Consider the following 57,671-nt stretch of genomic DNA (forward strand, 5'->3'; position numbering starts at 1 on the left):
ACTTTATATGTTAATAAATAAAAACCTACGTTTTGATTTTCATTAAAATTGATTTTCTACTATTTTATTATTATATCAGTAGAAATTAATTTAACAAATGATTTTATTTTTCTTAACATATTTATAAATTTCAATCTTAAAAAAAGAGCCTTATTTCAACAAAAACTCTAATTTTCAATACTTTACATCCCTTACTAACAAAGAATACTTTAGTAATAGATCCCAATTTATCATTCAAAATACCAAAAGACATAAAAGTTAAATTTAACCTTATATTTAATGTTTTATTAACAAACATAAACAATTATGAATAGAAAAATAATTTATAATCACAATTTTTTACAGAAATATAACAATCAAAATGAAATTGCATTTTTTTGTAGAAATTTACTTTTTTTGAGCATGTAAATTAAAAATTCAATAACTTTAGGTTAACGAATTATATCTAGTAAAAAAATCAATACAACATAACCAACCCGATTTATCAACTAAAAACCAAATTATCTAACAATACATTTCTTGTCTACAAAACCCATTAATCAATATAATCTTCCTACAAATTACAGTTGTATTTTTGCTTTGAATTGGAAAAAATGACTTAATTTTATGTAATTTTTTTCCTAGGATATATAATTTTCTAACAATTTTAAAATTTTAATTATGGCATTTGAATATATAGAAATTGAAAGAGTAGAAAAACTGACCAAAAAAGAATTTATAGAAAACTATTATAAGCCTCAAAAACCTGTAGTTATTACTAATCAAATAGAAGATTGGCCTGCTTTTACAAAATGGAATTTTGATTTTTTAAGGGAGGTTGCAGGAGATAAAACCGTTCCTTTATACGACAATCGTAAAACTGACCATACCAAAAAAGTCAATGAGCCCGACTTTACAATGACCATGTCTGAGTATGTGGATATACTCGAAAAAGGACCTACTCATTTGCGTATATTTTTATATAATTTGATGAAAGATGTACCATCAATGAAAAATGACATCCGATGGCCAGAATTAGGGCTTAGGCTAATAAAAAGCTTGCCATTAGTATTTTTCGGAGGTCAAAATGCTAAAGTTTTTATGCATTATGATATTGATTTCCCTAATATATTCCATATCCATTTTGAGGGAAAGAAACAGTGTGTTCTTGTAGATCCAAAAGAAACAAAATATATGTATCGCCTTCCCTATTCTTGGATTTGCAATGAAGATATCGATTTTGATAATCCTGATTATGAAAAATTTCCAGCTCTTAAATTAGTAAAACCATACATTGCTAATTTACAACATGGTGAAATGCTTTATATGCCTGAGGGCTGGTGGCATTACATGAAATATACTACTCCTGGATTTTCTCTGAGCCTACGTTCTTTGTCTGGCAGACCAACTAATGTAATTAAAGCCATAATTAATGTAGCTGTTATTCGCCATTATGATAATTGGATGCGAAAACGTAAAGGACAAGCATGGCTAGATTATAAAGACGAAGAATCGATTCGAAGAACAAATGCATTGTATATGCAGACAAATGACATGTAAAGAAATTAAATGTATAGTGGCTCACCATTTTGATTAGAAAATTTATAATTCCCTATCAACAATTCTAAAAGTAAGATTAATTCTTGGCAAAATATCTTTTGTCGTTTTGGGAACTTGATGTTGCCAAAAACTTTGTGTTGTTCCGCCCATTAATAAATAAGATCCGTGATATAACGGTATCTCTAAATGGGGTATGTCTTTTTTAAACTTATGTCTTAATTTAAAAATTCGAGTTTCACCAAAACTTACTGAAGCAATAATAGCATCCTTGCCAAAATTTTGTTCACGATCACTATGCCAACTCACTCCATCATTTCCATTTCTATACAAGTTGAGTAAAACACTATTGAACTTTACTTCTGTCTCGGCCTCTACTCGCTCTTTTATCTGTAATAATTCGGGCGTCCAATCTGGACAATCAAGTTTAACACCGATATTACTTTGGTCTTCATACCAAGAAATCATCCTAGGGACTTTAAGTGTTTTATCATACATTTCCATTTCGTATTCCCGCCATGCTGTTGTATTGAGTAATACATTATAATAATGATCTGATTCTTCTTTAGTAAAAAGAGAATCGGACAATATCAATTCAGTATCAGGCAAATCAAAAACCTTTTTTCCTCTATTACCAGTTGTAAAAATTTCGGTATCATTAAAAAGTAACATACTAATTGAATTAAGTAAAAATGAGTTAATAACTGATCGCTATTTTAATTTAAAACAAAATTAGTATATATCGTCACAAATTTCATATATTTACTGTGATAAATTATCCCATTAACATATGTCTTTATTTTCTGAAAATATTAAGCACCTTAGAGCCCGAAAAGAGATTTCACAACGTGAAGTAGCTGAAGGCTTGCATATATCTCGTGATCGTTATGCCAAATATGAAGATGGAAAAAATTCTCCTCCACCTGAGATATTAGTAGCAATATCACGTTTTTTTCATATTAGCATTGATCTCTTGCTTACAATAGAAATGAAAAAAATTCCTATGGGTGAATTGCTAAAATTGGGAGATAACCGAATATTATTGCCTATCACTGTAGATCGAAATGGGGATAATTTAATCGAAATTGTTCCGCATAAAGCAAAAGCAGGCTATCTTTCTGGCTATGCCGATCCTGAGTTTATCGAAAACTTACAACATATCTCACTCCCGTTCTTGGGTCATGGAAAACACAGGGCATTTCCGGTAGAGGGTGATTCTATGCCTCCACATGAAAATGGTTCTTTTATAGTTGGTAGATACATAGAAAATCTAGGTGAAGTTCTAGACGGCAAAACTTACATTCTCATTACCAAAACTGACGGTATAGTATATAAGCGTCTTAACAAAAACGGAAAGAATGATTTAATGGCTCATTCCGATAATACATTCTATCCTCCTTATCTTGTAAAAGCTTCAAATATCCTTGAAATATGGGAGTATGTATGCAACATTGGTAGAAATGATAAAGAGCAAAAATTATCTGAAATAGACACTATCAAGACCATGTTTTTAGAATTAAAAAACGAAATAAAAACCTTAAAAAACAAATAAGATTTATTTTAAACCTATCCCTCTTTAGTGTTTAAGAATTATGCTTAAAGAGCAATTTTATAATGTTTTTTATTTACTAAAAGCTATTGCATTTTTTCCTTCAAAGTAGGATATAATACATCTCCAAATTCTTTAATCGCAATAGGTTTACTTAAAAAATCTGTCACATAGCGATTACTCTTAATCCGTTTTATTTCTTCTCTTACTAATGAAGATGATAAAACAAATATTTGGGTTTCATCCCTTAATTCATCTGGTAGCTTGCCATACTCGATGAGAAATTCAAATCCATTCATTATTGGCATTTGAATATCAAGAAGGATAACAAGAGATTGAGAAAAACTCTTTCGATTATCAATAATCCATTCAATTCCTTCTTTACCATTATTAACAGCATTTACATGTGTTACATCAAGTACCTTTCTAAGCAGTTGTTTTATAACTAGCTTATCGATATCGCTATCTTCTATCAGCAAAAAAACATATTTAGATTCCATGGTGTCGATACTATTATTGGGAAAATATGGTATTAACATTTATTTTTATCTCATACTATTTAAATCATATGCTTTATTATAATCTAGGTATTGTTACTATAAATTTGCTTCCAACAGTAAATTCAGATTCTAGTTCAATGCTTCCATTGAGGCTTTTCACAGCCTCTTTCAATATATAAAGACCTAATCCTGAGCCTTTATTGCTATCAATAACATAAAACATTTCGAATATATGCTCCTTAAATTCTGGTTTAATTCCAATTCCGTTATCAATTACTTCTATTTTATAAAAATTCCCTTCGATATAGGCCTTAATTTGAATGCGCATTTCTTCTTTACTTTCATCTGCATACTTTATAGCATTAGAAAGTAAATTATTTATGATAATCTTTAATCTAAGACTATCGCTTTTAATTATATCAACCAAAATTTCAATATCTACAATAATACGATCTGCATTTCTTAAATGTGTATGTTGTATTATTGCGCCTCCAAATAAATTCACCAAACTTATGGATTCAAAAACAACTCCTTTTCTTTTGTTTTTAGAATAATCTATAATATCACTTATAAATTGATCTTGCTTTATTAAACTCGACTTCATCAAATTTAGATATTCTCTTATTTGTTCCAAGTCGTCTTCCATTTGTGTGATCTCTATCAATCCTTTGAGAGAAGTAATTGGAGAACGTAAATCATGTGAAGCACTATAAACAAATCTATCCAACTCTTTATTGGCAAGAATTAAATTCTCATTCTTAGCTTCAACTTCCTTTTTTGATATTATTATTCTTTTTACCATTATCGAATAATAAATACAAACGCTACTAACAATTATTAAAATGAAAATAATATTGGTAAGAATCAATAAATCTTTAATTGCACGTGTTCCTTCTCCTAACGTATTCGAAAATTCACGTTCATTTATGGTTAATTTATCACTAATTACACTAATAACATTTAGTATATCTTTTTGATCTTCTGTTTTTAAAGTCGAACTTCTTATCTTTTCATCAATATCTTTTCCAATCTCAGCCAATCGATTAACTAAATGATCTGCCTTCTCCCACTCATTAATCGCTTTTGCTAAAAAGGAAACAGATTTAAAGTTTCTAAACAACCAGATCATATCATCTAAATCCTTTTCATGATTGCGCCCGTCTCTTAATCCATTTTTAATAACATTGATATCACCATTTTCCAAAAGTAAGATTCGTGCAATCCCATCACCTTGAGGAACTTTTAATTCTTCTTTATATAACTTCCACTGTTCTTTATCTGCTGTATATAAATAGGTTATAAGATGTCTTACTGCATCTTTCTGTCCTTTTGAATAATGTGACTCTCCATTAACATACGCTCTGTTTGCAGATAAAATCTTAATTGTGAAAAAATTAATAAAAATTAATAATGTACATGATAAAAATACTATTAGTAAAAGAATGTAAACATTTGGAAGTTTTAAATTTTCTATAATTTTGGTTTTCGGCATACTTTAAATAATGATTATGGGGCGTATTTATACCAAGTAATTTTTAAATTGTTTTAAATTTAAGCATTTATTAGATAATTCTAACAAAAAAATGAAAGCTTGTACAATATTTTAACAAGTTTAACTTTATTTATAATATTAATTAAATCGCATATTGAGAAAATTTAAGCACTGTAAATCAGTTAGTAAAGTAAATTTTATTCCTAAAATTAACATTTTATTATTATTCTACTTAACCTATAGATTTTAATATAACCAAATTCTGAGTTACATTTGCACCATAATTTAAAGGAGTAAAATAAAAAAGTGCGTTTAGTTCCCTTTAATTCTACAAGAATTAGACACTTCCTTTATTTTATTAATGCTTACAAATAGTTAAATATGATAGAATTAAAGAATATAACCAAGAAGTTTTACAAGACTGGAAGGGAAATTACAGCCCTCAAAAATGTCTCTCTTCATGTACCTCAAGGGAAAATTTTTGGTGTAATTGGTACTTCTGGAGCAGGAAAAAGTACACTTATACGCTGTATTAACTTATTAGAGACACCAACTTCGGGTGATGTAATCATTGAAGGGAAGTCTTTATTGGATCTTTCAAATTCTGAATTAGCACAAGAAAGAAGACAAATCGGAATGATTTTTCAGCATTTTAATCTACTATCATCTAGAACAGTTTTTGATAATGTTTCTTTTCCATTAGAGCTAGCTGGAGTTTCTAAAAATGAAATTAAAAGCAGAGTAAAAGAATTACTAGAACTTGTAGGACTCGAAGAAAAAGCAAATGATTATCCTGCAAATCTTTCTGGAGGTCAAAAGCAACGTGTTGCTATTGCAAGAACCTTGGCTAATAATCCTAAAGTATTACTGTGTGATGAAGCCACTAGTGCTTTGGATCCAGGAACTACAAGATCTATTCTAAATTTATTAAAAGACATTAACAAACGTCTAAATATTACCATATTACTTATTACGCATCAAATGGAAGTTGTAAAAGCCATTTGCGATGAAGTTGCAGTAATTAGTAATGGTGAATTAATAGAACAAGGGACTATTGGTGATATATTTGCCAATCCAAAACATGCTTTAACAAGCGAATTTATTGCATCTTCATTACACATTGAAATTCCAGAAATATACCAAGAACGCCTTTCAGCAATTTTCAAAAAAGGACTGAATCCTTTATTGCGATTAGAATTAAATGGTAAATCAGTAAATGAGCCAATCCTTACTCAAGCTGCAAGAAAATTTAATGTTAATGCCAATATTATAACTGCACAAACTGCATTTGCTGGCGATGTAAATTTTGGAATTCTTATAGTAGAACTTTCAGGTGACGAAATTGAGCAAAATCAAGCAATTAACTTTTTTAAAGAAAAACATATTAAAACTGAAATATTAGGCTATGTCTGAATCAATTATAACATTATTATTAAAAGGTACATTAGAAACCATTACAATGACCTTACTTTCTGGTTTCTTTGGTTTTTTATTAGGGCTTCCAGCAGGTATATTCCTATTCCTAACCCGCAAAGGGCAAATTATGGAAAATGCAGTATTTAACCGAATTTTATCGGTTGTAGTAAACATATTCAGATCTATTCCTTTCATCATTTTAATTGTTTGGATGATCCCTTTTACAAGAGCATTAGTAGGAACTTCTATTGGAGTTAGTGCAGCATTAGTCCCTCTTAGTATAGGAGCTGCACCTTTTATTGCAAGATTAATCGAGAACAGTCTTTTAGGATTACCTTCAGGATTAATAGAAGCTGCAAGAGCATTAGGAGCAACACCTTTTCAGATTGTCTATAAAGTATTATTGCCAGAAGCGCTTCCTTCAATTATCAATGCCGCATCAATTACACTAATCACCCTTGTAGGTTATTCAGCAATGGGTGGAGCTGTAGGTGCTGGTGGTTTAGGGCAAATTGGGTACCAATACGGATACATTGGCTATGATGCTACAATCATGAATATCGTATTGATTCTTCTTGTAGCCCTAGTATTTATAATACAATTTGTTGGAGATGCACTTTCAAAACGTTTTGACCACAGGTAAAAAAAATAATTATAATTTAAAAATAAGAACATGAATACAAAAAATAAATTTTCAATACTTACAGGAATACTACTCCTTACATTAGTATTTGCTAACTGTGGAAAAGACAAAAAAAATGATCCAAACCATATTAAAGTTGGTGTGGCTGCTGGACCAGAATTTATAGTAGCACAAGCTGCTCAAAAGGTTGCAAAAGAGAAATACGGACTTGATGTAGAACTAATAACATTTAACGATTATGTAGTTCCAAATGAAGCATTAAACCAAGGAGATATAGATGTAAATGCATTTCAGCACAAACCTTATCTTGATGAGCAATCTAAGCAAAGAGGATACAAACTAGCTATTATCGGAAAGACATTTGTTTATCCTATAGCAGGTTATTCTAAAAAAATAAAATCATTAACAGAATTACAACCAGAAAGCACTATCATTATTCCTAATGACCCAACAAACGGTGGTCGTTCGTTATTGCTATTGCAAAAAAATGGTCTTATAAAGCTTAAAGATGGTGTTGGTCTTTTGCCAAAAGTAACTGATATAGCAGAAAATCCAAAGAACCTAAAAATTCTAGAATTAGAAGCGCCACAAATAGCAAGAGCACTAGATGATGCCAACGTAACAATTGCTATTATCAACAATACATTCTCTTCGCAAGCAGGTCTTGTGCCATCTAAAGATGCTTTATTTGTAGAAGATAAAGACTCTCCTTACGTAAACTTAATTGTTTCTAGAGAAGACAACAAAAACGAAGAAAAGGTTAAAAACTTCCTTAAAGCATTCCAATCAGAAGAAGTAGCAAAAGCTGCAGAAAAAGAATTTAAAGGAGGAGCTGTAAAAGGCTGGTAGATTTTGAAGTATGAAGTATGAAGTATGAAGTATGAAGTATGAAGTATGAAGTATGAAGTATGAAGTATGAAGTATGAAGTATGAAGTATGAAGTATGAAGTATGAAGTATGAAGTATGAAGTATGAAGTATGAAGTATGAAGTATGAAGTATGAAGTATGAAGTATGAAGTATGAAGTATGAAGTATATAAAAAAAGAGTTTGCAATGCAAACTCTTTTTTTATACCTGTTAACTGAACACTGGGACTGAATACTAAGACTAAACAAAAGCATCTACAAGAATCGCTAATTGAATACAAGGCTTGTCTGATTTATTACTCCAAGCATGGTTTGTTCCTCTTTGTATTACAATATCCCCCGCTTGTAGGAGTGTTTCTTCTTCATCCATGATAAGATATATTTCACCCGAAAGTATTACAATATAATCTAATGTAGCTGTTTGATGCATTAAAGGATGTGGTTGACCAACAGTTGCAACAATTCCTAAATCTTTATCAGGTGGAATCTGAACATATCGAAAATAAGTTCCATTTTTAGGGGTATTAGGAAAAGCTGTATTCTCGATAATTTTCTCTTCAGAAAGCTGTGCTGGCATGCTATCAGTACTCCAAATATCAGATATAATAAGACCTGGAAAATGTTCCGAAACGTTAGTTACGATTTCATCTTTTTCAATAACAGATTTCCCATCCTTAGTTCCTGTTACGATTCTTCTTGGTATTGTTTTCATAGTGCTTATATTGCATTTATTTGCATGATTAATTTCTTTCCTTTAGTTTTATTCGAGCGAAGTATCTCATGTGCTTTGGTTACAGTTGCCGTGTTTAACGTTCCTATAATTTCAATATTTGGTGGAGTTACAGATTCCTTTTCTATTAATCGAACCAACTCTAACAAACCATTTTTATAATAAGCATAATTCTTATCTACGGCATAAACATAATTGGAGATATTCATGATTACAGCCCCTTTGTTAAATAAAATCTCTCTTGATTCTTCGGTAGAAAGTGCGGTCACATCCAGAAAAGTCCCATTAGATTTTAAAAGCCTAGATGCAATCTCCCCTATTTCATTCCCAACTAAATCTACTACAAAATCAAATTTTTGATTGTTGTTTTTTGCTAAAGCAGAAGTTTCAACATCCTCAATTTTATAATTAATGATTTGACTAGGCTTAACGCCTATCTCATTTAATGACAATATACTTTCATCATTACCAGCAGTAACAATAAAATTATAGTACTTGTTTGCTAGGAGAATTTTAATCAACATTGCTCCCACTCCTCCTGCTGCACCAGTTATTAAAACCGAATCTGTATTTTGCAGTTTCATTCGGTTAAAAGATTGTAGTGCTGTTAAACCAACCGAAGGAAATCCTGCTGCTTGCTCAAAGGATAAAAAAGCAGGCTTATGCACTACGACCGATTCTCGAACAGCAATATATTCAGCATATGTGCCATTCGAACCCATACTTCCTGAACCTGCGAATACAGCATCTCCAACTTTAAAATCTTTTACATTTTCCCCAATACCAACCACAATCCCTGAGAATTCTCGCCCTAAGATTGGAGAATGCATGAGCTTCCTTTCAAGCTCGCTCTCTAACATCTGATAATCGATTGGGTTAAATCCTGAAGCAACTATCTCTATCAATAATTCTTCATGTTTTATTGTTGGTGTATTTACATTTTCTAAATGTAATTTACCTTCTTTGTCTACTATAATTGCTTTCATATTAATCGGTTTAAAACACAAAAATATTCTGAATATAATTTACATTTACTATTCGTTAACCAAAGGTTACTAGTTACCTTAAAGAAACTATTATGGCAAAAATTAAAAGAGATGGTATTTTGCGCGAAGCAAACTGTACGGAAGAACTACTTGCAATGCGAGACAGTTTGGATGTTTTGGGAGGTAAATGGAAATTAATGATTTTGCGATTTCTTACTAACAGAACGCATCAAGTAATTCATTTTAAAAAAATGCAACGCGAAATCGAAGGGATTTCTGCAAAAATGCTGAGTAAAGAACTCAAAGACTTAGAGGTTAATTTGCTTATTACAAGAGTTGTTCAGGATACTAGACCTATAACTGTTGCCTATTCAGTTACAGAATATGGAAAATCGGTATTACCTGTTACTGAAACTTTAGTACAATGGGGGCTTAATCATCGCGAAAAGATAATTGAATCTATTTAACTAAAACAACCTTAATTGGTTAGATTTAAAGTCGTAATGACAACAATAATCAGGATTCCCAGTAGTGCCATGCCAAATAAATAATCGGCTATAATTTCTAATCTTTTCTCTAAAGATTCTTTCAATGTCTTAATGGACAAAAACGAAAAGAAACAGGAGAAAATAAGCAATATCGATATGATAGATGTAAATTCGTCTATATGGGTCGTTTCAGATTTATCTGTGATATGCAAAGAAGTTATAACTATAAGACAAAAACCCAAAAGATTAGCTGACGTATTTAATATATGTTGTGAAGTTTTATTAGCCATCTCAAAATTATTTTTAAGTATAAAAAGATAAAGTTACATTTTTCACATGAAGATTATATGAAGAAAATCAGCATTATGCCTAATTTCTCCCCTATATAGATTGTGGCTTTAGCCAAAATAATATTTTAACTAAAGCCACATTTATTATCAACCCTTTAGACCTCCAGTTAAAGCAGAAGACAATTCAGCTCATACTGTTCCTTTGCTCCTTTGTACCTATGTTCCTTTGCTCCTTTGTACCTTTGTACCTATGTTCCTTTGTACCTCTGTACCTTTGTACCTTTGCACCTCAAAAACACAAAACCACAAAACCTTCCTATTACAGCTCTCCAGCTATCAACTTACCATTATAAAACACCCCTTCACGCTTAGGCAAACGCGCTACAGCTTCGGCTGAACAACTTGCTTTTACTAAAATAAAATTAGCATCATTCCCTACTGCTGGCCATACTTGAGTTCCTGCATCATTAAGTGGTAATATTTCATTTGTTGTAGCAATATGCAAGGCACGGCTTAGACTATACTCATCAGTCCAACCGTAGAGTTGTGCACATAATTTTGCTTTTTCAAGCATATCACAAGTCCCAAAAGGCATCCAATGATCTACAATACTATCGGTACCTGTCATTAATTTTACACCGTATTTTTTTAAAGTCGGAATTGGCATTATTGTTTTACCAATAGGAACCGTTGAAACAACTCCTATACCAAGTGCTCCCATCTGTTCTGCTATTTTCTCTAAATCTTTAGGATCCATTCTTGCTAGAGCAAAACCATGACTTATGTATGTTTTTCCTTGTAACTGCTTGTTTTCTTCTGTTCTTTTAATGATATATTCTATTGCCGATTTACCCGATGGTGGTGATTCATGTAAGTGAATATCAATTCCTTTATTGGTATCAATTGCAATTTGAAACATTGTATCTAGCGATTTTTCCATATTTCCATCCACACTCGTTGGATCCAATCCCCCTATGAAATCTACTCCCATTTTGGCAGCTTCTCTCAATAAAGGCTCAGATTGTGAGTATAAAATTCCGTGTTGTGGAAAAGCTACAATTTCCCATCCAAAGCTATCTTTATTCTTCTCTAAAGCGGCAAGCAGGTGTTCCAAACTTTTGAGTCCGCTAACTGGGTCAATATTGCATTGGCAACGAGCAAAATAACTACCCTGACTTTGCATAAGCTTAATTGCCTCTTCTGCTTTACGCTGAGAATCTGTAAGCAATTGTGGAATTATTTTTTGCTCCAGCGTTATCATATCCTTTACAGTATATCCTTTTCTTGGCGCTGCATTCCAATCTCCTCCATAATAAGTCTTATCGATATGAATGTGCATATCGCGTAATCCCGGGAGCATTAATAGCCCTTTGGCATCAATCGTTTTTAATTTTGTAACTGGTTTCGCAGTACTAATGCTTTTTATTTTACCATCGGCAATATGCAAATTATATAAAGCCGTTTTTGTGGCTACAACCTCATTTTTTTCATTGTATACAAAGCCTTCTTCTAATCTTACATTACTTAAAATATATTCTTTTAAAGCAATCTTTTTTTCTTCCTCAGATTGTCCTTGTGTCATTGCTGAAGCACCAATTCCCGAAAACAATGCGGCTCCAGTTGCTGCTGCACCTAGCCCTAAAAATTTTTTTCGGCTTATTTTATTTTCTTCCATACCTTATTTTTTATTTAGCATTAGCTTGTTCTAATACTTTTATCATTTCTTTATATCCTAATTTTTTAGCATGTGCTAATGAGGTTACCCCATTTTTATCTGCAATATTTACATTACTGCCACCAGCAATCAATTCTTTTATAATATTTACATGCACTATGCCTCCATCGCTAAGTATAACTGCTTCTAATAATGCTGTCCATCCCAGATTATTAATATGGTCTTTAGGAAAATTTGGTGTGTTTACTAAAAGTTTTACTACTTCCAAATGTCCTTTCTCAGCGGCCGGAATAAGAGCTGAACCTCCATAACGATTATAAACACCAAAATTTGCTCCATGACTTAAAGCCAGTTTTACAATTTCAAGATTTCCTTCTGCTCCAGCGTATAGAAACGGGCTATTAAGCATTTTATCTTGTGCATTTACATCGGCACCAGCATTAATTAATACAGTTGCTATTTCATTATTCTGATTATAAACAGCGGCCATTAAAGCAGTTTCCCCATCTTTATTTTTTATTTCTAAAGAAGGTTTTTCTTTTAAAAGTGTAATTACACTATTAATATCTCCTGCTTCAACTGCTTCTAAAAGGGTTTTGTTTTTCATGTTGTCATTTTTAAAATCTGTTTGTTTAGAAGAACATCCTATCAATATCAGAACATTTAAAATCAGACAATACTGCAGATTGCCTCTGTTTAGAATTTTCCCCATAGTCATTTTTTTAAATTTTATAATTGCTCCTGAAAACAAGCATTATTTAATTTACAAAAATCGGTTAGAATTTTAAACAGCAATGGTATTATTGCTGAGAAGGATGGTAAAGATTATAACTTTCTTTAAAATCACCTGGCGTTTTTCCAGCATATTTTTTAAATACCTTACTAAAGTACCCATTATCATTAAAGCCTAATTGATAAGCAATTTCTTTTATAGATAAATCAGTGCTAGTCAGTAATCGTTTGGCTTCAAGAATTGTTCTTTCTTTTATAGCGTCGCTTGCGGGCATCATTAAATACTTCTGAGAAAGTATATTAAGATAATTGGGAGTAATACTGAGTTTATCAGCATAAAAACGTACCGAAGATTCCGTTTGAAAATTAGTATCGATTAAATCATTGAACTTTTTTATTACTTTTTCTGGTCTACCTGAAAAATTATATTCAGGAAATTGATCCAAATAGTCTTTTTGCAAAAGCTTAAAAAGTAAATGCAATCGAAGCAAAATTATTTCTTTTGAAAGCAAATCATTTTGAGGTAGTACTTTTTCTATTTCTTGTAAATGATTTTTAAACTCTTGAAATTCTTCTTTAGTTAAAGAAAGACACGATGGGACACTTTGTCCAAAAAATGGGAGTTGTGATAAATTAGAAAAAATAGTAATTATCTCAGCTGAAACCATGAGCTGAAACCCTATCGTATTTGCATTGAGCAACCAATTATGTACTTGTCCCGGTCGTATAAAATGAACCTGATTATCTCCTACGATATGTTGAGTAAAATCTATATTGTGAAATCCTGTACCTTTCTCTACAAAGAATAACATATAAAAATCATGCTTATGAGGTTCCTCAAATGCATCACGCCCTTTCACACTATGCTGAAATAGCGTAATACCTAGAGTTTCTTCACCAAGAATATTACCAACAGATAAGGTAGGAATAGAATAGTTGCTCAAGAGAATGGTACTATTAATTATACTCTTCCAAAAATAAATATTTAAAGTTACAAAGCTTCAATACAGATGCGTTTTTTCTAATTTAAGTCCGCAAGACGTAACATGATTATAACTCTTTGCGAACCTTACGTAAATCCTTGCGCACTTAGCGGCTAATTTTTCTCTGTTACCTCAAGAAATCCTCCTTTTTTATCAAACACTAAGTCAAGGAATTTCCTCTCTTTTATAATCCCCACTTCATAGGTTATAACATTGTTGCCATCAATAAGTTTGGCTGCTTCCCTAATAGTTTCATTTGGATAATTTTTCTCAATATAATTTAAAGCTGCTTTTGGAAGTTCAGTTTTAGCAATTGCGAGTTCATAGGCTTTTAAATTACCGTTGTTATCATAAACTGCTAACCCTACAGATGTACCCGTACTAAATCTTGCTAAATACCGAATATGATCTGAATCTTCACCTTCAAAATCCTTAGTCCAAGTGGAAATTTTTCCTAAAAATTCTTTTTGAAAAGCAATAGTAACTGCTACGGGAGGAACAATTTCTTTATCTGATTTGACTTCAGTTTGACCAATCATACTTGCACCATATAAGATGGTTAAAGCCAAGAATAGTTTTTTCATAATTTGAGATGTTTTAAAAATTAATACTTGGTTTAATTTGAATTTAAAATTACTGCACTAAAATGAAAAACAGATTAACTTCTAATAATTTAACGCGTATATTTATCATAATTAAATTATTTATTGTATTTCAAAATTTAACACAATATCTTTATACTAAGATACTTAATTAAAATAATATTGAAAACGCCATCAAAAATTAATAATTATATCCAAATTTTTAAAGAAAGAAGTATTCCATTATTATCGAGAAATGGAAAGCTAATAAGTCAATTTATAATTACACTTTTCTTTCTTGGAGTAGCTATTTGGTTTGTTAAACAAGAACAAACTGAATTATCTCAAATTAAAAATAGTTTTACTAATGCAAAGCTTAAATGGATAATTGCTGGATTTTTCACAACAATACTGTACATTTTAGCTCAAGGGTTAATGTATATAAATTCATTTTCGGCAATTGGAGTTCAAATTAAACTAAAGCAAGCACTCATTTTATTTTTAAAACGAAATTTTATAAGCGTTTTTATCCCTGCTGGTGGTGTAACTTCACTCTATTTTTTTACAGAATCTCTAACAAAAAAAGGAATTGAGAAAGTACAGGTTCATTTGGCATCTGCTATTTATGGATTCATTGGTATCTTATCTGTAGTAATTATTGGGATTCCTATATTTATTTACACTTTATTAAATGGAAAAATAGCATCTAATGAATGGATTGGGATAGCTATAATTATCTTATTAATCATTGGATTGTTTTTACTATTTAATTCAATATTAAACAAAGGATTAGCAAACAAATTACTTATAAAGTGGTTTCCAAAAACTGAAATTTTCATAACTGATTTACAGAATCACAATATCAATAGAAACAAATTTATTCATACTGTTTTACTCTCTATTTTTATCGATATAATCGGAATTGTTCATTTGTATATTGCCATGATAGCACTACAATTTGAACCTTCATGGATTGCTGCATCTATGGGTTATATAATAGCAGTTGTTTTTCTTATCATATCTCCTTTGCTTCGTGGTCTTGGTCCTGTAGAAGTTTCAATGGGATTTATATTAATACGCTATGGTTTTACCAATGCCGAAGCAATTTCTATTACATTACTATATCGAGTATTTGAATTCTGGCTTCCATTATTTGCAGGAGTACTTACTTTTCTGTCCAAAATAAATAAGCTCTTAATGCGAATCGTTCCTGCCTTATTATTATTCTTCCTCGGAATAATCAATATCATTTCGGTTCTGACTCCCGCAATTAGTGGCCGATTAATGGAATTAAAAGGCTTTTTGCCACTAGAAGCAATCCACCTATCAAATTACCTAGTATTTACTTCAGGCTTGTTCTTGTTGGTAACCTCATCGTTTATGCTAAAAGGCTTAAAAATGGCTTGGTGGTTTGGCTTAGGATTATCAATAATTTCCTTAATAGGGAATCTTACCAAAGCAATCGATTTTGAAGAATCTACTCTTGCCCTACTAGTATGCATCAGTTTAATTGCGACCCGAAAAGAATACTATGTCAAAACCAATCCTAGACTTCGTTTATTAGGCTTACAAACTGCAGTTTTAAGTGTTATCGCTGTATTAATTTACGGAATAGTTGGTTTTTATTTTTTAGACAAAAAGCATTTTAATATCGATTTTAGTATCGGTCAATCCATACGTTATACTTTGCAAAATTATTTCCTGTTAGGAAGTTATGATTTGGTTCCATTAGATAATTTCTCAAAACACTTTCTAGCATCAATTAAAATTAGTGGTTTTATTTCTTTCGTTTTTTTAATTTATACACTGATAAAACCATATATATCTAAAAATTCAGTAACAACTGCTGAAAAAGAAATAGCAAATGAACTTTTGGAGAAATATGGTAATTCATCCTTAGATTATTTCAAAACCTACTTTGACAAGCTTTTATTTATTTCACAAAATAATGATGCGTTCCTTGCGTACCGTATTTCTGGTAATTTTGCTGTAGTACTCGAAAATCCTGTTGCAAAAAATGAAGCCGAAATAAAACAATGCATAATTGAATTTGACAACTATTGCTATGAAGCAGGATTAAAAAGCATGTACTATCGCATTCCCGAAGAAAATCTGGAAATATACAAATCACTTGGTAAAAAATATTTTTTCATAGGCCAAGAAGGAGTTGTTGACCTAACAACTTTTAATTTAGAAGGTGCCAGTAAAAAATCACTGCGCAATGGATTGAAAAAAATCAATGATTTACAATTAAAAACAGCTATCAATTTACCTCCCATAAAAGATGGTCTATTACAAAAAATACAATCGGTTAGTGATGAATGGCTAGAACAAACTGGACGCAAAGAAATCCTATTTTCACAAGGCATTTTTTTATGGGACGAACTAAAAAAACAAACTATAATTACGATTGAAAATAGCGAAGAAAAAATCATTGCTTTTCTTAATATCATTCCAGATTATACTAAAGGAGAAGGAACCTATGATTTAATCCGAAAATCAACCGATGCCCCAAATGGCATAATTGATTTTATTTTAATTGAACTTTTTAATCACCTAAAATCTCAAAATTTTACTGCTGTAAATATCGGTCTTGCACCAATGAGCGGTATTGAGAACCCAACTACAATCCAAGAAAAATCAATGAAATATGTATATGAAAAAGTAAAATCATTTTCACATTATAAAGGTCTGAGAGATTTTAAAGAGAAGTTTTCTCCATCATGGCATAATCAATATATTGTCTTTACTGATGATTATGATTTAATACAAATACCACAGGTTTTAGCCAAAGTCATAAAGCCATAACAGTTTTTCTTTGAGTTAACATTCTAATTCATTTAAAGTTATAAGTTCAAATCAATTTTGTTTAACTTCGTTTTTATCTAAATAATTTTACAATCTTTTATAAATAAAGCTTATGAAAAATATTTTAAATCTAGTAGTCCCTTTTGTGGTACTCTTGACAATTGTGAATTGCGAAAAAAAACCAGTATCAAATGAATTGGATGGTTCATGGGAACTCCGATACATAGAAGGCATTCAAGTTGCCGATGCTGATCCAGTTTTTAAACCCGGAAATGGTAATTTACTTAAATTTGAAGGGCATAAATATGAGCGTTATAGTGAAGGGAACAAAGAAGAGGATGGCACCTTTACCATTTCTCCTGAAGATACAACAATAAACAATCGCAAAGCCAATTACAGTATTACGTTTAATCAGGATGCTGAAAAAACATATTTGTCTTTGTTAAAAAATAAACTAATTGTTTTTAATGGTGTTATAGCTGCAGATGGAACTGAATCTACCTATGAGAAGCAATAATTGTATCGCTTAAAAATAAATAAATAAATAAATACGCCTGCATAGAAATCTTTGCAGGCGTTTTTTTATTAGATTACTACTCCAAGTAAATTAGTATTAACCACATTTAGAAGAACCACAATCATTACAGGTTAAGCACCCTTCTTGATAAATAAGATTCTCTGAATTACAGTTACTACATTTTTGACCATGTGCTTCAGTACCATCAACGATATAACGCTTAAGTGCACGAGCAACACCATTTTTCCATGTATTTATAGATTCACCGTCTAATTGAAGACTACTAATTAATTCAACTGCTTTATCTATAGGCATGCCATGTCTTAATGTACTTGATATTAGCTTCGCATAATTCCAATATTCAGGATTAAATTTATGCGAAAGTCCTTCAATCGTAGTTTTATAACCTCGAGTATTTTTATACTGAAAATCATAACGACTGCTTCCATCTTCATTCTTATTTTTGATAATAAACCCTTCAGATACCCAACGCGGAATCAAAATACCATCTTCATCATCTACAAGACCTGTGAAAATCTCATAAGGTTTACCATCTATCAATCCTATAAAAGCAATCCATTTATCTTTACTATTTTGAAAACGAACCACATCGGCTTCTAATATTTGAGGGCGCTTAATCGGGAAAATACTTGATGCCGTCTCTACAACTTCTTCTTTCTTTTCTGTATTAGCAATAAGCACTCCCGAACGTGAGCCATCACGATATACCGTAACTCCTTTACATCCTGCTTCCCATGCCTCCATGTACAATTTATCCACCATTTCTTCAGGCGTTTCATTTGGTACATTGATGGTAACTGATATCGAATGATCTACCCATTTCTGTATCTTACCTTGCATACGAACTTTACTTAACCAATCAATATCGTTACTGGTAGCTTTATAATAAGGTGATTTTTTTACTAATTCATCAATTTCATCCTGACTGTAATTCTTAGAAACATCATATCCGTTTATAAGCATCCATTCTTTAAACCTATGGTGAAATACAACGTACTCTTCCCAGCTATCACCAACCTCATCAACAAAATCTACACGCGCATCTTTATCATTTGGATTCACTTTTCTTCTTCGTTTATAAACTGGTAAGAAAACAGGCTCGATGCCTGATGTCGTTTGCGTCATTAAACTAGTTGTTCCTGTAGGAGCAATTGTTAATAGAGCAATATTACGACGACCGTGTTCCTTCATTTGATAGTACAACTCTTCATCTGCTTCTTTTAATCTAAGCAAGAATGGATTATTCTTTTCTCTTTCAGAATCATATATAGCAAACATTCCACGCTCTTTGGCTAAATGTACTGAACCTCGATATGCCTCAATAGCCAATGTTTTATGTATTTTTTCAGAAAAAACAACTCCTTCATCACTTCCATAACGCAGTCCAAGTGCTGCTAACATATCCCCTTCTGCCGTAATACCAATTCCTGTACGACGACCTTCATTGGCTTTATTTCTAATATTAAGCCATAAGTTTTTCTCCACTAGCTTTACTTCATCACTTTCAGGATCAGCATCAATTTTTGCTAATATCGCATCAATCTTTTCTAATTCAAGATCAATAATGTCATCCATTATTCTTTGAGCAGCTGCGACATGATTTTTGAAAAGAATAAAATCAAAAGAAGCATCCTCAGTAAAAGGATTGTTTACATAGGATAATAAATTTATAGCCAACAAGCGACAAGAATCATAAGCGCAAAGCGGAATCTCTCCACATGGGTTTGTAGATAGCGTTTTATATCCCAAATCAGCATAACAATCTGGTAAAGATTCATTGATTATAGTATCCCAAAATAAAATCCCTGGTTCTGCCGATTTCCATGCATTATGAATAATTTTGCTCCAAAGTTCTTTAGCTTTAACCTCTTTCGTATATAATGGATTATCACTAAAAATTGGGTATTTCTGAACATATATAGCATCTTCTTTAACTGCTTTCATGAAAGTATCATCTATACGAACAGATACATTTGCACCCGTAACTTTACCCTGCTCCATTTTCGCATCAATAAAATCGGCTGCATCAGGATGATTAATCGATACAGAAAGCATCAATGCACCACGACGACCATCTTGAGCAACTTCGCGAGTCGAATTAGAGTAACGCTCCATAAATGGTACTAACCCTGTAGAGGTTAATGCCGAATTTTTAACCGGCGATCCTTTAGGACGAATATGTGACAAATCATGCCCTACTCCTCCACGTCTTTTCATAAGTTGAACTTGCTCTTGATCGGTTTTCATAATTCCTCCGTACGAATCCGAATTATCATTACCAATCACAAAACAATTAGACAAAGAAGCAACCTGAAACGGATTTCCGATACCAGTCATTGGACTTCCTTGTGGCACTAAATATTTAAAATCCTTTATCAAATTAAAAATTTCATCCTCTGATAATGGATTGCTATATTTTTTTTCAATTCGAGCTATTTCTCCTGCAATACGGTGATGCATATCATTAGGAGATAACTCAAAAATATTTCCCTGTGAATCTTTAAGAGCATACTTACTTACCCAAACTGTTGCAGCAAGACTATCTCCCTTAAAATACGCTAAAGATGCTTGTATTACTTCATCTTGAGTATAGGTAATTGTTTTGTTTTTTGTAGTTAGAAATTCATCCATGATATTGATAATTTTAAATGTTTTAATTCTTTAGTAAATTTAAAAACAATTAAACTATAAAAAAAATGAGATGAAAAAAGTTTACAAATAAAACTATTCAAATAACTAACTATCAACTAAATAAAAATTTACTAACAAACAAAAGTTAACAAATTATTATTTTTAATGTAATATCAAATTTATTTTTTATCGCAAAAACAACCCATTTAAAATAACAAAATTAATATGTTAAATAGTGAGCAAAACATACTAATATCTTTACATTTTTTAGCGAATAAGAATATTAATTAAGATTTTTAACAAATGCAAAAAATCATGTTTTCTATTAATCCCAATTAAAAACGCTTACAAGTACTTTCCCAAAAAACAGTAACCACTGTTTAACAGCCCAAAAAAACCCTATTCTTTTATTTTTAAAATTTTAAGTGGTACATGAAAAAATATACTTAACGGAACTTTGCCATCTCAAAGAAACACTTTTGATTCAGTAAATTATATTTTATTATGGCAAAACAAATTAGTCAAATTACATTTTTCATCACATTACTAGTAACACTACTATCATGTACAAATGATACACCAGAAAATAACATTTTATTAGGACCTACACCTGAAGCAAATGTAGATTACGATTATACTCCTGAAGAATTAGAAGTAATCGATTTAATCAATGAATACAGAACTAGTATCGGCTTGAATACTTTAGAAAAAATAAACTATGTCTCCGTTAAATCTGAAGAGCATAATAATTACATGATCAGTAATAACGTAGTTAACCATGATAATTTTGTAGCCCGCTCAGAAGATATCATCAAAGTTCTTGGCGTAATAAAAGTTAGTGAGAACGTTGCTTATAACTATAAGACTCCTTTGGCTGCCGTTAAAGCTTGGTTAGCTAGTCCTAAACACAAAAAAAACCTTACGGGAGATTACACTAACTTTGGTATTTCGATAACAAAAAACCCAATTAATGGTAGAAACTATTACACAAATATCTTTGTAAAGTATTAATAGAATGAATTTATTCAAACAAAAGCTAAAATCCTTTTAGCATTAATTCTTCTATTTTAGTAAATGAAATTTCAGGATTTGCTCCCACAGCTTCCGCAACCAAAGCTCCAACGGCACAAGCAAAATCAATTGATTTTTGTGGATTATCATTACTTACAAGTAATGAAGTAATTAAGGCTCCAAGAAATGAGTCCCCAGCCCCAACCGTGTCAGCGACTTTTATTGAATAACCATCATTGTGGTATAGCTTACCTTCCCATAGCAATGATGCTCCGTATTTCCCCTTAGTTACACACATGGCTTTAGAATTTGTTTTTTGAGCTATAAATTCCATATTTTCTTCTAAACTTTTAAAAGGAGAATCCATAACAACTGCAATTTCTAATAACTCTTCGTCATTAAACTTTATAAAATTAGCCGATTGCATTAGACTTTCAATTATCTCATACGAATAATGTGGCTTTCTTAAATTGACATCAAAAACCTTATAAACATCATTTTTAAGCAACTCTTCCAATGCCAATCGAGATACTGAATCTCTACAAACTAAACTTCCATAAATAAGTACATCAGCCTCGGCAACCAATTTACGAGCTGTAGTATTAAGAACAATCTTATCCCAAGCTGATGGGTAATTAATTTCATAACTGGCCGAGCCTTTATCATTTAAAGAAACCTGAACCAAACCTGTTGGAAATTCCTCTGATTTAATAATAGCATTGGTATCTAATCCTAAGCTTTTAACATGATCCATAATGGCGATTCCATCAGCATCATCGCCCACACAGCTTATCATTGCAACATCACAACCTAATGCTTTCATTCGTAAAGCTACATTAAGCGGTGCTCCTCCTATTTTTTTTTCATTATCAAAAACATCCCAAAGCACCTCACCATAAGATACTACTTTAAGTTTTTTATCATTATTCATCCTAAAAATTTTATAGTATAGTCATCAAATCAACAATCAATAAAGTAAAAATAAACTTTTATTTAAAACAATCCAATGAGTTAAACCAGATCTACAAACCAATATCAAACTCAAGATATTTTCTATAAATCAACCACAACGAATGGTCTACAAACAAAAAAGACAAGTCTGCTGGACTTGTCTTTTTTAGATATGATTTTAATTATATTTTTTGCAATTGAAGAGTTTGCTTTTTCCTTTGTATAAATATAAAAGTAATAAGTATTCCTAGAACTGACATTCCAACACCTATTAAATTAGGTGAAGCATAGCTATATCCTGCTACTAAAGGCAATCCGCCTAAAAAAGCACCTAATGCATTTCCTATATTAAAACTTGCCTGAATTACTGCCGAAGCAATCATTTCAGCTCCAGTTGCTGTTTGAATCATTAACATTTGAATTGGTGCTACAATCGAAAACGAAACACAACCCGTTAAAAACGTTAGAAACAAAGAAACGTATTGGTTAGAAGAGAAAGAATAAACCAAAAACAAATCAATAGCCATAACCAAAAGCAACATCATCACTGTGGTAGCAGGTGAAAATTTATCGGCTAATTTCCCTCCAATAAAATTTCCAATAACCATTCCCAGTCCTGCCAAAATTAAAATGTAAGGAACATTTTCGGGAGAAAACCCAGAAACATTTGTAAGCAAAGGTGCGATATAACTAATCCAAGAAAACAACCCTCCAAAACCAATGGCAGTTATTGCAATAATCAACCAAGCCTCGGCTCTTTTAAAAAACTGCAATTGAGTTTTCATACTTTCGCCAGTATTCGATTCTAAATTTGGCATCCATAAGTAGATAAAAAGAAATGTCAGTAATCCAATTACAGCAATAAGAACAAACGTATAACGCCATAAAAAATGATGTCCTATGTAAGTTCCAATTGGAACACCAATTAAATTAGCCAATGTTAATCCGGCAAACATAATAGAAACTGCCTGCGCTTCTTTTCCTTTATCAGCAAGGCGACTTGCTACAACTGCTCCCACTCCAAAAAACGCTCCGTGCGGCAAGCCCGAAAGTAACCTCGAAGCAAACAATATTTCATAAGTAGGTGCAATAATCGAAAGTGCATTAAACACTGCCAGCATCATAGCCAAGATTAAAAGCATTTTTTTTGGTGGATAATTTCTACCTATAATAACCAATAAGGGCGCACCAATCACAACACCTAAAGCATAAGCCGAAATTAAATATCCAGCTACAGGAATTGAAACATTCATATTCAGAGCAATATCTGATAACAAACCCATCATCACAAACTCTGTGATTCCGATAGTTAAACCGCCCAATGAGAGCGCAATAAGACTTTTTTTCATTTGATTTCATATAGAAAAGGAATAGATTTTCTATGGCACAAATTTACTTCTTCAGAAGCTTAAAAAAGTTGTACATTTACAACATTAACTTGTACATATAGAGCACATCGCTAACAGGATTTCAGTTTAGAACAATTAATCTTTTATAATTGATTCTCCCATCTATAAAATTCTTTTTGATATTTACTTTAATTAAGGAAATCCCCACCTTAAAGCTATCATTTTCTTCTGTCATTTTGCCTTTTATCCCTATTATCATTTCTATTTTATAGAGTTACATACCCACCTAATTTTCATACTGATATAGCATTAAGCAGGTTTTTTATCATAAAAAAAACAAGAAATATTTTATTAATTTTTAAATACTTCTTCCTAATAAATTCACTAATATTGTTACCTATTTGTAAACCAAATTAAAATTCATGAAACAAAACAAACTATTATTTTTTACACAAACTTGTTCTGTAATTAAAAAAAAACATTTTATTCTGTTTTCTCTAATTTTATTAATTAATTCTTTAATTAATAAAAATTATTCTCAAAACATCACAACATATACTCCCAAATTAAGTATACCTTCTTCTCCTGAAGCTGCCTTACTAAGCCGTTTTGGAGATATACCAATAGGATACTATACTGGAACTACAGAAATTTCTGTCCCTCTATATTCAATCAATGAGGGTGGAATACAAATTCCAATTACATTAAACTACCACAGCTCTGGTATAAAAGTCGCAGATGAAGCTACTTGGGTAGGTTTAGGCTGGGATTTAAGCCCCGAGGGAACAATAAGTGTAGAAGTGCGAGGAGAAATAGATGCATCAAAAAATCAAGAGTATTACTGTGCTAATGATCCTGAAGCAATTCAATTTAAAAATCGCTTTTTACTAATTGGAGATTATTATCACTTACTTCAAAAAGGAAGAAGACTTTCATCTACCTCCTGTAATAATGGTAGCTCCTCAAATAGTGACGAGGATCCTTATTGTATTTTAACAGACTTACTAGCAGGTAAAAGACAGCCTGATATTTACTCTTATAATTTTGGAGGATATTCAGGGCGATTCTATATAAATCCAGATACTAAAAAAGTTATATTAATGGATAATAAAAAAGAAGACATTTTCTTTGATGTTAGCTATACTGGTATAACAGCTAGAACGATTGATGGCACTATTTTTTATTTTAATGTTTTAGAAGATTCTCATGCTGGTGGTGCCTTATCTGATATTTCTGGGTTTACTTATAAGTTAAATCAAATTGACCTTCCAAATAATAAGCAAATTAATTTCTCCTATACAAATGAGCAAGCGATAAGCTTTTTTTATTCAGAGTCTGTTGATATAAATGGATCAATTAATACTAGCATAATGCAAAATACTAGTTTTGTAATTTGCAATAAAAAAACACTAACAAAAATTACAACTCCAACAACAATCATTAATTTTAATCTTGAAGATCGAGATGATATTAGCTCATCCAATGGCGTAAAAATAAAGAGACTACAATCAATTGACATACTTTCTAGTGTAAGTAATAAAAAAATCAAATCATACAACTTTAATTACTCCTATTTTAATAATAACACCATCGGATATAATCCTTCAGTTAATACTCCTGAAGCCAGTAAAAGACTAAAACTTGATTCTCTTAAGGAAATTGGATATGACATCAATGGAACACTAGATACATCTAGCCCAGATTATAAATTCAATTATAAAACTGATGTAATAATGCCTCAAAAAAATTCTTTTGCAGTAGATATTTGGGGTTATTATAATGGTCAAAACAATTCTGTTTTAGTACCTAATTTAGACTATTTCCAGTATCCATTAGAACCTCGATTCAGCATTACAAATAAGCCGTATTTTACATATCCATATTATGGAGCTATTAGATACACAGACAATGCCTATGCTGGTGCTAATATGTTAAACAAAATTAGCTACCCCACCGGCGGTTATACTGAATTTGAATATGAACCAAATACTTTTACAAATCAATTTATCCCTACAGTAGATCAATTCCTCTCAACTCGCAAATCTTTCATCTGCCGAATAGACAATTCTTTTACAAATCCACAGGATTTTTCTAAAATTTTTACAATATCAAAAAATACAACTCTGAAGATAAAAAGCTCTATAACACATGGGTTTCCAAATAAAAACCCACAAAACCCTAATGCTAATACTTCAAATATTATTTATGACATATGGTATAATTCTAAAGTTGAATTAAGAAAAACTCTTAATGGATCAACTACAGTTATAAAAAGCTGGGACCCTAAATACAGTATAACATTACAAGCATTTACAACTAGTGGTGCGCAATCTTGGGATGAAGATATTACATTAATATACGAACCTGGAGCAACTTATAATTTAAGTGTTTATTTTCCAAAAGTAGAATATACGTACAGTAATTATTACATTTCTCAAACTTATAGTAATGTCATTTACTCTGACGATTCATCGATTAATAAAACATTAAGTACTCAATGTGGGTTTAGAATTAAATCATTAAAGAATTATTCACAAACAGGCATTCTAGAAAATCACAAACAGATTAATTATTACGATGGAAAATTATTAAATAAATTTGATCCACTAACTAGCATTAACATTAATAATAAAACATCTGGAGGCGTGAGCGGAGGAATTCCCTACGAGTATATTGGCTTCCATAAAAGAATAAGTCTTTCAACTGATGATTTTGGAATAAATGGAGGTAACCTTATCGGTTATGGAAAAGTAGAAGAAGTAGAAATAAATACCAACACTCCATCCAATAATATTGGAAAAAAAACATTTTATTACAATAATGTTCCTAATAAAACTAAAACTGGTTTACCTAACATTCCGAATTTAAAAAATGGACTAATTAACAATGAAGAATATTATAATCATGCTGGAGATACGTTATTTAAAAAAAAATACTATTATAAAAATTTAATATCTCCTTCAATAAACTTTAACGGAATAAAAATGGTATTAAAATCTTATGGTTCTACAGTACCCTGTGGAGACACCTATCAACAAGGAAACTATATCACTGCTTATTATAATGATAATATCTTAAGTGGAACCCAGTACCAATATAATGTATATCCAATAAATGCAGAATGGAATTTATTAGAACAAACTATCTCAAAACAATATTTCAATAATAAAATATTAACTACCATTGAAGATTACACTTATAATTCACAAGGAAAAATCAGAACAACTTCAACCAATAATAGTAAAGGAGAAACTATAAAAACTAATTATTACTATGCAAATGATTATCCAACACAACTTCCTATTGAACACACAATGGTAACTAATCAAATGACAGGAATTCCATTAGTTACTGAAAATCGTAAAAACAATGAACTACTCTATAAACAAAATATACAATACACTAAAGATATTTCAACTAATAATCTGATTCTTCCTAAATATATTCTCTCCGAAAAAGGGAATGGTTCAAACAACATAACTTCTGAAAAAAAAGTTTCTTATAATAAATATGATGATAAAGGAAACATACAGCAATATACTATTGAAAATAGCTCACCAGTAACTATACTATGGGGCTACAATCAAACCCAGCCCATTGCTAAAATAGAGAATATTAGTTATGCAAACATTCCTGCAGGTTTGATTACAACTGCACAAGATGCTTCAAACACAGGAACAGAAACAGCATTAATAGATGCTTTAAATGCCTTACGCATAGCATTACCCAATGCAATGGTTACAACCTATACTTATATTCCACTAGTTGGAGTAAGCACTATTACAGATCCCAAAGGTGATACAATCACTTATAGCTATGACAACTTTGGAAGATTGCAATTTGTAAAAGACAAAGACAAAAATATCCTTTCAGAAAACCAATACCATTATAAACAATAAGCCAAAAATGATTATGAAAAAAATTACAGCCCTACTTTTGGTTTTGTTTCCTATAATAATGATTGGACAAACTCAAAGTGAGAATTACATAAAATCAGTAACCTATAAAGTCGCTACCCAAACTGCTATTGCAGCTCCTACGATTAATCAGGCCAATCAGAATATTACTTATTTTGATGGCCTAGGAAGACCAATTCAACAAATTAAGTACCAGGCATCCGCAACAGGAAAAGATATTGTAATCCCTACAGAATACGATGGTTTTGGAAGACAACTAAAAGAATACCTTCCTTTTGCTTCTGGACAAAATAATTCAAATTATATTGCTCCTTCAACTTTAATTCCTGATTTAGTACAGCAGTATAAAACCAAATATGGCGCAGTAAATGCGAACCCTTATAGCGAAAAACAAGTAGAGGCTTCCCCTTTAAATCGAGTGTTACAACAAGCAGCTCCAGGAAACGATTGGGCATTGGCTAATAATCATACCGTCAAAATGGATTATCAGGCCAATAGTGATGCAGATCAAGTCCTGTTATTTATTGCTAACACTACTTGGAAAGAGTCTTTAGGATTATATGATATAAGTTTGAGTAAAGCAAATGGAACAGGATTTTATCCAGCCAATGAGCTTTATAAAACAATTACCTATGATGAGAACACAACAGCTTCACTAGTTGAAGCTAATGGTTCTACTGTAGAATTTAAAAATAAAGAAGGACAAGTAGTTTTAAAAAGGACTTATGATGCAGGAGCAAAACACGATACCTATTATGTGTATGATCAATATGGTAATTTAACCTATGTAATTCCCCCTAAAGCCTCAGATCTTATAAATGTATCCAATAGTCCATATGATACTAGCTCTAAAGCTACTGTAGCCTCAGGAACTTCATTAGATTTAACAGCAACCAATTCAATTACATTGTTACCTGGATTTAATGCTGTAAAAGGAAGTACTTTTTCGGCAAGAATAGAGTCTGGAAGTCTAGCAATTTTAAATGATTTATGTTATCAATACAAATACGATTATCGCAATCGATTGGTTGAGAAAAAACTACCAGGCAAGCAATGGGAGTTTATAGTATATGATAAATTAGACAGACCTGTAGCTACAGGTCCTTCAAATTCTCCTTTCACAGATTTAAGCACAACGGGTTGGTTAATTACCAAATACGATGCTTTTAGTCGTCCTGTTTATACGGGATGGATGACAGAAACTGCAGCTACAGACACTGGTAGAAAAGCATTACAAGATGCTCAAAATAATGCAACAGTTTTATTCGAAACCAAACAAGCAACAGGAACCATAGATGGTATTGCAGCTTATTATAGTAATATAGTTGCCCCTACTAGCTTCAAGCTTCTTACTGTAAACTATTATGATGATTATACTTTTCCAAGTACACCTGCTATAACAATACCTACAAGCGTAGAAGGACAAAACACTTTAGCAGCTTCGCAGCTAAAAACAGTAAGTACCGCTTCATGGATAAGAGTTGCTACCTTGAGTACCGCAACATTGGGGGAAACAACAGCTGTTTTTTACGATGCTAAAGCAAGACCAATTCGTAATTATACTCAAAATTATTTGGGAGGTTATGCCTATACTGATAGTAATTTAGATCCTTTTTCAGGACAGTTACAGTACACCATAACAAGACACAAAAGAGTTAGTGGTGATCCGGAATTAAAAACAAAAGAAGCATTCACCTATTCAGCCCAAGACCGTTTGCTTACACATACCCATCAGATTAATGATGGAGCAATTGAACTTATTGCAGCCAATACTTATGATGAATTAGGTCAGTTGGAATTTAAGAAGGTAGGAAACACCACCACAGCTCCAACTCAAAAAATAGATTTTACTTATAACATCAGAGGATGGTTAACAGGTATAAATAATATGTCTTCACTTACTCAAGCTGGAGATCCTAAAGATTTATTTGCCTTTAAGCTAGATTACAATACAGTACCAACAGGAGTTCCTGGAGTATTACCGTTATACAATGGAAATATCTCGGAAACATCATGGAAGTCAAATTCAGATTCAGGTACAACAACTCGAGGGTATGGCTATAAATATGATAATCTAAACCGTCTTAAGACAGCCGTTTTTCAAAAAAATAATGCTGTGACTAATACTTATGATGAATCGTTATCTTATGATAAAAATGGTAATATAATGGGGTTATCCCGTAATGGATCTTCAGATACTACTCCAATACTAATAGATGATTTGGTTTACAGTTATGGCAATGCAAATAAAACTAACCAACTTATCAAAGTGGCAGATAGCAGCAATAAAGCAGTTGGTTTTGTTGATGGCTCTAATGCAGAGGATGATTACAGTTACGATGCCAATGGAAATATGATTAGTGATGCCAATAAAAACATTACAGCTATTACTTATAATCATTTGAACTTACCAACTCTTATCACTTTTGGTTCTACTGGAAACATTGCCTATACTTATAATGCAACAGGACAAAAAGTGCTGAAAATTGTAACTAGTGGAACTAATAAAACGAGTACTGATTATGTAAATGGGTATCAATATGAAAATAACATACTTCAGTTCTTCCCTCAATCAGAGGGCTATGTAAATAACAATTCGGGAACTTTTGAGTATATTTACCAGTATAAAGATCATTTAGGGAATATACGCTTGAGTTATGATAAAAACCTAAGCATTGTTGAAGAAAACAATTATTACCCGTTTGGATTAAAACAAATAGGATATAACGATGTCATTAGTTCTTTAGGTAATGCAGTTGCTAAAAAGTATAGATACAACGGAAAGGAGTTGCAAGACGAGCTGGGGCTTAACATGTATGACTATGGTGCACGTAATTATGACTCTGCATTGGGACGTTGGATAAATATTGACCCATTGGCAGAGAAAATGAGAAGACATAGTCCTTATAATTATGCTTTTGATAATCCTATGCGATTTATAGACCCTGATGGGATGTCGCCTAAGGATGTAATAATAAAAGGAACAAAAGCTCAAGATGCAGTAAATCAGTTACAGCAATCTGTAACTAAAGAATTAACACTTTCAACAGATGCTACGGGAAGATTACACTATACTCAAAATGAAACTGGTCCTTTAACAGAAGGAGCTCAACAATTGGTAAATGCAATTGATGATAAATCAGTGATAGTGAACGTTGATGCTAATAATGATGCATTATCAAAAAATAATGGTAAGATAATTGTTGGTCAGTTTAATGGAAATAGTACAATTATTGGTATAACTAATACATCTCAGGAAATTAATACAGACAATACAAAAGTTTTAGATAATGCAAATGAAAAGCCTGGAGCTACTGTTCTACATGAAGTTGTGGAGTCGCACTTAGGCGGGAAGGAAGCTCAATCGAGAGATTTAACAAATGTAGGACCAGCTACAAGGAGTGATGCTAATAATCCAACTAGTGTATATAGTGTAGCGCACAAAAATGCTCCAGCACAAGGTGGACTTTTATTTATTAGACCATCTAATCCATCAGTTCCAAATAGTGGAATGCTCTATACTAAAGATAAAAGTAATACAGTGGTTCCAATACGAACCTTCTAAAACTATTGATATATGAAACATTTAATTATATTATTTTCCTTATTTTTTCTACAAGTACAACCTTCTCAAACGGAACAAATAAAATTAAAAGATAGCTACAAAATAATAAGGATAGATTCTATAAATAACGTCTATAGTATTTATGCCCGAAGGGAGAATTTGCTATTTAAAATATTATCATTGAAAAATGATAATATTGATAAAAAATTAAAAAAAATTAAATGCGGGGAAAACTATAAATTGCAATTAATTTCTTTGCTTGAAGGTGATAGTAGATACCCGATAAATATTGATGGAATTGATTTCCATGGTCAAACTATAGAATTAGAAAGAGATTCTATAAATGATTTATATATTACTAAAAATTTAATAGGATTGTATTATAAATCAGATTGTTCTAAATAGTATTGGTAAGTACCCCGCTCTCCTAAGTCGGTAGTGTATCAGATGTGTTGGAGTTATAGAAAATCAGATATTTATATTAATATCGCATAAAAATTAAAACAGCCTTTTGGGCTGTTTTTTTATTTTATAATGCCTTAAATAGAAAAAAATAGAATCAAACTAGACTAGGTGTTACAGATGTGTTGGTGATATTCGAAAGATGATAAAGTACGGAAAGACAAAGTCTGGTAATCAGAGATATATTTGCAGAGTATACAGTAAAACTAGAGTTGAAAATTATGCATATTTACTTTTGGATTTGAGCAATAAAACAGTAAGTTTATCCTTTAAAATTATGTTCTTAAAAACATTGCATTTAACAGGTGGAACTTGTAAAAATAGTTGCAACCCCTTATAAGTATAAGTATAATGGAAAAGAGTTACAGGACGAGCTGGGGCTTAACATGTATGACTATGGAGCAAGATTTTATGACCCTGCACTTGGTCGATGGATGAACACAGATCCTCTAGCAGAGCAAATGAGAAGACATAGCCCGTATAATTATGCTTTTGATAATCCTATGCGATTTATAGACCCTGATGGGATGAAATCTGAAGATATTATCGTAGTTGGAACAAAAGAGTATAGACAACAAGTAATGAAAGATCTGCAAAAAATAACCAACCAAAAGCTTGTGTTTAATGAAGGGGCAAATGGTCAAGGGAAAATAGAATTTAGTGGCACTCCAAGTGGTAGTAAAAAATCTGTTGGAACAGATTTAGTTAGTAATTTAATCAATTCGAAGCATGATATAATAATTCAAGATGGAGATAATAATAAAACTCACTATACAGATTCCGATGCTGCAAGCGGAGTAACTGAAGGTGGATCTGGCTCTACCGTAACGTATAAACCTAATGAGAAAGGTCAAGGTATAATGAATGCAGATGGCACAACTGGAAGACCTGCACAAAATGGACTAGCTCACGAATTAGGTCATGCCCAAGACGGCATAAACGGCACAAATGTTTCTGTCGATTTGTCGAATAGTAAAGAAATTTAAAAAAATTTAAAAAAGGAAACTTATTTATTGTTAACGACCCTGATAATAATGGTTCAAGGCAATATACGACAAAATCAGAATATAATGTTAGGACAAAAATTGATAATCCAATTAGAGCAGAACAAAGTGCAAAACAGAGAGCTATTCCTAAAAAGACGATATAAAATGAGTATTTTTTTTAAAATCTTAGTAGTTATTATACCAATTGTTTTTTTTAGTTGTGTTAATGCTAATAAATCAGTAAATGACAGCAGTCTACATTTATTTTTCTCAAACACAGATTGGAATGACTTTAATTCCAAAACATTAACAGAAAATAAATTGAGTCATTTTTTGAATGATAAAATTGACTTTTATAATAGAGAATCTTTTTTTTCATTCATGAAAAAAAGTAAATTGGATTCACCTTACGATGATTTCTATCTCGTTGAAATAGAAATACCAAACGGAGAAAGAACTTTTTCAAAAAAATATTGGTGTTAAATTATAATAACAAAATAACATATTTAGGTTTTAAAAAAAATATTGACTGGAATAAATCTGACTTATCTAAAGAAGAAATCAATGAGTTTAAATACGAAACTTTAAAAAGTGGTGCTAAAAATAATTCAGACAGTTATGTACTAACAACACATATAAAATCAGATAGGTACTAAAGGAAGAATCAGATTTCAGATTCGGTTTATGCATCCTGAGGCACGCCAAACAAAATCAACACAATACAAGGATGAACTCAACGGTTCGTCCTTTTTGTTTGTTGGTAATCTGGAAATAAAAACAACCAAACAAATTACAGGGAATAACTTATAATATATATACGAAAGTAAAGAATAATTTAATAAATGATACATTTAAATTAGGAACTATAATAACTGTTTTCACAGATTATAAAAGAAAGGATAAACCTCTGAAATTTAATATCAAAAATCGATTTTAAAAGTTGTACATTTACAACATTAACTTGTACATATAGAGCATGCCGAAATTAAATCAATTTGAAACGCTTGTTATCGATGAATTTGAAGAAGAAAAATTTCATCTCCCTTTTCATAGCCACACCTATTATGAAATAATTTATATTGTAAAAGGAAACGGAATCCATCATCTCAACAAAAACTTACTCCCTTACAAGTCAGGAGATTTATTTGTAGTCTCACCCGAAGACGAACACTACTTTGATATAAAAAAATGCACTCGATTTGTCTACATAAAATTCACTGATAATTATTTTAATTCTAATAAAAGTCTTTTCTGTGATGATTTACTACTAAACACTCCAGAATGTTTTATGAGAGATAAATTACTTAAAGAAACGGTATTAAAACTAGATGAGCCTTGTAAAACAATTCTAAAAAATACGATAGAGAACATTACTGCTTACAACTCCAGAATTGATGTAACTACCTCTCCAATCGTTTTCTATCAAATACTTTCTATCTTTGGATTAATAAAAGAAACTATACGTGGTATGAATCCAAAAGCAAATGGAAATCATATCGATAGCGAACAAATTACATCTTATATTCATCAGAATATTTATTATCCAAAATCTGTTCAGATAAAAGCAATTTCTGCTCATTTTAATATCGCAGAGACCTATTTTAGCGCTTATTTCAAAAGAACATTTTCTATCAGTTACAGAGATTATATCAATAATTTACGTACCACATTGATCGAGAAAAGAATTTCAAACAATCAAATGCCCATCAAACAAATTGCTTATGAGTTTGGTTTTACCGATGAAAGCCATTTATCGAATTACTTTAAAAAAAGAAAGAATATGAAACCTACTGATTTTAAGAAACTGTAGCCTAACTTTAAACGAAACCTTTTATAGATAAATATTTTAGTCTAATCTCTCCCTATTTTTCTTTAAAAATAAAAAAAGCGAATAACCATTTTAGCCATTCGCTTTTAAAGTAACTTAGATTGATATTTTTTTTGCTAATATATTGAATACGAAAATATATAAAAACCCATTTTGAGCTTAATTTTGTGATTTTTTATAACAGCAACGGCAACCATTTTAAATAGAAACCTAAACAATTCAAAAACAATTTTGTTTAAAATATCCCGTTAATGCTAAATAGTAATAATTTAGCAGTTGCTGAAGTAAAAAACAATCTGACTCCCCCTTAAAACACACATAATGAGAATAATCGAACTTAATTCCTTAATAATAATTTTGATTTTCGGGTCGCTCATTATACTTTCATTTCTCAAAATTACCAATCCACTAAACGTAAATAAGAAAGCTAATTTTTGCTTCGGAATCTTTCTTTTTCTTTGGGCTACATTTTGGATTGATGAAATTGGATTACTTTTAGGTACCTCAAAAATTAACGATACTTTAAGTGCATTTATTCGTTTTATCCAATTTTCAACCCCTCTTGTTTTTTATTTTAGCATCGTATTTTTTACCAATCCTAATTATAAATTCGGTAAAAAAGATTTAAAATACCTTATCCTTCCAATTGTATTTTTATCAATTTTAACGCTACAATTAGAAACCGATAAAAACCATAATTACTTTCAATTTATATTGATAATCATTATGCTTACACAATCTTTATTTTATGCAATTGCATCGTATTTAAAGATTAGAAAACACCGAAAAAACACACTCCTATTTTCTTCTAATGCAAATGAAATAGACCTAAGCTGGCTAGAATATATTATCATATTAATATTGTCTATGAGTGTGATTATTACGGCATATAATCTGTTCTTTTATTCCTCGGGACTAAACGTATTTTTAAATAGTATATCATTAATTATAATTTACATAATCGCGTACTATTCCTTAAAACAAAAGGAGATTTTTCCATTGGATGAAAAACAACGCTCTGAAATAATTTTGATAAATGAACAAGAAGAATTAATCGAAATAAAAAGAAAAGTTATTACAGATGAGGAGTTGATAATCCTAAAAAAACAACTGAATCATTTAATGCATGAGGAAAAGCCATATTTGGATAGCGAGCTAAATCTTATCAAATTATCCGAATTGGTAAATAGTACCCCACATCAAGTATCCTATGCTATTAACTCTGGATTCAATGAGAACTTTTTCCAATTCATCAATAAATACCGAGTAGAAAGAGCAAAAGAATTATTGGTAAAAGAAGAAATGAACAATCTTTCTATTCTAGGCATTGCTTATGAATCTGGTTTTAACTCCAAAACTTCATTTAATAATACTTTCAAAAAAATCACCAACCAAACTCCATCAGAATTCAAAAAGAATAGTCCCAGTTTATAAGTTCGAACTTTTACCAAAAAACAACTACTCAAATTCAAATACTTACACAATAACAAAACTGGTTCTTGTTTATAAACAGGAACATTTCTGGCTATAATCAAATCTACATTTGCTTCATATAATTAAAAAAATATGGAAGCGCAAGAAGAATTAAAAGATCAATTTGTAGTAATAACAGGAGCCAGTCAAGGATTAGGAAAAGAGTTTGCTTTGGAATTCGCTAAAAGGAAAATGAATCTCATATTGGTAAGCTTACCCAATCAAGGGCTTTCGGAATTCTCCAATGAAATAGCAAAAGAATACACTGTTAAAACAGCCTATTTCGAAACTGACTTATCAATTTCAGATAATGTTTTAGCACTATCCAATTGGATAAACAAAAATTTTAAGATTCATATCTTAATTAATAATGCTGGAACTGGAGGCTCAAAAAAATTCATCGATGCCAAGGTCGATTACATCAATACAATCATGCAACTAAATGTTGTAGCAACTTCTATCCTAACCCATCAGTTGCTGCCTAATTTAATGGAACAAAAACAATCCTATATACTTAATATTTCAAGCATGGCAGCTTTTTCTCCTATTGGTTACAAAACTGTTTACCCAGCCTCCAAAACTTTCATCCACTCCTTCTCAAGAGGATTATACCAAGAATTAAAGGATACTAATGTGTTTGTAAGTGTTGTAAATCCTGGTGCAATGAAAACCAATGACGAAATTAAAGCTCGAATAGAAAAACAGGGATTTTTAGGAAAACTAACCTTGCTCGATCCGCAAAAAGTAGCTCAATATTGTATCAAACAATTATTGAAAAAAAACACAGTAATCATGGTAAATCCTATAAGTTGGGCTATACTCCAAATCTTACCAATCGGAATACGACTCCCCTTAATGACTAGAGCAATTAAAAGAGAAATAGGATAATGAAAAAAGTATTTGTAACAGGAATTAATGGGTTGTTAGGTACCAATGTGGCCGAAAACTTATTGAATAATGGCTTTCTCGTAAAAGGATTAATCCGTGATAAAGCAAAATTCGAAGGTAAGATTCATCCAAATCTAGAACTGCATCAAGGCAATTTATTTGATGATTTAACTACAATATTAAAAGATGTAGATTTTGTAATTCATATTGCAGCCGAAACAAATCAAAACTTGCTCCACTATCATAATTACCAAAAAATAAATTATGATGCAACTGTTCTATTATTCAATACTGCAATTTACTGCAAGGTAAAAAAGTTTATTTTCGTTAGTACAGCAAATACATTGGGCTATGGTTCTATAGATGATTTAGGGAATGAAAAAAAGAAAATAAAACCTCCATTTACAAATTCATTTTATGCCAAAAGCAAATTGGAAGCTGAAGAGTATCTTTTTAAAAACAAAGATAAAATTGAGGTACAAATAATCAATCCAACCTTTATGATTGGCGCATACGATTCCAAACCAAGTTCTGGGAAAATTATTTTAATGAGCTGGAAAAAGAAAATCATTTTTTACCCACCAGGAGGAAAGAATTTTGTCCATGTTAAAGATGTTTCAAAGGGAATTATTGCCTGTTTAGAAAAAGGAAAAAATGGAGAAAATTTTCTTCTAGCAAATAAAAACCTCAGCTACTTAGAGTTTTTCAAGAAGCTAAATATAATTGCAAATCAAAACCCAATTATGATAAAAATTCCTAAGCAAATGCTAATTACATTGGGTTATTTTGGAGATTTCATCCGATTGTTTAAAATTAAAACAAACATTAACTCTACTAATATGAAAGCGCTGTGTGTCTCTAATTTTTATTCAAATGAAAAATCAATAAAAGAATTAGGAATCAATTATCTACATACTGAAGTGGCAATCAATGATGCCTTGAAATATTTTCAATCAAAAAAGAAAAATTAAAAGAACCTCAACTATAGTATTGCTAACTTTGTAAATCTCTAACACTATAAGAAATAAAGTCTATCATGCTTAAACACTATTCGGTAGCAATATACCCTACAGAACCAATCATTGCTATAATTAAATCAATGAAAGAGCAACTGGCTAAGGAAGTAGGATGGTTTAATAGTAAAAATTCTGTTGCCCATAATACCATTTGTGAGTTCAAAGTTTCAGACAAAGAACTTGAAATTGTTAAATCTAAATTAAGCCGATTGTGTGATAGTTTTGAACCATTTGATATACAATTAGACCATTTTAATTCTTATACAAATGGTGCATTTGTAATAACTCCCAACGAAGTTTCTAAAAACAAATTAAAACCAATCATGAAACGGGTTCAACAATCGCTTCTTATCTCAAATATGAAAAAAAGCGACAATCCACATCTATCGATTGCCAGAAAATTAAGTCCTGAAAACATCGAAATTGCAAACCAGATTTTTACCACAGTCGATATCAATTTTGTATGTGATAACATTGTACTGAGACAGTTTGACGATACCATAAAACAATTCATAGTAATTGACACTTTCAAATTTAATAGCAATACACAACCTGAGTTAATACAAGGGACCCTTTTTTAGATTAAAATCTATTTAAATCCCTAATTATTTTATTTTGTATATTTGAATCTTACAAGTCCTTTATATGAAAACGACTTCAATCGATCAATTTTATAAAGAAATCACAGAAGGTTCAGCTATTGAGCCTAGCTCACTATTACCAAATGATATAAAAAAAGAAATTGGACACTTTAATGTTTTCAATATAAAAGAACTTTGGGAAAAATTTCAGGACAAACCCGTTATGTCTTATGACCGAAGAGCTTATTATAAAATAAGTTTAATTAGAGGTAAAAATAGAGCTGAATATGCTGACAAAGTAATTGACATTAAAAAGAATGCCATCTTGTTTGCTACTCCCAAAATCCCGTATCATTATGTTCCTCTAGACACTGATCAGTCAGGTCATTTTTGTATTTTTACATCTGAATTTATAACAGGGAATAAAAACGGAATAGAACTAGATGAACTTCCTATATTTAAATCAGATGGTTATCCTATTTTTGAACTCAACGATGATGAAACTACTGAAATCGAACTGATTTTTAAAAAGATACATACCGAAATCAATTCTGACTATGCTTATAAATATGATTTAATTCGTAATTATGTATCAGAGTTAATTCATTTTGGACAAAAACTACAGCCTGTAACAGCTTTATACTCTAAACATAATTCGGCAGCTAGAGTTTCATCCTTGTTTATAGAATTACTTGAAAGACAATTCCCTATAGAATCTCCACACCAGAAAGTTGAATTAAAAACGGCCAAAGACTTTGCTGCTCGATTATCTATTCATGTAAATCATCTTAATAAAGTATTAAAAGAAAATACCGGAAAAACTACTACCGAATTAATAAGTAGCCGACTAACACAAGAAGCAAAAATTTTGCTAAAAGAAACCAACTGGAATGTATCTGAAATTGCATACACACTTGGTTTTGAAGAACTAGCCCATTTTTCTAATTTTTTCAAAAAACAAACCTCACTTACCCCCTTATCTTTTCGATTATAATTCATTGGATTTGAATTTTGCAAACATCTGATTGATATTTGCAAATCCCTCATTTTGCTTCTTATTTACCTTTGTTCTTTCATTTATAAACAAATATAAAAATGGCAACAAACACAAAAATAGCCTTAGTAACTGGAGGCAGTAGAGGATTAGGAAAAAATATGGCATTAAGCATTGCTAAAAAAGGAATCGATGTAATACTTACTTATAATAGCAATGAAGATGAAGCTAAAAATGTAGTTTCTGAAATTGAAAAACTAGGACAAAAGGCAGTTGCTTTGCAACTTAATACTGGTGGAGATATAAAGAACTTTGATGTCTTTTATACCCAAATTACCACTGTATTAAAAGATACTTTTCATGCTGAACGTTTTGACTTCTTAATCAATAACGCAGGTATTGGAATTAATGCTCCCTTCTCAGAAACTACTGAAGAACAATTTGATCAATTAATGAACATCAACTACAAAGGTGTTTATTTTTTAACCCAAAAAGCATTGCCCTTTTTACAAGATGGTGGGCGCATAATTAATATTTCTACAGGATTGGCACGATTTACTGGACCAGGTTATTCTGCTTATGCCTCTATGAAAGGTGCAATAGAAACTTTTACAAAATATCTAGCTAAAGAGCTTGGTAGCCGTAAAATTATCGTTAATGTTGTAGCTCCTGGAGCCATCGAAACAGATTTTGGAGGTGGAGCTGTAAGAGACATTCAACAATATAATGATTATGTCAAATCTGTAACTGCATTGGGACGTGCCGGATTACCTGATGATATAGGTGGTGTTGTAGCTTTCTTATGTACTGAAGATGCTCGATGGATTAATGCTCAACGCATTGAAGTTTCAGGAGGAATGAATCTGTAAAACCTCTTTACAATTAGGGTAAATTAAGTTCCGTCAAAAATAGAAACTTAATTTACCTTAATGGTAACAACAATGACCTATTATCACTTTTACAGAATTATTTTAAAATTTTTATCAGACCATAACAACAATATAGTCAGAACACACATTATAAGAGAATTATAAAAATGATTATACTCCTGATGTGCCATGTGGGCTGTAAATGCACCTACTGCAAAAGGGAACAAAAATAAAATTCCAATTGTTTTTATAGGCGGATTAAATAACCCTATTACGATTAACAAAACACCTATAACCTCCCCAATACCAATGTAAATTGTCCAAACCTTGTTAAAGCCTAAAGATTCCATGCTTTTCATCATAGATTCTTTTTGAAAAATTTTAAAAAGTGAGGCATATCCAAACACATATAGATAATACAAATAACTAGACCAATGAACAATTGTTTTAATAGTTTCCATTTTTTATATATTTTAATTCTACAACAAATATATTTACTAACTTGCACTGATACTAGTACTTACTAAATTGTCAAGTACTAACAAAAAAGTAAGTACCTATTATGAGAAAAGAAAATTCTACCAATAGTATTAATGAAAAAATACTAAACGAGACTTGTGGTATTGCCTACACACTCTCTTTAATAGGAGGAAGATGGAAAATAAATATTTTAAGTTATCTAATTAACGAACACAAGCTTCGATACAGTGAATTAAGATCCAGACTTACTGGAATTTCTGAACGCATGCTCATTTCTAAACTTAAAGAGCTAGAAAGTGACGGACTAGTAAATCGAATCGTTCACGCGCAAGTTCCTCCTAAAGTAGAATATGAGTTGACCTCTCTTGGTAAATCTTTTGAAGGGATTTTAAATTCAATGGCAGACTGGGGAGAAAAAAACTACCGAAACAACGACTCTGTAACCTTATAAAACAAAAAAGCATCCACTAAATGTGGATGCTTTTTTATAATAATTACTCAGAATTAAATTAAGAGAGTATACTCTCTTAGAGCCTTAACTCAACAATATTTAATTCATAAACCTACTGAATGATTGCCAGTATTTATCTTTATAAATTTCATATTCAATCTCCACCTGAGAAGCAAATTTGTCTTTAATTTCTTCAAGCACTATTGAAGGTTTTCTAAAATCTTTACAAGCAAAATAAATCTCTCTTAAGCTATCAGCAGTTTCACGTCCTAGATTTAAATATCCATCAGAATCTTTTAGTTTTTCCATCAAAAAGTCATCTTCAATTTCGTCTAATAAATGAAACATATCGCTATCAGGAAATCCATTATTCTCCGCTCCATTATACCCAATTCTTACAGTTACAATCCAAGGATGCGATGGCTTTGCATCCCATTCAAACAATGTCGAATTAATAACAGCCATTAATGGCATACCATTGCTAAGGGTAGCTTCTAGACTTGAATAACCATCATTTTCGGTATCATGTCGTACTCCATCATATTTCTCAACAAACTCTTTTTGTCGCCAAATCAAGAAATCTTTTAATTTTTCAATAGGCACTAACTCTTTAGTTGCTTCATTTGTACCAACGACATTAATCATATCAACGTTTTCAGTAAAATGAAGTTCTCCAAGGTAATTATCCAAAAAGATAAATGTTCCATTTGTTATAATAGGTTTGTTCTCTTCAGTGCAATCTAAATGAACAATTGTAATGTCTATTTTATCAGGAAACTCATTTTCTTCATTTGAATAAAAGAATAGATTCTCTTTATCAAAAGCATAGCCATTCATTTTAATACCCAAATTATCAATATTCATAGCAGGTTTTAGTGCAGTAAATTTCCAATTAGGAAGCTGAGGGGCTGCATTTACCAAATCTTCTATAAAAACTATATTTTTAATATTACCATCGGCTGTAAGAACTAACTCGGCAGTATCCTCATTAGCCATCCCTGCCAAAAAGAAATAACCTTCTTTTAGCTCTTGCAATTTAGGAGATAACTTATCAAAGAAATTTTTTTCAATATTGTCTCCTTTACTTACCGTATTAAAAAAATCCTTTTCGTTTGTTTTAAACCAATTCCAAAAATCTGCGTATGTTTTTATAGCTTCCTCTTTTTTTCCGAACATATTGTTGATTAATCCCATTCTCTATAATTCTTATTTTTCTATAAATTAATTTAAAATTCGCATTGTCATATTATACTCTCAAATATAACAAAAGAGCTGCTATTATAAAATCAAATTGACAAAAAATATAAAAAAACTAGTACAAGATTAGAGTTATCCCTCCGACGTTTCAAGCTCTAACACCATGTTCTGATATTTTTCTCCCAGAGAGAAAACTTGCTCAGCCAAAAACATGATAACAACAGGAACAATAAAGAATTCAACCTCGTTCACAACATATAAAAAATATGTCGTACAAATGAAAATACGGAAATATTCAAGATAAAAAATCCATTTTCTTTGCTCTAATAAAGCCCCACAATTAATAAGCGTAATGATGATAAAAGACAAAACAAATAATTTATCAGACACATTCAAAGAATCAAAATAATAAGTAAAAATAGTCAACAAAAATGTGCTTGCACCAAGTTGCAGATAGAGATAATTTTTAAATTTAAGTCGGTGGCTCGGATTGTCTTTGTCTTGTAGAAAACGTTTCTCTAATATCGGGCGAATATCCTGATCCATGTCGGCAGGGCTACCAAATATAGCATTCCAGCAAGCTTTAAAACCTTTGGAGCGTTTCCATAATTCGTAAATTTCAAAATAATAATGAAAATGTTGCCAAAGAAAACTGTAACTTTTTAAAGGATGTGTTAATCCATATTTTGGTTTTTCTTCCTCTTCTTGGAAAGTTCCAAAAATACGATCCCAAAATGTAAACATATCTCCATAGTTTTTATCCAAATATTTTTCATCCGAAGCATGATGAATCCCATGAACCGATGGTGTTACAAAAACATATTCTAACCATTTTATTCTCTTTATAACCTGTGTATGTGTAAAAAAAGAATAAGCACCATGCACTATAAGCATCGTAATAACCATCTTAGGATGGAAACCTATAAAAGGTAGTATACACCAAAATCCAGTTCGAATAATAGCCTGAAAGGTCGTTATTCTTGCTGCTGCAGTAAAATTAAACTCACTACTATGATGATGCACAATGTGAGCAGCCCAGAAAAAATTTACTTCATGCCCCAGTCTGTGATACCAATACCAAACAAAATCTGTTGCGAGAATCAATCCAATCCAAACTAAAAAATTACTTGAAATATCAAAAATCCTGTAATTATTATAGATGTAATAATACAATTGGTAAAAACTGGCCGCGATAAAAAGATTAATCAATCGTTCAGCAATACCAATACTTATGTTAGAAACAGAACTTTCATAATTAAATAATTCTGGTCGATTACTTCGCTGTGCCAATCGAAACTCAATATATACAAAAAGAAAAAAAGCAGGCATGGCAAAAGCCAAAAAATTAATGTGTTCCATTTTTAAATAATATATATGCTAAGAATAACAAAACTGAATAAAAAAGACATTTCCATTGACTATATACTAATGCGACTAACCAACGCAGTATTTAAAAAAAGAAAAAAAACATCAAAAAAAATACTACATATAGCCAATGAAAATTATCTTAAATCTAGTTTAAAGTTGACTTTAAACGTAATCGTTCTTAATTTTGCTTGAATTTTTTTTCAATCAATTTAATTTCTTTTACTTCCTGAACTTCTGCAACCTTACGCAGAGCAATTATATAAGCAGCAATACGCGGTGATACTTTATATTTTACAGAGGTAGCAAAAACTGTTTCAAAACTTTTTTCTAATATATCTTCCAAACGCTTATTAATCTGATTGATTCTCCAAGACTCTAAAAGACAATTCTGAAGCCATTCAAAATAAGAAACCGTAACCCCTCCAGCATTTGCTAAAATATCTGGAACTACTAAAATATTGTTCTCATGCAGTATTTTATCAGCATCTGAAGAAACAGGTCCATTAGCCCCTTCAACTATAATCTTGGCACGGATAGATCCCGCATTTACTGCAGTAATCACATCTTCCTTGGCTGCAGGAATGAGAACATCTACTTCAAGTAACAATAGCTCTTCATGTTTTATAGCAACAGCATTTGGGTATCCGTTCACGCTTTTGTTATTTAGATTATAATACAAGATAAGCTCTGGAATATTTAATCCTTGTGGATTATAAAATGCTTCAGAAATATCACTTACAGCAACAATTTTAACTCCTTTTTCAAATAAAAATAAAGCGGAATAAAGTCCTACATTGCCAAATCCTTGAATAGCTGCGGTTGATCTTGCAGGTCTAAGTTTTAATTTTTGAAGTGCCAGAATACTAATAATGCTTACTCCTCTCCCTGTGGCTTCTACCCGACCCAATGAACCTCCTGAATGCAAATGTTTACCAGTCACAACAGAATGAATTGTTTTTCCATGAATCAAAGAAAACTCATCCATTAACCACCCCATTTCATCTGGACCAGTTCCCATATCTGGAGCAGGAACATCTTTGTCAGGCCCAAAAATATCCGACAAAGCATTAGTGTATTCCCGTGTAATTTTTTCTAATTCAGTTTTAGAATGTTGCCTTGGATCGCAAATAATTCCTCCTTTGGCTCCTCCAAAAGGAATTCCTGTTACTGCCGATTTCCAAGTCATCCAAGCAGCAAGGGCTTTTACCTCATCGAGATTAACGGCTGTATCATAACGAATACCTCCTTTAGATGGTCCCAATGCAGTATTATGAATTACACGATATCCTTCAAAGTTTTGTTCTTTACCATTATCAAGTGTAATAGAGAAATTAACTACGATTTGCTTCTCTGGTCTTTGTAGTTTTTGCCTAACCGATTCATCCAATTTAAGAATATCGGCAGCTATATTAAAACGATCAATCATCGATTGAAAAGGGTTCTGTTTTGCAATTTGTGAACTCATAATTTTATGGGTGTTAAATTATAATTTTTTAGTAAATAAGTATAGTAATTGAAATGAGAATGGCATAAAAAAACCCTTTCGAAACTGTTACGAAAGAGCTTAAATAGTATCATATAAACAATAGCAACTTCTGCAACAGGGGGGAATTTTCATGTGGCAGCATTGCATCATAATGTTTGTATTTATAGAATATAATCTCATATTTTATTTTTTAGCTATAATTCAAAATCTATCATTCTTAAAAATCTTCCTATAACATGTAAAATAGGCCTTTTAAACTAGATAGCCTAATTATACTAAGCTAGTTCATACAACAAATCATACATATAGCACATTATTGCATCACAGTCATAAGGGATAGTATTTTGGCTTTCGTTTCTCATTTCTTTTACAAATCTATAAATATATTTCTAATATTCTATAGAAATAGTAGAGTTATTTTAATTAAAAAACAAAACACACTAAAAACCAGTTACTTAATCACTCTTTAACCAACCTGTAATACTCATTCTAGTATTTTGAGTAATCAATACTTCATGTACAAGTTCATCACTTTTAAAAAAAACTGTTTTTCCTTGGGTAGGGCTAATTTTCTGATTGTTATCTAACTGATGAATAAGAAGTTCTCCCCCATCACTTTCTTTCCAGTTGGCGTTTAAATAACATATCATAGAATATTTTCTACTTGGGTTATTCTTAAACTGATCCAAATGTTTTAGATAAAAATCTCCTTTTTCATACAAAGAGTAATGAAACTCATAACTTGTTATTCCAGCATAACAACTACTATTTAAGTAAGCTATAAAAGTTTCTATTTGTACAAAGAATTCATTTTCGAATGCATTATTATGCTTTTTGTCAAGCCAATAAATTGAATCGCTACGAATAGCCCCATCATAAGTCACTTTTTCCAGATTGCCTACTCCTGCATCGAGTAATAAACTATTGGCATTTAAATCAAGAAGATTTTGTTTTAAATTATTTGCCAATTCTGTACTTAAAAAATGTTCGCATATACCTACTTTACTATCTATATAGGTAGCGATCAAAGCCTCAAAGCTATTTTCCATTTATGTTTTTTGATGGAATGCAAGTACAACCAACGGTCGAAGGTAGGCTAAAAAAAATATGCACCACTAAAATTGACAACAAATAATAAAAAATAATAATTCAAACTTGAAACTGCATAAAAAAGGGTTTGACAATCATCAAACCCTTTTTACAATTTTTATAACTTGCTGATATAACTTCCGTACATATCCTTGAACTCATATCCATCAGAAAAACGGTCTTTACTTAGTTTTTTATATTCAACCAATCCCCATAGAATAAACTCTTTCATAAAATGACGGTCTTCTTCTGGCAATTCAGGTTGGTATTTTTTAAGTAAGATATCCAACGGCGGAATTCCATCAAGAATTCTCTTGTATTCCTCATCTGAGCAATCATCTAATAACTCAAAACCACTTTCGGTAAAGAACCATTCGATTGTATCTGTATATGGTGTTTTTTCATTCGGTTTTTCCAATTTTTCAATCTTCGGAAAATAGGTTGGGAAAAATGTTCGAATCGCATCTCCAATCAGGTGTTGCGCAACAATAGCTGCTCCCTCCTGCTCTCCTTCATAAACCAGTTCAACTTTTCCTGTAATAGCTGGAATAATTCCCATAAAATCCGATAAACGCAACGTAGTTTTATCAACACCAGCAAGCAAAGCACGGCGTTCTGCAGTACTCAATAAGTTTTCATAAGCAGTAATACTCATCCTTGCGCTTACCCCACTTTTGTTGTCAACAAATTCACTTTCACGAGCTTCAAAACTTATTTGTTCTAATAAATCCTTAGCCACACTCGGGATATAAACCAATTCTTCTTGTTCTACATCCAACTTTGCCTCTTGCTCAGTAATCGTTCTTGCAATAGCTACTGTTTCTGGATAATGCGTTAAAATTTGTGATCCTATTCTATCCTTTAAAGGCGTTACAATACTTCCTCTATTGGTATAATCCTCAGGATTTGCAGTAAATACAAACTGCATATCAAGTGGCATTCTTAATTTAAAACCTCTTATCTGAATATCTCCTTCTTGTAGAATATTAAACAATGCTACTTGAATTCTTGCTTGCAAATCGGGTAATTCATTAATTACGAAAATACAACGATTGGCACGTGGAATCATTCCAAAATGTATCACACGATCATCTGCATAAGACAGCTTTAAATTCGCCGCTTTAATAGGATCAACATCACCAATTAAGTCAGCAACAGTTACATCTGGTGTAGCCAATTTTTCAAAAAAACGATCACTTCTGTGAAGCCAACTTATTGGAGTTGCATCGCCTTTATCTGCAATAATATCTTTTGCAAAACGCGATATGGGATTCAGCGGATCGTCATTAATCTCAGAACCAGCTACAAATGGAATATATTCATCTAATAATTCAACCATTTTTCGAGCCAATCTCGTTTTAGCCTGCCCACGAAGTCCTAATAAATTAATATTATGACGGGATAAAATAGCACGTTCTAATTCTGGAATAACTGTATTCTCAAAACCATGAACTCCTTCAAAAACTGGCTTTCCTGATTTTATCTTCTCACGAAGATTATTTCGCAATTCGTCTTTGATACTTTTACTTTCGTATCCTGCTTTTTTTAATTCACCAAGTGTTTTTATATTTTCTACTTTCATGTTTGTTATTTAAAATTAAAGGCTGAAGAATTTAAATTATCATCCTTTAGTATTATTTTATTATGCTTATTGTAATTCGTATCAATCACGCTGATTTTTAGTTTCAAACAATTTCAATATGAATTTACTATAATTAATCTCATTTACATGTTTCTACTCCGCTCTGCATGACAATCTAGTCAAAACCTTTGAATCTTAGTAACTCTGAGCCTGAACCTAAGAAATCCTATTTAATCCTTTTCTTTCTATTCGCTTCATAATCTTCAAAAATCATTTCTCCGAGACCTTTCAATCCTGTATAAAATGCTTTTCCTTGATTTGCTTCGGTAAAATGATTCACAAAGCGTTGCAAATACGGATCATTTGCAATCATAAATGTTGTAATTGGAATATGCAGTTTCCTAGCTTGTTGCGCCTGATTGTAACATTTATCTACAATATACTCATCTAAGCCATTACTATTCATATAGTAAGATCCATCACGTTCGCGAACGCAACTTGGTTTACCATCAGTAATCATAAATATTTGCTTATTGGTATTTCGTTTTCGGCGTAATAAATCCATTGCCAGTTGCAAGCCTGCTACCGTATTGGTGTGATAGGGCCCAACTTTTAAATAAGGTAAATCCTTGATGGCAATTGTCCAAGCATCATTTCCAAAAACCAATATATCAAGTGTATCTTTAGGATAACGTGTAGTAATTAATTCCGCCAAAGCCATGGCGACTTTTTTGGCAGGAGTAATACGATCTTCACCATACAAAATCATACTATGGCTAATATCAATCATTAAGACAGTACTCATCTGTGATTTGTATTGTGTTTCTTCAACAACCAAATCATTTTCGGTGAGCATAAAACCATCTACTCCATTATTAATTTGAGCATTGCGCAAACTTTCTGTAAGCGAAATCCGTTCTAATCCATCACCAAAATGAAATTCACGGAATTCTCCCGTATGTTCATCCCCGCTTCCAGCATATTTAGTTTTGTGATTTCCGTTTCCAGAGCGCTTTAAATTTCCGAATATCTGATCTAAAGCCTGTTGCCTTATAGCTCGTTCGGTTTTGGGAGTAATCCCAATTCCCGATGAACCATCTTCTTTCAGTTCATCTTTTATATAGCCTTTCTTTTTTAGATCTTCTATAAAATCATCGATGGTATAATTCTCATCAGTAAGCTTGTATTCTTTATCCAATTCTCGAAGCCAATCTATTGCTTCATCAAAATCACCCGAAGTATGAGTGATTAACTCTTTGAAAATACCAAAAAGTTTTTCAAACGGAGACTGATTTGGTGCTTCGTATGTTTTAAAATAAAACCCTTTTTTATGTTCCTCTTTCATAATTCTAAAATTACATCATTTTAGACTCTAGCTAAACAATATAGATATTAATATTTAGTTAAAAGATTCAGCAAAAAAACAGCTGATAATCAGTACAAAACTACTAATTATTCAAATTTTCCGTCAACATAGTACCAAGCACCATTTTCTTGTTTAAAAGTAGAAAATTCGTAATGCGTTTGCGGTTCTTTATTTTCGTCTAAAAAATAAGCTTTAAAGGCAACAGTAGTTTCTGTAAAGCTGATAATTTCTAATCGTTGCCACTCATTGGTAGTAGCCCATTTTAAAATATCTTCTTTCGAATAATATTTCCTTTCTGATGAATGGGTCGTAGCCAATAAATAATCGGCGTCTTTAATAACGTAAGCCGAAAATCGAGAACGCATTAAAGCCAAAGCTGTTGGTGCTATTTGATTATTCTTGAGATACAAACCACAACAATTATCAAAATCTAAACCTGTATCACAATAACATTTGGAATTTTCCATGAAAGTAAAATCTACTATTATTCGGCAGTATTAATCTTTTGGTGCAATTGATTTAGCAAAACCTGGTATTTACTAATCTCGATTAAATCTTCGTCTTCTTCAGAGAAATCAAGCAATTCATCCAAAATATCACTTACTTCTACCAATTTATTATTCGCAGATTTGTTTTGTTTAGCAGCAATTAAATCTATAATTTCCTGAACGCTTTCTTTTAAACCGCTGAATTTATCTTTTTCCATTTATATGTGTTTTATTTATCAGATGAAGATTTGTCTTCATTGAATTTCTTTACAATTTGTTTTAATTTCTCTTTACGTGCAAGTTCTGCCTGTTTAGCTTTGTCCTGTGCTTTGTGCAACTTATCGTTGTGCTTCTTGATATTCCTTTCGTTATTCCTTCCCATTATTCTATCTCTTTTTTAATTTCTTCCAATGTTTTATTGGTAAAAATAAGTTCATTTATAATTGATTTACGCAAAATAGCAATATCATCATAATCAAAATATTTTGCCCACGAAGTTAATTGCTGTAAATTCCTAATTTGCTTAATTCTTTTTGTTGTTTCAAAACTTGTTCTAAGTATTGCTTTATTATTGTACTCAGGATTATTTTTATGTTGATAATTAACACTGTTTTTATCAAAATCAGCTTCGATATAATATAATTTATCAATAGCATTATCAGGATAAAAAGAGCTCCAAGGTGCAAAACCTAGTTTAAATTTAGATTCTGTTTCTGGTTCCAAAGCGATTAAACGCCATTTACTATTGGCCAATCTTCCCCAATGATTCGAAAAACGATACATCCCTAAATCTGAATAATAATAGGTGCTTCCGGCCTTACTTTCAAATTGAATTTTCAAACCTTCAACTTCTTTCTTCGTTACTTCCTGAAAAACACAAAATGTATTTTTGAACGAATTTGGATTTGGTCTAAAGTTTTTTTGCATGTGCAAATATACTCAGATTGTCACGAACTCCCTAAACCAAACAATATATTGATTAACTTTGCAGCATCAATTTTTAAATAAAAATATCATGACAAAGGCTTCTCAAGAAAAAATGTTACAAAAAGGAGTTTATACAGGAGTAATGGAGAAGGATGAAAATAACAATTATTTTTGTGGTGAATACCTTTTAGATTACAAGATAGCACATGCTAATCACGTAGTTGGAGATTGGATTACTATAAAGTCTATAATCGAAAACCCTAGCGATATCAGTTATAACAAATATCCAAAAAAGTCAAAAAACTTTGACAAGGCAAATAATAAACCAGAACAAAAATAAATCGATTATTTTCAAAGTTCTGAACTTTCATACTTAAGTTCATGCAAAAGGCATGCTTTTTAACTCTCAGAATCAATATTTTATATATTTTTTGAATATTTTTTACTACGAAAGTAAAAAGTTAAAAAAAAGTGTACCTTTGCAAAAAATTTGTCTTTTTTGAATTAAACAAATATTAATTTCAATCTAATAGACAAGTAGTTATCTTATTTATGAAAAAAATAGTTGAATACCGCAAGTTACTAAATGTAGACAAAACTGCAGAATTAAAAGATTTAAAAACCATTTACCGTAATGCTATGAAAGAATGTCATCCTGACAAATTTCAAGGTAACGACGCTGGTTTGAAAGAAGCAGAAGAAAAAAGTAAATTAGTTATTGAAGCATACCACTTTTTGGTAAGTATCAATCCTGAGACAATTAAATCAAACTTGCCAGAATATACTGAAACAATCTCTACTTCATCTATTACAGATTACAAATTTGTAGAAGGTAGATTAATTATTGATTTCTCAAATGGTAGTGTTTACGAATACATCAGTGTACCTAAAGCTACTTACGTAAAAATGGTAAATGCAGATTCTCCTGGTAGATTTGCAAAAAGACATATTCTTAACTCTTTTACTTGGAGAAAGAAAACAAATCAAGACTAGTTTTTATAGTTTTTATAGAAAAGCATCCACCACTGGCGGATGCTTTTTTTTTGCTACAAAAACACATAAAATATTGTTTTTTATTTTAGAATAAACCCAAAAGAGCATCATCTCCCGATTAAAAACCCATCAAACAGACTGATTACGAAGTTTTTACCCTACAAAAAACTATAACAAAATTTTAGGTTACAAAATTATTTATGTCTTATAATTTTAAATACTTTTGTTCCACAAATCAATTAACTAATTAATAATGAAAAAAATATTTTTTTTACTTGCTGCTTCTATAGCAATAATTTCATGCAACAAAGTTAAAGACGGAGAATACCTTATTACTGGAACTGCAAAAGGAATTGAAAACGGGAAAACTATCATCCTACAAACTCAAGATCCAGCTACAGGAGCGCCTATCTCTCTTGACACTGTAAAAGTTGAAAACGGAAAATTCGAAATTAAAGGTAAAGTTACTGAGCCTGCATTTCACATATTACAATTACAAGATGCTCAAGGTCCTATTCCTTTTATCCTTGAAACTGGAGAAATTACAGTTGTTGTAGATAAAGACAGCATCCACAAATCTAAAATCTCTGGTACATACAACAATGATGAGTATGTAAAATTCAATGATGAGCTTATGAAAGTTCAAAAGAAATTAGTTGATTTCCAGAAAAAAAACACTGCAACTATGAACACTGCTCAACAAGCTAAAGATACAGCAGTAATCAATGGTTTAATGAAAGAATTCATGAAAATCCAAGGTGATGTTCAAACTGAAACTAAAAATAAGTACACTACTTATGCTGAGTCTCACCCAAAATCTTTCATCAGCGCATTAATCATCAAAGGAATGTTAAATGACCCTTCAACTGATTTGAAAAAAGCTGAAGCTATTTACACTAGTTTAGATGAATCTGTAAAGAACACTAAACCAGGAAAAGAAATCAAAGAAAAAATCGGTCAAATGAAAATGCCTGCTGTTGGTGCTACTGCTCCTCCAGTTGGTAGCGCTAACTGAAGATCAGATTTTTCTGCTCCTAATCCAGAAGGAAAAACGGTATCGCTTAAAGAAAGTTTAGGCAAAGTTACCATTGTAGATTTTTGGGCTTCATGGTGTGGACCATGTAGAAAGGAAAACCCAAATGTTGTAGCTATCTATAAAGAACTACATTCAAAAGGACTTAATATTATTGGTGTTTCTTTAGACAAAGATGCCAAAGCTTGGAAAGAAGCCATTGCAAAAGATAATTTAACTTGGACGCACGTTTCTAACTTAAAATTTTGGGATGAGCCAATTGCAGCTCAATACGGTGTTCAATCAATTCCTGCAACATTTATACTAGATGCATCAGGAAAAGTTGTAGCACAAGATTTAAGAGGCGATGAACTTAGAGCAAAAATTATTGAGCTTTTAGCTAAATAATACCAATATTAGAATAAAAACAAAAAAAATCTCCCTAGTGGAGATTTTTTTGTTTTAATCAATACCGAACACAAGTTCTTAACTTAAATGTCTAAAATGAGCTAATAATAACCCATAGCGCATTTCAATATATTCCTGTGACACTAATTAGTAGAACTATCTTAAAAAATACTATGACAGAGTTTAAAAGCCAATTGACTTAAAGTGAAAATCTCCTCTGTGGAGATTTTTTTATTTTATCCAACATCGAACACAACTTTTCAACTTAAATCTCTAAAACGAGCCAATAATAACTCAATACAGTATTTCAATCTAATCTTAGAACTCTCCTACTTGATACATCTAAAGAAATAACAATTCCAGATCTCAGGAATAATAAACTAAAACAAAATCACCTCCTCTAGTAAAAGATTATCATTTTATTCAATCTCATTTGTCCTGAATATCGTTAATAATTAAAAATTTCAGGAAGCTTTGATAACAAAACATCCTTCGCCTTCGATTATTTTTCACATCATCTACATTTAAATCATCTAAAAAAAGCAATATTTCATCTAAGAGGTAGCGAAGTTAAAGTTGAATTTCTCCCATTTTCGGGCTAATAATGCCAACATCTAAAAAAAAATTAAAAAAAATCACCTAGCCGCATCTTTTTATTTTATTCAATACCAACGATTTAAAAAACAACACAAAATAAACTTAAAATTAAGTGTGATTTTTGTTTGCAGAATTAAAAAGTGTCCCTATATTTGCACCCGTCAAGCAGAACAACGCAAGACAAAACAAGCTTCGGGGAGATACTCAAGCGGCCAACGAGGGCAGACTGTAAATCTGCTGTGTGAACTTCGCAGGTTCGAATCCTGCTCTCCCCACCAAAAAAGTCCTAATGAAAATTAGGACTTTTTTTATGCTTAAAAACCAAAGTATTCTTCAAGGATTTGGATAAACACGAAAAGAAACCCGACAACCAAAAACAGTCCTCCCAAATTAAATAAAACACATTACTTGTCAGCGAAAACTAAAATACAAGACTCTTTCAAGGAAATTGAATGGCCTCAGTTTTTGATACCTGCGAAGGGTTCCAAATGGTACGCATTGTATACTCGTACAAGCAAATGAAAAGGGTTACACCCCTACATTTCCACAAGGAAGTGATGCATCATTGGATAACTTCAAAAGGCGAAGTACACACCATGTCTTTAAGTACAAAGGTATTTTCAAGTGTCTATCATGCATGGCAATATTATTCTGCTCTTGAAATCCGTTCAAAGGATTTTTAAAACTCCCCGAAATATCTAATCAATCCTTATAAGATATTTCCAAAAATAAAAATTCACCCTGTCTTAAAAAGAAACGGTTTTAAAAGTGGTTTTCACAATGTCGCTCCGCAGATTCTCTTTACTTCCCTTTTAAAAGATTCAATAACAGAGACCCTTTTAAAATCCTCTCGGAATTCTCTTCTATCCTATTATCTACTTTCACAAGAACAAAATATCAGACAGAACTAGCAGGCTGTTAAAACCTGCCTGAAATACAGTTATAAAATTAAGGATTTCAAAATATGGGAAGATTACATAGCCCTGCTCCGTTGGTTTAAGAAAGACCTCAACTGTGCCTCTTTTGTCTGTCCTGAAAATCTTCATGAAGTTCACGATAAACTTGTGACTAAAAAAGGGAAAACAAAAAAGGTAATATAATTTTAAGTAAAGCTGATAATTACATCGGCTTTTTTCGGTGCAGACACTCCAAGGCAGGAGTATTCTTTAGATGAACTATTATCTTATGATTTTAGCTGGCATTTACAGATCGCCCTATTCAAGTTCAACGGCAAAACCAAGGCATTCCCAGTATTCTATCACCACATCTTCATGGTCTATTGTTTCTGCTCCATATCTTCCCGATCGAAAATTGAGCATTACTGAATCAGGTCCTAAAAACCAAAGCTCACCTCCCTGAAGTGCAGGTTCTCCAGCTGTAATATTACTATGACACACACATCCTCTAGCAGCCGCTGGGTTTGGCGTACTTTCCAGGATAACAAACAGCCCATTAACATCTATAATCCACAGATATCTATTTGATTAAATTAGTTCTAGTTGCAAATTGCACATTATCTAAACCTGCACTGTTAATATGAATCAAATGGGATGCAAATGATATACATTCCCCAGTTCCTACCTTTTTTGAATTCTCTTGATTATCTCGGTTTACTCTCTTAAATGGCAATACTGCAGGTCCAAGTCTAGCTAATAAACTTTCAGTTGGTTTACTCATAGACTAAAATTTTACATCTCCTTTTTCCAAAACCTCTTCAACAAGATTAACATCGGCGTTCTCTATATCAAGCAGGGATGCTAGCGGAATCTTCTCTAGATCAGAATTCCTGTATACAATCCTTTCATTTGTGGTTGCAAATACTTTTCTATTTTTCGGGCTGATATAAAAATTCAGGCCTGAATAGGAAAATGAATCATAGATAAACCTTTCATTGATAATATTATGATTAACAGCTAACTGTTCGCTAAAATACTTTTCACCTAAGATTACAGCCAATTTCCATAGAACCTTTTCTTCAGCTAAATAACGGCTTGGCTTGAAAAGAATGGAAAATTCTACATCGCTGTAAGGAGACTTTAATTCCACGAATTTATAAACTAAATCAGATTCCAATAGAATATTGATTTTTGAGTTACTTATATATGTGATTCTGGTATTCGCGCGGTAACTTCCTTGGTAGAAAAAATTTTCAAATTCAGTATTGACTATCCCTCTAATATCGACACTTCCATCTTGAATTAATTTAGAGTATTCTAATAAATTCCTTTTAGGATACAGTTTAAAAGTTAGACCGAGTTTTAAAGATCTAGAAACTTTACTCAGCAGACGTCTTTTGGTGTCTTTGGCTAATTCAGGCTTAATTGGTACACTTAATCCGCCTTTAAATTTCATACTTACGTTTGCCGGTTGCTTTAAAGTACCATGTTTTTTTTAGAGTTAGGTTCCACTACCCATATTTTGGACAAATGGACTCCAACTGGCTGCAAATAAACATAGTTCTCCTTTAATTCTCCGATTGCCGCAAACCCTTCAGAATTAATTTTTTCCGTATATACTTTTGCTTTTACACTCATCAAGCTTCTTTTTTACTAAGATAATACATTCCTCTTAAATATTTTTTTCTTTACAGAAAATTCAGTGCAAAGGTTTGCTGAATCAGCGGGAAAAGTTTGCTTTTTCAAAATCCTCAATATGTTTTTTAAACAGCACTAAATCTCCCCTTCCTATATTGGTGTAATACAAAAATTCATAGGCCTTAGGCTTTAAAATATTCGACTTTTTTGCAGGAAGAGATTTTATGAATCGTTCTGCATCCTTGAAAACATGTTTTCTTCTTGAAAAAACCAAAATATCCTGCGCCAGTTTAAAATACTCTTTTTTAATCTCTTTATCTGCCTTTTCGTCTAGCGGTAAAGGGGCATAAATTCTGTGCAGAAAGGTAGAACGGATGTTATAACATATGTATTCCAACCAGTTTTTGAATCTTCCTTCGCGGGCTGCTTTATCTAAACTGTTAAGGATGCTTATATAGGCCATAGTAGCATTATCTACCTCGACCGGTATATAAGTTGAAGTAACTGATCTTGACCCGCACTGCAGAAAAGCATTAGCAATTGGGTTAAACGTACCATAGGTAGGTGCAGTCCCGCAGGCTGAAAGAAATACCAAAGGAACAGATATGCCATTTTCAACAATAAACTCATAAGTCAGGTCATCACTGCCCATCTGCAAATAGGTGTCTTTCATTTCTTCATTTACTCTACCATGAGTATCTATAATCAAAAAATCTGGATTATGTTTTTTTAGTACCCGCATAAAATCTGCATTCGATATGCAGGTCTCCACAATAAAATTGTGTTCATCTGCCATCTCAAATAATACAGTATGCCACTTTATAAAATCATCGTCGTCTGTACCCAGTACTATTAATGTTTTCGAAATGATGTCTTCAGAGATTCGAAAATCCAGCATGGAATTAATCGCAAATGATACCAGATGGTTATTAAAACTTGTTTCTGGGATTCGGGTAATATCATGAGTGAAGGATAATGGGACATTATCTAACCGCAGCCATTCAAATGGGAGGTCCGTGACTGAAATGATTTGTGAATTCCTACCCACCAAATAGCTGCTGAATTCAGTACTGAATACCGATTCCGAAATACAGCTTCCTATCCTGGCCAAAGTATCGCTTAGTTTCAGCTGCGCCTTTAATGTTGCAAATTTATGAAAATGCTTTGGTGCTATAAAAGATAAATCCCTGTAAAGGGTCTTTCCTTTTATAGGCAGCCTAACGTATGGCATCAAATTGAAACTAGCAAGAAGAAAACACGTACTGTCCAAAAATTTCATTCTATCCTGCATTATCTTCCCCCCTGCACTGTACAGTACTCTGTTTTCAGCGCTATCAATAGCTGTACTGACATAATTG

At 31.6% G+C, this 57,671-nt stretch carries 54 protein-coding genes, 1 tRNA gene and 3 pseudogenes (1 of these 58 only partly in view); 30 read left to right on the forward strand and 28 right to left on the reverse strand.

From position 1 onward, the window contains the following. Positions 1-660 precede the first annotated feature (660 nt). Positions 661-1,539 carry a cupin-like domain-containing protein gene (locus LNQ49_RS03670; protein ID WP_229987369.1) on the forward strand — a complete coding sequence of 293 codons (879 nt, stop codon included), beginning with the start codon at positions 661-663 and terminating at the stop codon, positions 1,537-1,539. A gap of 42 nt (positions 1,540-1,581) precedes the next feature. Here the strand turns inward: LNQ49_RS03670 and LNQ49_RS03675 are convergent, their stop codons facing one another. Further along, positions 1,582-2,208, reverse strand: coding sequence for an alpha-ketoglutarate-dependent dioxygenase AlkB family protein (locus tag LNQ49_RS03675; RefSeq protein WP_229987370.1), 627 nt, complete (start codon positions 2,206-2,208; stop codon positions 1,582-1,584). A gap of 118 nt (positions 2,209-2,326) precedes the next feature. On the opposite strand from LNQ49_RS03675, the gene LNQ49_RS03680 reads away from it, so the two are divergent. Beyond that, entirely contained in the window at positions 2,327-3,088 is a 762-nt protein-coding gene (locus LNQ49_RS03680; protein WP_229987371.1) for an XRE family transcriptional regulator, read from the forward strand. Positions 3,089-3,171: 83 nt separating this feature from the next. Here LNQ49_RS03680 and LNQ49_RS03685 read toward each other — a convergent pair whose 3' ends face one another. Both LNQ49_RS03685 and LNQ49_RS03690 read right to left on the reverse strand, forming a co-directional pair. Beyond that, positions 3,172-3,585, reverse strand: coding sequence for a response regulator (locus LNQ49_RS03685; protein WP_229987372.1), 414 nt, complete (start codon positions 3,583-3,585; stop codon positions 3,172-3,174). A gap of 76 nt (positions 3,586-3,661) precedes the next feature. Next, positions 3,662-5,077: a sensor histidine kinase gene (locus LNQ49_RS03690; protein ID WP_229987373.1), complete on the reverse strand. Its 1,416-nt coding sequence runs from the start codon at positions 5,075-5,077 to the stop codon at positions 3,662-3,664. A 381-nt stretch (positions 5,078-5,458) separates the two neighbouring features. Between LNQ49_RS03690 and metN the strand changes: the two genes are divergently transcribed. The 3 genes from metN to metQ are packed head-to-tail and all read left to right on the forward strand — an operon-like array spanning position 5,459 to position 7,985. Then, positions 5,459-6,490: a methionine ABC transporter ATP-binding protein MetN gene (metN, locus tag LNQ49_RS03695; RefSeq protein ID WP_229987374.1), complete on the forward strand. Its 1,032-nt coding sequence runs from the start codon at positions 5,459-5,461 to the stop codon at positions 6,488-6,490. Beyond that, positions 6,483-7,136, forward strand: coding sequence for a methionine ABC transporter permease MetI (gene metI / locus LNQ49_RS03700; RefSeq protein WP_229987375.1), 654 nt, complete (start codon positions 6,483-6,485; stop codon positions 7,134-7,136). The genes metN and metI overlap by 8 nt, the downstream gene beginning before the upstream one ends. Before the next feature lie 30 nt (positions 7,137-7,166). Beyond that, on the forward strand, positions 7,167-7,985 hold the full coding sequence (gene metQ, locus LNQ49_RS03705) for a methionine ABC transporter substrate-binding lipoprotein MetQ (RefSeq protein ID WP_229987376.1): 819 nt from the start codon (positions 7,167-7,169) through the stop codon (positions 7,983-7,985). A gap of 259 nt (positions 7,986-8,244) precedes the next feature. Here the strand turns inward: metQ and LNQ49_RS03710 are convergent, their stop codons facing one another. Next, positions 8,245-8,715 (reverse strand): cupin domain-containing protein, encoded by a 471-nt coding sequence (locus LNQ49_RS03710; protein WP_229987377.1) that lies wholly within the window; start codon positions 8,713-8,715, stop codon positions 8,245-8,247. A 5-nt stretch (positions 8,716-8,720) separates the two neighbouring features. Beyond that, positions 8,721-9,719, reverse strand: coding sequence for an NADP-dependent oxidoreductase (locus LNQ49_RS03715; RefSeq protein ID WP_229987378.1), 999 nt, complete (start codon positions 9,717-9,719; stop codon positions 8,721-8,723). A 92-nt stretch (positions 9,720-9,811) separates the two neighbouring features. Here LNQ49_RS03715 and LNQ49_RS03720 point away from each other — a divergent pair, with 92 nt between their 5' ends. After that, positions 9,812-10,186, forward strand: a complete 375-nt coding sequence (locus tag LNQ49_RS03720) for a winged helix-turn-helix transcriptional regulator (protein ID WP_229987379.1) — start codon at positions 9,812-9,814, stop codon at positions 10,184-10,186. A gap of 630 nt (positions 10,187-10,816) precedes the next feature. Here LNQ49_RS03720 and LNQ49_RS03725 read toward each other — a convergent pair. The 4 genes from LNQ49_RS03725 to LNQ49_RS03740 form a co-directional block, all read right to left on the reverse strand. After that, positions 10,817-12,172, reverse strand: a complete 1,356-nt coding sequence (locus tag LNQ49_RS03725; protein WP_229987380.1) for an amidohydrolase — start codon at positions 12,170-12,172, stop codon at positions 10,817-10,819. A 10-nt stretch (positions 12,173-12,182) separates the two neighbouring features. Beyond that, positions 12,183-12,890, reverse strand: coding sequence for an ankyrin repeat domain-containing protein (locus LNQ49_RS03730; protein WP_346432465.1), 708 nt, complete (start codon positions 12,888-12,890; stop codon positions 12,183-12,185). A gap of 82 nt (positions 12,891-12,972) precedes the next feature. After that, positions 12,973-13,848: a helix-turn-helix domain-containing protein gene (locus LNQ49_RS03735; RefSeq protein WP_229987382.1), complete on the reverse strand. Its 876-nt coding sequence runs from the start codon at positions 13,846-13,848 to the stop codon at positions 12,973-12,975. 152 nt (positions 13,849-14,000) lie between these two features. Further along, complete coding sequence (locus LNQ49_RS03740; RefSeq protein WP_229987383.1) at positions 14,001-14,471, reverse strand: PepSY-like domain-containing protein; 471 nt, start codon at positions 14,469-14,471, stop codon at positions 14,001-14,003. A gap of 180 nt (positions 14,472-14,651) precedes the next feature. On the opposite strand from LNQ49_RS03740, the gene LNQ49_RS03745 reads away from it, so the two are divergent. Together LNQ49_RS03745 and LNQ49_RS03750 are read left to right on the forward strand one after the other, a co-directional pair. After that, positions 14,652-17,276 (forward strand): phosphatidylglycerol lysyltransferase domain-containing protein, encoded by a 2,625-nt coding sequence (locus LNQ49_RS03745; RefSeq protein ID WP_229987384.1) that lies wholly within the window; start codon positions 14,652-14,654, stop codon positions 17,274-17,276. 112 nt (positions 17,277-17,388) lie between these two features. Further along, positions 17,389-17,793: a hypothetical protein gene (locus LNQ49_RS03750; RefSeq protein WP_229987385.1), complete on the forward strand. Its 405-nt coding sequence runs from the start codon at positions 17,389-17,391 to the stop codon at positions 17,791-17,793. Positions 17,794-17,889: 96 nt separating this feature from the next. Here LNQ49_RS03750 and LNQ49_RS03755 read toward each other — a convergent pair whose 3' ends face one another. Then, positions 17,890-20,445 (reverse strand): adenosylcobalamin-dependent ribonucleoside-diphosphate reductase, encoded by a 2,556-nt coding sequence (locus LNQ49_RS03755; RefSeq protein ID WP_229987386.1) that lies wholly within the window; start codon positions 20,443-20,445, stop codon positions 17,890-17,892. Positions 20,446-20,949: 504 nt separating this feature from the next. On the opposite strand from LNQ49_RS03755, the gene LNQ49_RS03760 reads away from it, so the two are divergent. Further along, on the forward strand, positions 20,950-21,456 hold the full coding sequence (locus LNQ49_RS03760; protein WP_229987387.1) for a CAP domain-containing protein: 507 nt from the start codon (positions 20,950-20,952) through the stop codon (positions 21,454-21,456). 25 nt (positions 21,457-21,481) lie between these two features. Here LNQ49_RS03760 and LNQ49_RS03765 read toward each other — a convergent pair whose 3' ends face one another. Together LNQ49_RS03765 and LNQ49_RS03770 are read right to left on the reverse strand one after the other, a co-directional pair. Continuing rightward, positions 21,482-22,387, reverse strand: coding sequence for a carbohydrate kinase family protein (locus tag LNQ49_RS03765; protein ID WP_229987388.1), 906 nt, complete (start codon positions 22,385-22,387; stop codon positions 21,482-21,484). A gap of 202 nt (positions 22,388-22,589) precedes the next feature. After that, complete coding sequence (locus LNQ49_RS03770) at positions 22,590-23,756, reverse strand: MFS transporter (protein ID WP_229987389.1); 1,167 nt, start codon at positions 23,754-23,756, stop codon at positions 22,590-22,592. 422 nt (positions 23,757-24,178) lie between these two features. Here LNQ49_RS03770 and LNQ49_RS03775 point away from each other — a divergent pair, with 422 nt between their 5' ends. The 14 genes and pseudogenes from LNQ49_RS03775 to LNQ49_RS03830 all read left to right on the forward strand — a co-directional run bounded on the left by LNQ49_RS03775 (position 24,179) and on the right by LNQ49_RS03830 (position 40,335). Further along, on the forward strand, positions 24,179-27,655 hold the full coding sequence (locus tag LNQ49_RS03775; RefSeq protein ID WP_229987390.1) for an RHS repeat protein: 3,477 nt from the start codon (positions 24,179-24,181) through the stop codon (positions 27,653-27,655). Between the two features lie 13 nt (positions 27,656-27,668). After that, positions 27,669-31,238 (forward strand): DUF6443 domain-containing protein, encoded by a 3,570-nt coding sequence (locus LNQ49_RS03780; protein ID WP_229987391.1) that lies wholly within the window; start codon positions 27,669-27,671, stop codon positions 31,236-31,238. Between the two features lie 12 nt (positions 31,239-31,250). Further along, positions 31,251-31,643 carry a hypothetical protein gene (locus LNQ49_RS03785; protein WP_229987392.1) on the forward strand — a complete coding sequence of 131 codons (393 nt, stop codon included), beginning with the start codon at positions 31,251-31,253 and terminating at the stop codon, positions 31,641-31,643. Positions 31,644-31,842: 199 nt separating this feature from the next. Further along, positions 31,843-31,929 (forward strand): annotated as a pseudogene (locus tag LNQ49_RS23335) (IS1/IS1595 family N-terminal zinc-binding domain-containing protein); the annotation flags it as partial. Between the two features lie 106 nt (positions 31,930-32,035). Then, positions 32,036-32,239: pseudogene (locus tag LNQ49_RS23340) on the forward strand (RHS repeat domain-containing protein); the annotation flags it as partial. Beyond that, entirely contained in the window at positions 32,228-32,686 is a 459-nt protein-coding gene (locus tag LNQ49_RS23305; protein ID WP_428978349.1) for a M91 family zinc metallopeptidase, read from the forward strand. The pseudogene LNQ49_RS23340 and the gene LNQ49_RS23305, both read left to right, overlap by 12 nt. A 165-nt stretch (positions 32,687-32,851) precedes the next feature. Beyond that, positions 32,852-33,169, forward strand: a complete 318-nt coding sequence (locus tag LNQ49_RS03795; protein WP_229987394.1) for a hypothetical protein — start codon at positions 32,852-32,854, stop codon at positions 33,167-33,169. A gap of 493 nt (positions 33,170-33,662) precedes the next feature. Next, positions 33,663-34,496 carry an AraC family transcriptional regulator gene (locus LNQ49_RS03800; RefSeq protein WP_229987395.1) on the forward strand — a complete coding sequence of 278 codons (834 nt, stop codon included), beginning with the start codon at positions 33,663-33,665 and terminating at the stop codon, positions 34,494-34,496. Between the two features lie 339 nt (positions 34,497-34,835). Beyond that, positions 34,836-35,948, forward strand: coding sequence for a helix-turn-helix domain-containing protein (locus tag LNQ49_RS03805; protein ID WP_229987396.1), 1,113 nt, complete (start codon positions 34,836-34,838; stop codon positions 35,946-35,948). A gap of 132 nt (positions 35,949-36,080) precedes the next feature. Continuing rightward, a complete protein-coding gene (locus LNQ49_RS03810) occupies positions 36,081-36,875 on the forward strand; it encodes an SDR family NAD(P)-dependent oxidoreductase (RefSeq protein ID WP_229987397.1) in 795 nt (264 codons plus the stop codon). Then, positions 36,875-37,846 carry an NAD-dependent epimerase/dehydratase family protein gene (locus LNQ49_RS03815; protein WP_229987398.1) on the forward strand — a complete coding sequence of 324 codons (972 nt, stop codon included), beginning with the start codon at positions 36,875-36,877 and terminating at the stop codon, positions 37,844-37,846. The genes LNQ49_RS03810 and LNQ49_RS03815 overlap by 1 nt, the downstream gene beginning before the upstream one ends. Positions 37,847-37,911: 65 nt before the next feature. Further along, complete coding sequence (locus tag LNQ49_RS03820) at positions 37,912-38,472, forward strand: 2'-5' RNA ligase family protein (protein ID WP_229987399.1); 561 nt, start codon at positions 37,912-37,914, stop codon at positions 38,470-38,472. A 64-nt stretch (positions 38,473-38,536) separates the two neighbouring features. After that, complete coding sequence (locus LNQ49_RS03825) at positions 38,537-39,466, forward strand: helix-turn-helix domain-containing protein (RefSeq protein ID WP_229987400.1); 930 nt, start codon at positions 38,537-38,539, stop codon at positions 39,464-39,466. A gap of 101 nt (positions 39,467-39,567) precedes the next feature. Then, positions 39,568-40,335: an SDR family oxidoreductase gene (locus LNQ49_RS03830; RefSeq protein WP_229987401.1), complete on the forward strand. Its 768-nt coding sequence runs from the start codon at positions 39,568-39,570 to the stop codon at positions 40,333-40,335. 89 nt (positions 40,336-40,424) lie between these two features. Here the strand turns inward: LNQ49_RS03830 and LNQ49_RS03835 are convergent, their stop codons facing one another. After that, a complete protein-coding gene (locus LNQ49_RS03835) occupies positions 40,425-40,796 on the reverse strand; it encodes a DoxX family protein (protein ID WP_229987402.1) in 372 nt (123 codons plus the stop codon). 101 nt (positions 40,797-40,897) lie between these two features. On the opposite strand from LNQ49_RS03835, the gene LNQ49_RS03840 reads away from it, so the two are divergent. Continuing rightward, entirely contained in the window at positions 40,898-41,266 is a 369-nt protein-coding gene (locus LNQ49_RS03840) for a winged helix-turn-helix transcriptional regulator (RefSeq protein ID WP_229987403.1), read from the forward strand. Positions 41,267-41,365: 99 nt separating this feature from the next. Here LNQ49_RS03840 and LNQ49_RS03845 read toward each other — a convergent pair whose 3' ends face one another. The 10 genes from LNQ49_RS03845 to LNQ49_RS03890 form a co-directional block, all read right to left on the reverse strand. Beyond that, the gene (locus LNQ49_RS03845; protein WP_229987404.1) at positions 41,366-42,460 is read right to left on the reverse strand and encodes a DUF695 domain-containing protein; all 1,095 of its coding nucleotides are present in this window, start codon (positions 42,458-42,460) and stop codon (positions 41,366-41,368) included. Positions 42,461-42,595: 135 nt separating this feature from the next. Continuing rightward, positions 42,596-43,822 (reverse strand): sterol desaturase family protein, encoded by a 1,227-nt coding sequence (locus tag LNQ49_RS03850; RefSeq protein WP_229987405.1) that lies wholly within the window; start codon positions 43,820-43,822, stop codon positions 42,596-42,598. A 187-nt stretch (positions 43,823-44,009) separates the two neighbouring features. Continuing rightward, on the reverse strand, positions 44,010-45,296 hold the full coding sequence (locus LNQ49_RS03855; RefSeq protein WP_229987406.1) for a Glu/Leu/Phe/Val family dehydrogenase: 1,287 nt from the start codon (positions 45,294-45,296) through the stop codon (positions 44,010-44,012). Positions 45,297-45,772: 476 nt separating this feature from the next. Next, on the reverse strand, positions 45,773-46,366 hold the full coding sequence (locus tag LNQ49_RS03860) for a 2OG-Fe(II) oxygenase (protein WP_229987407.1): 594 nt from the start codon (positions 46,364-46,366) through the stop codon (positions 45,773-45,775). A gap of 158 nt (positions 46,367-46,524) precedes the next feature. Next, a complete protein-coding gene (locus LNQ49_RS03865) occupies positions 46,525-47,988 on the reverse strand; it encodes an AAA family ATPase (RefSeq protein ID WP_229987408.1) in 1,464 nt (487 codons plus the stop codon). A 226-nt stretch (positions 47,989-48,214) separates the two neighbouring features. Next, on the reverse strand, positions 48,215-49,333 hold the full coding sequence (locus tag LNQ49_RS03870) for a vWA domain-containing protein (RefSeq protein WP_229987409.1): 1,119 nt from the start codon (positions 49,331-49,333) through the stop codon (positions 48,215-48,217). A gap of 107 nt (positions 49,334-49,440) precedes the next feature. Beyond that, positions 49,441-49,821: a YchJ family protein gene (locus LNQ49_RS03875; RefSeq protein WP_229987410.1), complete on the reverse strand. Its 381-nt coding sequence runs from the start codon at positions 49,819-49,821 to the stop codon at positions 49,441-49,443. 17 nt (positions 49,822-49,838) lie between these two features. Further along, positions 49,839-50,060, reverse strand: coding sequence for a hypothetical protein (locus LNQ49_RS03880; RefSeq protein ID WP_229987411.1), 222 nt, complete (start codon positions 50,058-50,060; stop codon positions 49,839-49,841). A gap of 11 nt (positions 50,061-50,071) precedes the next feature. Next, on the reverse strand, positions 50,072-50,224 hold the full coding sequence (locus LNQ49_RS03885; protein ID WP_229987412.1) for a hypothetical protein: 153 nt from the start codon (positions 50,222-50,224) through the stop codon (positions 50,072-50,074). Then, complete coding sequence (locus LNQ49_RS03890; protein WP_229987413.1) at positions 50,224-50,769, reverse strand: hypothetical protein; 546 nt, start codon at positions 50,767-50,769, stop codon at positions 50,224-50,226. The genes LNQ49_RS03885 and LNQ49_RS03890 overlap by 1 nt, the downstream gene beginning before the upstream one ends. Before the next feature lie 88 nt (positions 50,770-50,857). Between LNQ49_RS03890 and LNQ49_RS03895 the strand changes: the two genes are divergently transcribed. From LNQ49_RS03895 to LNQ49_RS03915, 6 genes and pseudogenes are all read left to right on the forward strand, one after another. After that, entirely contained in the window at positions 50,858-51,109 is a 252-nt protein-coding gene (locus LNQ49_RS03895; protein ID WP_229987414.1) for a hypothetical protein, read from the forward strand. 212 nt (positions 51,110-51,321) lie between these two features. After that, positions 51,322-51,762, forward strand: coding sequence for a KTSC domain-containing protein (locus LNQ49_RS03900; RefSeq protein ID WP_229987415.1), 441 nt, complete (start codon positions 51,322-51,324; stop codon positions 51,760-51,762). Between the two features lie 253 nt (positions 51,763-52,015). Continuing rightward, positions 52,016-52,777 (forward strand): DUF4369 domain-containing protein, encoded by a 762-nt coding sequence (locus tag LNQ49_RS03905; protein WP_229987416.1) that lies wholly within the window; start codon positions 52,016-52,018, stop codon positions 52,775-52,777. Between the two features lie 18 nt (positions 52,778-52,795). Next, positions 52,796-53,182 (forward strand): annotated as a pseudogene (locus tag LNQ49_RS23345) (peroxiredoxin family protein); the annotation flags it as partial. Between the two features lie 791 nt (positions 53,183-53,973). Beyond that, positions 53,974-54,057, forward strand: a tRNA-Tyr gene (locus LNQ49_RS03910). A gap of 705 nt (positions 54,058-54,762) precedes the next feature. Then, positions 54,763-54,879: a PcfJ domain-containing protein gene (locus LNQ49_RS03915; protein WP_229991313.1), complete on the forward strand. Its 117-nt coding sequence runs from the start codon at positions 54,763-54,765 to the stop codon at positions 54,877-54,879. A gap of 114 nt (positions 54,880-54,993) precedes the next feature. Here LNQ49_RS03915 and LNQ49_RS03920 read toward each other — a convergent pair whose 3' ends face one another. The 5 genes from LNQ49_RS03920 to LNQ49_RS03940 all read right to left on the reverse strand — a co-directional run. After that, positions 54,994-55,176, reverse strand: coding sequence for a hypothetical protein (locus LNQ49_RS03920; protein ID WP_229987417.1), 183 nt, complete (start codon positions 55,174-55,176; stop codon positions 54,994-54,996). A 79-nt stretch (positions 55,177-55,255) separates the two neighbouring features. Next, positions 55,256-55,456, reverse strand: a complete 201-nt coding sequence (locus LNQ49_RS03925) for a hypothetical protein (protein ID WP_229987418.1) — start codon at positions 55,454-55,456, stop codon at positions 55,256-55,258. 3 nt (positions 55,457-55,459) lie between these two features. After that, entirely contained in the window at positions 55,460-56,131 is a 672-nt protein-coding gene (locus LNQ49_RS03930; RefSeq protein WP_229987419.1) for a hypothetical protein, read from the reverse strand. Between the two features lie 20 nt (positions 56,132-56,151). Further along, a complete protein-coding gene (locus LNQ49_RS03935) occupies positions 56,152-56,313 on the reverse strand; it encodes a hypothetical protein (protein ID WP_229987420.1) in 162 nt (53 codons plus the stop codon). A gap of 82 nt (positions 56,314-56,395) precedes the next feature. Continuing rightward, positions 56,396-57,671, reverse strand: partial view of a CHAT domain-containing protein gene (locus LNQ49_RS03940; RefSeq protein ID WP_229987421.1) — the 3' portion only. Its footprint extends 920 nt past the window's final position; the window shows 1,276 of its 2,196 coding nt (coding positions 921-2,196); its start codon lies off the right edge, out of view; it ends in the stop codon at positions 56,396-56,398.

This window comes from Flavobacterium pisciphilum (assembly GCF_020905345.1).
GTDB classification, from domain to species: Bacteria; Bacteroidota; Bacteroidia; order Flavobacteriales; family Flavobacteriaceae; genus Flavobacterium; species Flavobacterium pisciphilum.

Excerpts from the sequence above, each read along its gene's own strand:
- LNQ49_RS03685 (WP_229987372.1), bottom strand. The coding sequence starts at position 3,585 with ATGGAATCTAAATATGTTTTTTTGCTGATAGAAGATAGCGATATCGAT.
- LNQ49_RS03740 (WP_229987383.1), bottom strand. The coding sequence starts at position 14,471 with ATGAAAAAACTATTCTTGGCTTTAACCATCTTATATGGTGCAAGTATG.
- LNQ49_RS03780 (WP_229987391.1), top strand. The coding sequence starts at position 27,669 with ATGAAAAAAATTACAGCCCTACTTTTGGTTTTGTTTCCTATAATAATG.
- LNQ49_RS03770 (WP_229987389.1), bottom strand. The coding sequence starts at position 23,756 with ATGAAAAAAAGTCTTATTGCGCTCTCATTGGGCGGTTTAACTATCGGA.
- LNQ49_RS03895 (WP_229987414.1), top strand. The coding sequence starts at position 50,858 with ATGACAAAGGCTTCTCAAGAAAAAATGTTACAAAAAGGAGTTTATACA.
- LNQ49_RS03835 (WP_229987402.1), bottom strand. The coding sequence starts at position 40,796 with ATGGAAACTATTAAAACAATTGTTCATTGGTCTAGTTATTTGTATTAT.
- metI (WP_229987375.1), top strand. The coding sequence starts at position 6,483 with ATGTCTGAATCAATTATAACATTATTATTAAAAGGTACATTAGAAACC.
- LNQ49_RS03870 (WP_229987409.1), bottom strand. The coding sequence starts at position 49,333 with ATGAAAGAGGAACATAAAAAAGGGTTTTATTTTAAAACATACGAAGCA.
- LNQ49_RS03885 (WP_229987412.1), bottom strand. The coding sequence starts at position 50,224 with ATGGGAAGGAATAACGAAAGGAATATCAAGAAGCACAACGATAAGTTG.
- LNQ49_RS03820 (WP_229987399.1), top strand. The coding sequence starts at position 37,912 with ATGCTTAAACACTATTCGGTAGCAATATACCCTACAGAACCAATCATT.
- LNQ49_RS03710 (WP_229987377.1), bottom strand. The coding sequence starts at position 8,715 with ATGAAAACAATACCAAGAAGAATCGTAACAGGAACTAAGGATGGGAAA.
- LNQ49_RS03800 (WP_229987395.1), top strand. The coding sequence starts at position 33,663 with ATGCCGAAATTAAATCAATTTGAAACGCTTGTTATCGATGAATTTGAA.
- LNQ49_RS03670 (WP_229987369.1), top strand. The coding sequence starts at position 661 with ATGGCATTTGAATATATAGAAATTGAAAGAGTAGAAAAACTGACCAAA.
- LNQ49_RS03715 (WP_229987378.1), bottom strand. The coding sequence starts at position 9,719 with ATGAAAGCAATTATAGTAGACAAAGAAGGTAAATTACATTTAGAAAAT.
- LNQ49_RS03730 (WP_346432465.1), bottom strand. The coding sequence starts at position 12,890 with ATGACTATGGGGAAAATTCTAAACAGAGGCAATCTGCAGTATTGTCTG.
- LNQ49_RS03775 (WP_229987390.1), top strand. The coding sequence starts at position 24,179 with ATGAAACAAAACAAACTATTATTTTTTACACAAACTTGTTCTGTAATT.
- LNQ49_RS03925 (WP_229987418.1), bottom strand. The coding sequence starts at position 55,456 with ATGAGTAAACCAACTGAAAGTTTATTAGCTAGACTTGGACCTGCAGTA.
- LNQ49_RS03840 (WP_229987403.1), top strand. The coding sequence starts at position 40,898 with ATGAGAAAAGAAAATTCTACCAATAGTATTAATGAAAAAATACTAAAC.
- LNQ49_RS03855 (WP_229987406.1), bottom strand. The coding sequence starts at position 45,296 with ATGAGTTCACAAATTGCAAAACAGAACCCTTTTCAATCGATGATTGAT.
- LNQ49_RS03690 (WP_229987373.1), bottom strand. The coding sequence starts at position 5,077 with ATGCCGAAAACCAAAATTATAGAAAATTTAAAACTTCCAAATGTTTAC.
- LNQ49_RS03675 (WP_229987370.1), bottom strand. The coding sequence starts at position 2,208 with ATGTTACTTTTTAATGATACCGAAATTTTTACAACTGGTAATAGAGGA.
- LNQ49_RS03725 (WP_229987380.1), bottom strand. The coding sequence starts at position 12,172 with ATGGAAGAAAATAAAATAAGCCGAAAAAAATTTTTAGGGCTAGGTGCA.
- LNQ49_RS03860 (WP_229987407.1), bottom strand. The coding sequence starts at position 46,366 with ATGGAAAATAGCTTTGAGGCTTTGATCGCTACCTATATAGATAGTAAA.
- LNQ49_RS03680 (WP_229987371.1), top strand. The coding sequence starts at position 2,327 with ATGTCTTTATTTTCTGAAAATATTAAGCACCTTAGAGCCCGAAAAGAG.
- LNQ49_RS03865 (WP_229987408.1), bottom strand. The coding sequence starts at position 47,988 with ATGAAAGTAGAAAATATAAAAACACTTGGTGAATTAAAAAAAGCAGGA.
- LNQ49_RS23305 (WP_428978349.1), top strand. The coding sequence starts at position 32,228 with ATGAAATCTGAAGATATTATCGTAGTTGGAACAAAAGAGTATAGACAA.
- LNQ49_RS03795 (WP_229987394.1), top strand. The coding sequence starts at position 32,852 with ATGAGTATTTTTTTTAAAATCTTAGTAGTTATTATACCAATTGTTTTT.
- LNQ49_RS03930 (WP_229987419.1), bottom strand. The coding sequence starts at position 56,131 with ATGAAATTTAAAGGCGGATTAAGTGTACCAATTAAGCCTGAATTAGCC.
- LNQ49_RS03785 (WP_229987392.1), top strand. The coding sequence starts at position 31,251 with ATGAAACATTTAATTATATTATTTTCCTTATTTTTTCTACAAGTACAA.
- LNQ49_RS03760 (WP_229987387.1), top strand. The coding sequence starts at position 20,950 with ATGGCAAAACAAATTAGTCAAATTACATTTTTCATCACATTACTAGTA.
- LNQ49_RS03845 (WP_229987404.1), bottom strand. The coding sequence starts at position 42,460 with ATGGGATTAATCAACAATATGTTCGGAAAAAAAGAGGAAGCTATAAAA.
- LNQ49_RS03850 (WP_229987405.1), bottom strand. The coding sequence starts at position 43,822 with ATGGAACACATTAATTTTTTGGCTTTTGCCATGCCTGCTTTTTTTCTT.
- LNQ49_RS03815 (WP_229987398.1), top strand. The coding sequence starts at position 36,875 with ATGAAAAAAGTATTTGTAACAGGAATTAATGGGTTGTTAGGTACCAAT.
- LNQ49_RS03825 (WP_229987400.1), top strand. The coding sequence starts at position 38,537 with ATGAAAACGACTTCAATCGATCAATTTTATAAAGAAATCACAGAAGGT.
- LNQ49_RS03755 (WP_229987386.1), bottom strand. The coding sequence starts at position 20,445 with ATGGATGAATTTCTAACTACAAAAAACAAAACAATTACCTATACTCAA.
- LNQ49_RS03905 (WP_229987416.1), top strand. The coding sequence starts at position 52,016 with ATGAAAAAAATATTTTTTTTACTTGCTGCTTCTATAGCAATAATTTCA.
- LNQ49_RS03720 (WP_229987379.1), top strand. The coding sequence starts at position 9,812 with ATGGCAAAAATTAAAAGAGATGGTATTTTGCGCGAAGCAAACTGTACG.
- LNQ49_RS03875 (WP_229987410.1), bottom strand. The coding sequence starts at position 49,821 with ATGGAAAATTCCAAATGTTATTGTGATACAGGTTTAGATTTTGATAAT.
- LNQ49_RS03890 (WP_229987413.1), bottom strand. The coding sequence starts at position 50,769 with ATGCAAAAAAACTTTAGACCAAATCCAAATTCGTTCAAAAATACATTT.
- LNQ49_RS03750 (WP_229987385.1), top strand. The coding sequence starts at position 17,389 with ATGAAAAATATTTTAAATCTAGTAGTCCCTTTTGTGGTACTCTTGACA.
- LNQ49_RS03900 (WP_229987415.1), top strand. The coding sequence starts at position 51,322 with ATGAAAAAAATAGTTGAATACCGCAAGTTACTAAATGTAGACAAAACT.
- LNQ49_RS03765 (WP_229987388.1), bottom strand. The coding sequence starts at position 22,387 with ATGAATAATGATAAAAAACTTAAAGTAGTATCTTATGGTGAGGTGCTT.
- LNQ49_RS03805 (WP_229987396.1), top strand. The coding sequence starts at position 34,836 with ATGAGAATAATCGAACTTAATTCCTTAATAATAATTTTGATTTTCGGG.
- metN (WP_229987374.1), top strand. The coding sequence starts at position 5,459 with ATGATAGAATTAAAGAATATAACCAAGAAGTTTTACAAGACTGGAAGG.
- metQ (WP_229987376.1), top strand. The coding sequence starts at position 7,167 with ATGAATACAAAAAATAAATTTTCAATACTTACAGGAATACTACTCCTT.
- LNQ49_RS03880 (WP_229987411.1), bottom strand. The coding sequence starts at position 50,060 with ATGGAAAAAGATAAATTCAGCGGTTTAAAAGAAAGCGTTCAGGAAATT.
- LNQ49_RS03935 (WP_229987420.1), bottom strand. The coding sequence starts at position 56,313 with ATGAGTGTAAAAGCAAAAGTATATACGGAAAAAATTAATTCTGAAGGG.
- LNQ49_RS03830 (WP_229987401.1), top strand. The coding sequence starts at position 39,568 with ATGGCAACAAACACAAAAATAGCCTTAGTAACTGGAGGCAGTAGAGGA.
- LNQ49_RS03810 (WP_229987397.1), top strand. The coding sequence starts at position 36,081 with ATGGAAGCGCAAGAAGAATTAAAAGATCAATTTGTAGTAATAACAGGA.